At 47.0% G+C, this 42,995-nt stretch carries 33 protein-coding genes and 1 tRNA gene; 17 read left to right on the top strand and 17 right to left on the bottom strand.

Annotation, left to right across the window (positions count from 1 at the left end; all coding sequences use genetic code 11):
* The first annotated feature begins 544 nt into the window (after positions 1–544).
* Together QUB16_RS22040 and QUB16_RS22035 are read left to right on the top strand one after the other, a co-directional pair.
* The gene (locus tag QUB16_RS22040; protein WP_333319387.1) at positions 545–2,758 is read left to right on the top strand and encodes an ATP-binding protein; all 2,214 of its coding nucleotides are present in this window, start codon (positions 545–547) and stop codon (positions 2,756–2,758) included.
* A 226-nt stretch (positions 2,759–2,984) separates the two neighbouring features.
* Positions 2,985–4,451 carry a response regulator gene (locus QUB16_RS22035; RefSeq protein WP_333319386.1) on the top strand — a complete coding sequence of 489 codons (1,467 nt, stop codon included), beginning with the start codon at positions 2,985–2,987 and terminating at the stop codon, positions 4,449–4,451.
* A gap of 548 nt (positions 4,452–4,999) precedes the next feature.
* Here the strand turns inward: QUB16_RS22035 and hisG are convergent.
* Positions 5,000–5,644: an ATP phosphoribosyltransferase gene (hisG, locus tag QUB16_RS22030; RefSeq protein ID WP_015174599.1), complete on the bottom strand. Its 645-nt coding sequence runs from the start codon at positions 5,642–5,644 to the stop codon at positions 5,000–5,002.
* 198 nt (positions 5,645–5,842) lie between these two features.
* Here hisG and QUB16_RS22025 point away from each other — a divergent pair, with 198 nt between their 5' ends.
* The 3 genes from QUB16_RS22025 to rppA all read left to right on the top strand — a co-directional run bounded on the left by QUB16_RS22025 (position 5,843) and on the right by rppA (position 7,651).
* Positions 5,843–6,100, top strand: a complete 258-nt coding sequence (locus QUB16_RS22025) for a hypothetical protein (protein WP_333319384.1) — start codon at positions 5,843–5,845, stop codon at positions 6,098–6,100.
* Positions 6,101–6,254: 154 nt separating this feature from the next.
* Positions 6,255–6,905 carry a glutathione S-transferase family protein gene (locus QUB16_RS22020; protein WP_333319382.1) on the top strand — a complete coding sequence of 217 codons (651 nt, stop codon included), beginning with the start codon at positions 6,255–6,257 and terminating at the stop codon, positions 6,903–6,905.
* Between the two features lie 59 nt (positions 6,906–6,964).
* Positions 6,965–7,651 (top strand): two-component system response regulator RppA, encoded by a 687-nt coding sequence (gene rppA / locus QUB16_RS22015; protein ID WP_333183449.1) that lies wholly within the window; start codon positions 6,965–6,967, stop codon positions 7,649–7,651.
* A 270-nt stretch (positions 7,652–7,921) separates the two neighbouring features.
* On the opposite strand, the gene QUB16_RS22010 is transcribed toward rppA, so the two are convergent.
* The 6 genes from QUB16_RS22010 to QUB16_RS21985 all read right to left on the bottom strand — a co-directional run bounded on the left by QUB16_RS22010 (position 7,922) and on the right by QUB16_RS21985 (position 15,414).
* Positions 7,922–8,758: a metallophosphoesterase gene (locus QUB16_RS22010; protein ID WP_333319380.1), complete on the bottom strand. Its 837-nt coding sequence runs from the start codon at positions 8,756–8,758 to the stop codon at positions 7,922–7,924.
* Positions 8,759–9,118: 360 nt separating this feature from the next.
* Positions 9,119–9,454 carry a XisI protein gene (locus QUB16_RS22005; RefSeq protein WP_333319378.1) on the bottom strand — a complete coding sequence of 112 codons (336 nt, stop codon included), beginning with the start codon at positions 9,452–9,454 and terminating at the stop codon, positions 9,119–9,121.
* Positions 9,442–9,858, bottom strand: coding sequence for a XisH family protein (locus tag QUB16_RS22000; RefSeq protein ID WP_333319376.1), 417 nt, complete (start codon positions 9,856–9,858; stop codon positions 9,442–9,444). The genes QUB16_RS22005 and QUB16_RS22000 overlap by 13 nt, the downstream gene beginning before the upstream one ends.
* Positions 9,859–9,994: 136 nt before the next feature.
* Positions 9,995–10,876, bottom strand: a complete 882-nt coding sequence (locus QUB16_RS21995) for a hypothetical protein (RefSeq protein ID WP_333319374.1) — start codon at positions 10,874–10,876, stop codon at positions 9,995–9,997.
* Positions 10,854–15,158: an AAA domain-containing protein gene (locus tag QUB16_RS21990; protein ID WP_333319372.1), complete on the bottom strand. Its 4,305-nt coding sequence runs from the start codon at positions 15,156–15,158 to the stop codon at positions 10,854–10,856. The genes QUB16_RS21995 and QUB16_RS21990 overlap by 23 nt, the downstream gene beginning before the upstream one ends.
* A gap of 183 nt (positions 15,159–15,341) precedes the next feature.
* A tRNA-His gene (locus QUB16_RS21985) sits at positions 15,342–15,414 on the bottom strand.
* 780 nt (positions 15,415–16,194) lie between these two features.
* Here QUB16_RS21985 and QUB16_RS21980 point away from each other — a divergent pair.
* From QUB16_RS21980 to cobA, 4 genes are all read left to right on the top strand, one after another.
* On the top strand, positions 16,195–17,721 hold the full coding sequence (locus QUB16_RS21980; RefSeq protein ID WP_333319370.1) for a serine/threonine-protein kinase: 1,527 nt from the start codon (positions 16,195–16,197) through the stop codon (positions 17,719–17,721).
* Positions 17,722–17,917: 196 nt separating this feature from the next.
* On the top strand, positions 17,918–18,601 hold the full coding sequence (locus QUB16_RS21975) for a manganese catalase family protein (protein ID WP_333319368.1): 684 nt from the start codon (positions 17,918–17,920) through the stop codon (positions 18,599–18,601).
* A 312-nt stretch (positions 18,602–18,913) separates the two neighbouring features.
* Complete coding sequence (locus QUB16_RS21970) at positions 18,914–19,657, top strand: sirohydrochlorin chelatase (protein ID WP_333319366.1); 744 nt, start codon at positions 18,914–18,916, stop codon at positions 19,655–19,657.
* Complete coding sequence (cobA, locus tag QUB16_RS21965; RefSeq protein WP_333319363.1) at positions 19,654–20,463, top strand: uroporphyrinogen-III C-methyltransferase; 810 nt, start codon at positions 19,654–19,656, stop codon at positions 20,461–20,463. Before QUB16_RS21970 ends, cobA begins: the two co-directional genes overlap by 4 nt.
* Before the next feature lie 1,495 nt (positions 20,464–21,958).
* On the opposite strand, the gene QUB16_RS21960 is transcribed toward cobA, so the two are convergent.
* The 8 genes from QUB16_RS21960 to QUB16_RS21925 all read right to left on the bottom strand — a co-directional run bounded on the left by QUB16_RS21960 (position 21,959) and on the right by QUB16_RS21925 (position 34,006).
* Entirely contained in the window at positions 21,959–28,810 is a 6,852-nt protein-coding gene (locus tag QUB16_RS21960; protein ID WP_333319360.1) for an Ig-like domain-containing protein, read from the bottom strand.
* A 478-nt stretch (positions 28,811–29,288) separates the two neighbouring features.
* Complete coding sequence (locus tag QUB16_RS21955) at positions 29,289–31,541, bottom strand: transglycosylase domain-containing protein (protein WP_333319389.1); 2,253 nt, start codon at positions 31,539–31,541, stop codon at positions 29,289–29,291.
* Between the two features lie 339 nt (positions 31,542–31,880).
* Positions 31,881–32,003: a photosystem II reaction center protein J gene (locus tag QUB16_RS21950; protein ID WP_006635506.1), complete on the bottom strand. Its 123-nt coding sequence runs from the start codon at positions 32,001–32,003 to the stop codon at positions 31,881–31,883.
* 69 nt (positions 32,004–32,072) lie between these two features.
* Positions 32,073–32,195 (bottom strand): photosystem II reaction center protein L, encoded by a 123-nt coding sequence (locus tag QUB16_RS21945; protein ID WP_015176850.1) that lies wholly within the window; start codon positions 32,193–32,195, stop codon positions 32,073–32,075.
* Between the two features lie 9 nt (positions 32,196–32,204).
* Positions 32,205–32,342 (bottom strand): cytochrome b559 subunit beta, encoded by a 138-nt coding sequence (gene psbF / locus QUB16_RS21940; RefSeq protein ID WP_006635504.1) that lies wholly within the window; start codon positions 32,340–32,342, stop codon positions 32,205–32,207.
* A 20-nt stretch (positions 32,343–32,362) separates the two neighbouring features.
* Positions 32,363–32,614, bottom strand: coding sequence for a cytochrome b559 subunit alpha (gene psbE, locus QUB16_RS21935; protein ID WP_333139432.1), 252 nt, complete (start codon positions 32,612–32,614; stop codon positions 32,363–32,365).
* 56 nt (positions 32,615–32,670) lie between these two features.
* Positions 32,671–33,684 carry a photosynthesis system II assembly factor Ycf48 gene (locus tag QUB16_RS21930; protein ID WP_333319357.1) on the bottom strand — a complete coding sequence of 338 codons (1,014 nt, stop codon included), beginning with the start codon at positions 33,682–33,684 and terminating at the stop codon, positions 32,671–32,673.
* Positions 33,671–34,006 (bottom strand): rubredoxin, encoded by a 336-nt coding sequence (locus QUB16_RS21925; protein ID WP_333206831.1) that lies wholly within the window; start codon positions 34,004–34,006, stop codon positions 33,671–33,673. Before QUB16_RS21925 ends, QUB16_RS21930 begins: the two co-directional genes overlap by 14 nt.
* Positions 34,007–34,372: 366 nt before the next feature.
* Between QUB16_RS21925 and ndhC the strand changes: the two genes are divergently transcribed.
* The 8 genes from ndhC (at position 34,373) to QUB16_RS21885 (ending at position 39,055) form a co-directional block, all read left to right on the top strand.
* Positions 34,373–34,735, top strand: coding sequence for a photosynthetic/respiratory NAD(P)H-quinone oxidoreductase subunit C (ndhC, locus tag QUB16_RS21920; RefSeq protein ID WP_006635500.1), 363 nt, complete (start codon positions 34,373–34,375; stop codon positions 34,733–34,735).
* Positions 34,726–35,451, top strand: a complete 726-nt coding sequence (gene ndhK / locus QUB16_RS21915) for a photosynthetic/respiratory NAD(P)H-quinone oxidoreductase subunit K (RefSeq protein WP_333319355.1) — start codon at positions 34,726–34,728, stop codon at positions 35,449–35,451. The genes ndhC and ndhK overlap by 10 nt, the downstream gene beginning before the upstream one ends.
* Positions 35,444–35,947, top strand: coding sequence for an NAD(P)H-quinone oxidoreductase subunit J (locus QUB16_RS21910; RefSeq protein ID WP_333319353.1), 504 nt, complete (start codon positions 35,444–35,446; stop codon positions 35,945–35,947). Before ndhK ends, QUB16_RS21910 begins: the two co-directional genes overlap by 8 nt.
* Positions 35,948–36,107: 160 nt before the next feature.
* The gene (locus QUB16_RS21905; RefSeq protein WP_333319351.1) at positions 36,108–37,493 is read left to right on the top strand and encodes a hypothetical protein; all 1,386 of its coding nucleotides are present in this window, start codon (positions 36,108–36,110) and stop codon (positions 37,491–37,493) included.
* A 23-nt stretch (positions 37,494–37,516) separates the two neighbouring features.
* Positions 37,517–37,846 carry a DUF4926 domain-containing protein gene (locus QUB16_RS21900; RefSeq protein WP_333319349.1) on the top strand — a complete coding sequence of 110 codons (330 nt, stop codon included), beginning with the start codon at positions 37,517–37,519 and terminating at the stop codon, positions 37,844–37,846.
* A gap of 69 nt (positions 37,847–37,915) precedes the next feature.
* Positions 37,916–38,200 (top strand): hypothetical protein, encoded by a 285-nt coding sequence (locus QUB16_RS21895; RefSeq protein ID WP_333319347.1) that lies wholly within the window; start codon positions 37,916–37,918, stop codon positions 38,198–38,200.
* On the top strand, positions 38,197–38,649 hold the full coding sequence (locus tag QUB16_RS21890; RefSeq protein ID WP_333319345.1) for a nuclease: 453 nt from the start codon (positions 38,197–38,199) through the stop codon (positions 38,647–38,649). The genes QUB16_RS21895 and QUB16_RS21890 overlap by 4 nt, the downstream gene beginning before the upstream one ends.
* Positions 38,650–38,806: 157 nt before the next feature.
* Entirely contained in the window at positions 38,807–39,055 is a 249-nt protein-coding gene (locus tag QUB16_RS21885; protein ID WP_333250885.1) for a DUF4926 domain-containing protein, read from the top strand.
* A gap of 146 nt (positions 39,056–39,201) precedes the next feature.
* Here QUB16_RS21885 and QUB16_RS21880 read toward each other — a convergent pair whose 3' ends face one another.
* A complete protein-coding gene (locus tag QUB16_RS21880; RefSeq protein ID WP_333319342.1) occupies positions 39,202–40,911 on the bottom strand; it encodes a DUF4231 domain-containing protein in 1,710 nt (569 codons plus the stop codon).
* A gap of 460 nt (positions 40,912–41,371) precedes the next feature.
* Positions 41,372–42,844 (bottom strand): DUF4231 domain-containing protein, encoded by a 1,473-nt coding sequence (locus tag QUB16_RS21875; protein ID WP_333319340.1) that lies wholly within the window; start codon positions 42,842–42,844, stop codon positions 41,372–41,374.
* Positions 42,845–42,995 lie beyond the last annotated feature (151 nt).

Here is a 42,995-nt window from a genome sequence, read left to right as displayed (position 1 = left end):
GTATTGTACAATACGCGAGCGGGGACGCTCGCACTACAATAAAAAAAATGCTTTTTACAAAACTGAGATGCTCCCAAATGATATCACTTCGTTCGCGTGCTTAAAGCGCACCTTACCCGTCTTTTATTGAACGCAACATTTGCTTGACCAGTTAATCGAAATAACCAAGTTATTGCTAATACAATTTAAGGGTAAGGTCGTTATTGCATTTTGAGATATGATATTTTATTATCACCCAAATTAGTTTTTTTTATGGGTAAATTTAGCACAGGGTTGGACACAAGAGTTTCAAGTCAGATGCCATCAAGTTCGACAGCATTATTATTAAAAGATTCTCTTTCTGTTATAATTATTACCCTCCTTATTACCTGATGATTAAGCAGTGTAGCCGATGCAGTTTAAAGGTAGCTCCGATCGCCCTCGGAAACCAGCAAGTGTCTCAGATCACAAGGCAGATCGATCGCCCTCACTGCCCAAAAACGTAAAATTATGTAACATTAAGTAAAGAGTTATCAAAGAACTCTTGCCATATCCGTAGAAAGTTATGACAACAAAACTAAGAACTACACACACAGAGAAAATGGAGAGAGACTTGCACCAGTTGAGGGCAGACCAAGAACTGATTCTCAATCAAGTAGACAATGCGATCGCTCTGTTCGACTCGTCTGAGTGCTTAGTTTTGTTTAACAAAAAATTGGCCGGAATCTGGCAACTGTCCCCAGAATGGCTGGAAACAAAACCGAAGTGCCACTTGCTGTTTGCGGAAATTGTCGATCGGGGTTACTTGTCCCTTCAGCAGTGGCAAGAGTTTCAGCAAGCACTCGAAAAATCTCAGAATGAAAGTTTATCATTTTATTTCGAGCAATCCAATGCGGTTTGTTTGGAGGTGTGCGCCACGATTACCAACAGCGGCGGACGGCTGTTTACCTTTAGAGACGTTACGGTATACCGAAACTCCCAAGCTAGCTTGAACGCAGAAGTCAGGCGTCTGAGCTTTCTTTTAGGTTTAACCGAACGCCTGCAAAAATCTGACAGTTTGCAAGAAATAGGTCAGTTTGCCCTCACCTATTTAGTAGAGGCAATGAATGCAGCTTTCGGAGATGTCAAGGTAATTAACGGCAAGGGAAACGATCGCCAAGCGTCGGGGATTTGCAACCAAGTTTCTAGTCAATTTTTGGCTACTTACGGGGAACCAGTAGTCGCAGGAATGCAAGAATTGCTCGACCAAGGCATTCCCTACGGCATCGGTTTGCTGTGGGAAGTGGTGAAAACTGGTAAACCTTTGCTTGTCGAGGATTATGGCCAACATCCCAATGCCGTGCCGGAATTTCGGCATCCGGGAATCGGACAACTGGGTATTTTTCCGATCGCAGCTACCAACGGCACGATCATCGGAGTGCTGACGCTGGAGTCCCGCAACATCAAAAAACTGCAAGCCGCCGTCCACCAAGAAGTGCTGGAGGCTGCTTGCCGGACTCTGGGGGCGGCGATCGAGCGGGCTCAAACACAAGAGAACCTGCGCCAAGTTAACGAAGAATTAGAGTATTCTTCTCAGTTGAAATCTGAGTTTTTAGCCTCAATGTCCCACGAATTGCGGACGCCTCTCAACAGCATTCTCGGCTTTTCTGACTTGCTGCTGCGACAAACTGCCGGACAGTTGAGCGATCGACAAATCAACTATGTAGAACTGATCGAAAAAAGCGGCCAGCACTTGTTGCAGCTAATCAACGATATTCTCGATCTTTCTAAAATTGAAGCGGGGAAAGTAGAACTAAACTTACAGCCGGTTCGCGTTCAAGAACTCGCCACAGACTGTATGAAAATGATGCAGCCACGGGCAGACAAAAAGCGAATCGGTTTGTCTTTAGAACTCGACTACCGTATTACTAAAGTTTTCCTCGACGAAAGGCGAGTGCGACAAATTGTGATTAATTTACTTTCCAATGCCATCAAATTTACCCCCGAACAGGGACAAGTTAAACTCAGCGGGCGTCTGGCCTACGGCAGTGAAATAGACGGCGACTACCGACCGGATTGTTCTCCTGTAAATGCCAGCACTCCTTATTTTTGTTTTGAGGTGAAAGACTCCGGCATCGGCATTCCTCAAGACCGCTGGCACTTGCTATTTCGACCTTTTCAACAGGTGGATTCTTCCCTGACTCGGCGGCACGAAGGTACAGGTTTGGGTTTGGCTTTGACTAAGCGTCTGGCAGAATTGCACGGGGGAACAGTTTCTTTTCAATCTGTTTGCGATCGGGGAAGTCTTTTCCGCGTTTGGCTGCCTTTGACGGAGATGCGTCAACAGTTGGGAAACTTTGCTTCTTGTGCTTTGGATACCAAGTTAGTGCCTGCTTCTGCGATTGCTTTACCAATTGGCAGGAAGCGGATTTTGGTTGTCGAAGACCAGCCTTTTAACCAAATGTTAATTTCTGAGGTGATGGAATTGGAGGGGTACGGGGTAGAGATACTCGCGGATGGGAAGGCGATGGCCGATCGTATTCTCGCCGCCTCAGCAGCCCCGGAGTTGCTGCCGCATTTGATTTTGATGGACATTCAGTTGCCGGATGTTGACGGCTTTGAGTTGATGCGCCGAGTTAAAGCAGATCCTGTCTGGGATTCGGTACCGATGATTGCGGTGACGGCGATGGCGATGCCCGGTGACAGCGATCGATGTTTGGAAGCTGGCGCTTCTGCTTATTTGAGCAAGCCACTGGATTTGAATTTGACGATCGCTACTGTCCGTTCTTTTCTGGGCTAACAATAATTATTTGCAGTTCCAGCACTGCAATTTATGATAATTGATAACAACAAAGGTTAAACTCAATAGTAGATAAATATCTAGATGACTTGCCCGCACTTGCCTCCCAAAGCCTGTTCCTACGAAAAATATCGAGTTTAGTAAGGAGAAATATACCAATCAACCAGTTTTCGAGCTTCCTCACGCGCAACTTCCGAGCTAAATTCGATATATTATATCATATTCCATGTCAAACAAGTCGCCCTGCATCATGTTGGTTGATGACGAGCCAGCTAATCTGACTTTACTGGAAGAGTTATTGCACCTCAAAGGATACGCTACAGTATCAGCGCTATCTGGCCATGAAGCGCTCTCGCTTGCCCGCGCCTCTCGACCCGATTTAATTTTACTAGATATTATGATGCCGGAGATGGACGGTTTTGATGTGTGCGAGATCCTGCGGAAGGATACGGCCTTGCAAACTGTACCGGTGATTTTTTTGACGGCCCTCGCTGACGATATGTCTCGCATCAAAGGGTTAGAAATGATGGCCGATGATTATTTGACAAAGCCTTTTAACAGTCGTTTATTGCTGGCAAAAGTTGAAAATATTTTGCAGTTGAGTCAAATGCGAGCGCAAGCTGTATCTTCCCAATTCAACCAGCAGGTAAAAGAGCAAAGCAAACGCCAAATCGCCGCAGCTTGGGAAGCCAACGAATATCTTTCAGAAAAATTTCAGCTATTTGTGCCAGAGCAACTTCTGGGACGAATTGCACCGCAAGGAATAGAATCTATTCAGTTGGGCAATGTCACAGAAGAAGAGCTGACTGTTTTATTTTGCGACATTCGCGGGTTTACTGCGATCGCGGAATCTCAACAAGCTCGCGAGACTTTTGAATGGTTGAACGCTTTTTTTACTAAAATGAACGAGTGCATCACGTCTCACGGCGGGTTTATTGACAAATACCTAGGCGATGCAATCATGGCAGTATTTGACCAGCAAAATTCTCACGCGATGAATGCGATCGAAGCCGCAGTAGCAATGCAAGAAACCTTGCAAGAATTTAATGCCAGTCGCCACCAATACAATTTAGAATCTCCCGTCAATATTGGTACGGGAATTAACACAGGTATCGGCATGATCGGCACTTTAGGTTCCGATCGCCGCATGGACTCTACAGTCATCGGCGATGTGGTAAATACAGCTTCTCGGTTAGAAAATTTAACTAAAATATACGGCTGCCAAATTATTGTTAGCGAAAATGCCATTGTTCATGCGAGAGAATTTCTAAATGGCATAAGTCTCAACTCAAACTCTAAAGAAAGTCTATTATTAAAGTGCGACTTAGAAGTGGAAACACAGGAGAGTATGATTTCTGCTTCTGGGGCGACTGCTGCTGACAGCCATTTGCCCCGCAACAATTATTACTATCGCTGGATCGATCGAGTAACCCCGCGCGGCAAGCAGGAAGCTATTGAAATCTACGAAATCTGGAGCGCCTCCTGTCCCGACTCTGAGGCAAAGCAGCTTACCCAGGGTTTATTTGACAAAGGAATTCAAGGATGGCAATCCGAAAGATTTGTCGCCGCCTTGGGATATTTTCAGCAACTAATCGAACAAAACCCGGCTGATACAGTCGTCAGTTTTTATATCAACCGCTGCCAGGAAAAACTAGGTTTTATACCTGTAAGTAACTGCTCAGAAATCAACTAAATAGAACCAGTTCGTACTGAGGATTTCACTCCTATTTTTTACCGCCAATAATGACTAAAGTCCTGGCTACCAACCTATACCAATTCTGAAAAGTAGGCTAGCATCTGTAGGGGCACGGCAATGCAGTGTCCGGCGCAGGGAGTAGGACACGACATTGCCGTTTAGGAATGAGAATTAAATAACTTACAATGCGTGATGGTTCTTGTGGGATGGGCGTCCCGCCCGTCCAGAAAGGGCGGGCGGGACGCCCATCCCCTACCCCCCACAAACTTGTGTAAATTATTTAATTCGCGATCCTTAGTGTCAACTTAACGTACAACTAATAGTCCGGCAGGGGTTGAAACAAGAACCTCAAAGCTAAAGTCCTCTTGCATAGGACTAATGAGTTCTTCAGTCCTCTTTGAGAGGACTTTAGCTATAAGCCCCGTGGAATTCATTCCCTGGCGGACAGAAGGACTGCGCCGACTGACAGCTTAAGTTGATGCCAATGGGCAATGCCGTTTCTCTACTTATCTACTAACCAATCAAAGCACTCTAATTGTAGACTATCAAACAGCCGTCAAAACTTGCTCTCTCAACTTCCCGATCAACTCATTCACCCCCCCCGCATTCAAACGGTAACTCAGAGGATGACCGATCAAATAAGCTGAACTTTCAAACAAAACATCAATTTCCACCAAACCATTTTCCCGCAAAGTTTTGCCAGTCGAAACCAAATCCACAATGGCCTCCGACATACCCGTAATCGGCCCCAATTCCACAGAACCGTAAAGCGGCACAATTTCCACCGGCAAATTTAAATTGTGAAAATATTCCCTTGCACAGTGTACGAACTTAGAAGCAACTCTACCGTGAGGAGGCAAATCCACAGTTCGTCGATAAGAACTAGATTCCTTCACCGCCACCGACAGCCGACACTTGCCAAATTTTAAATCAATTAAATTGGCAACTTTCGGCTTTTTTTCCCGCAAAACATCATAGCCAGCAATCCCCAAATCCGCTTGACCGTATTCCACATAAACCGGTACGTCGTGCGTCCTTACTAGCAAAGCTTTGGCAGTGCCGGTCGGGTCATAAATTTGAAGTTGTCGGTTAGAGGAATCGAGAAAAGCACTGAAGTCTAATCCAACCGATTTAAACAGCCGAATGCTATCTCCTAACAGTCCGCCTTTGGGAAGTGCAACAGTAATCATGTCAATTTTTAGAGTGTAAATTTCTAAATTTTAGAAGGGGGCGATCGCGGCGTAAGCAGAAACAGCTTTTACCAAACTCAGAATAACACATAGAGTTCCTAGCGAAAAATAAATTTCTGGTCTTGCTAGATCATTTGTTTGGGTATATATTATATTTAGTAAGTTTTTATTTCGTCACGTTTTTCAAGGGCGGTCGGTATGGAAAACAATCAAGAATTTGACGGAAATTTTCACAGTGTAGACCCGGATTCCCTGAAAAAGATTACAGTAGATGAAATCCTCTCAGGCGGTGGTGTAGAGAGGGAGGAAATGGACTATACAGTAGCTGTACCTAGCGCTAACCAGCCCAGGGTTCCCAGGGACAGAGGCTTCTCACTCCATGTGGAATCAAGCGTGTTCGATCGCGCCGCCCGATCGAAGTTTGCAGAAAAACGCGGAACGCTGGGAGGCTGTTAATGTAAAATGCTTGCAGAGGCTGGTGCAGACAACGCGGCGATCCTCTTCTGCAAGCTTCGCTAACGCGCGATAGCCATTGTGTGTCACGCTTTTGTGTATTCAACTCTAAAACTTAAAATTTAACGGGCGATCGCAAATAGCTGACAGCTAAACTATGACCGAATTGACACTTGTTATTGGCAACAAAAATTATTCCTCTTGGTCGCTGCGTCCTTGGCTGGCGATGAAACAAGCTAAACTTGAATTTGCCGAGGTGAGAATCCCCTTAGACTGGCCGACAACCCATCAGGAAATTCGGCGCTATTCTCCATCGGGAAAAGTACCAGTTTTAATCGACGGCGACCTGAAAGTGTGGGAATCTTTAGCAATTTGCGAATACGTTGCAGAACGCTTTGCTAATGATTTGTGGCCGGCCGATGTAGCGGAACGGGCGATCGCCCGTTCCATCTGTGCCGAAATGCACGCAGGCTTCCTAAATTTGCGCGCAAATATGCCGATGGACTGTCGCAACCGCTATCCGGGAGAAGGGAGGACTCCCGGTGTAGAAGCAGAGATCGATCGCATCTTTGCCATTTGGCGCGAATGCCGCCAAAAATTCGGAACAGGTGGCAATATGCTGTTCGGGAAATTCACAGTAGTTGACGCTATGTTTGCCCCAGTTGTGATGCGTTTTATCACCTACGGAGTCAAATTAGATTCAGTAGCAAAAGCTTATGCGGATGCGATGTTGGCCTTGCCTGCCATCCAGGAATGGGTAGCAGCAGCTTGCAGCGAATCGGAAAGTATTGCCCACTTGAAAAATTAGCAAAAATCAGTTTACTTAACTTAAAATCTCAAATTTTAAGTCTCAAATATGAAATCAGGATGCGGATTCTTTTAGTTGATGATGAAGTTGAGTTGACTGACCCTTTGAGTCGAGTCTTAACCCGCGAAGGTTATACAGTTGATGTGGCATTTGACGGAGCAAGTGGCAGCAATTTAGCAATGCAGGGCAATTACGATTTGCTAATTTTGGATTGGATGCTGCCGAGACAAACCGGACTCGCAATTTGCCAGAAGTTGCGATCGCAAGGACGGAATACGCCCGTGTTATTTCTCACCGCCAAAGATACCGTAGACGATCGCGTACAAGGACTCGACGCCGGTGCAGACGACTATTTAGTCAAACCTTTTGAACTGCGAGAACTGCTAGCCAGAGTCCGCGCCTTGCTGCGGCGGCCTCCTACTTTTGATGCCGAGGTTGCTGTCGGGCGGCTGCAAGTTGCAGATTTACAGCTAGACTACGACAATCAATTAGCTTATCGGGGCGATCGTACAATTGACTTATCAGAAAAAGAATGTCAATTATTAGAATACTTAATGCGCCATACCGGTCAATTGCTAACACACGAACAAATGCACCAGTATTTGTGGAGTGAAGCAGAAAAACCCAGCAGCAATGTATTAGCCGCTCAAATTCGCCTGCTGCGCCGCAAAATAGAAGCCCCAGGCGAATCGGTGCTAATTCACACAGTCTACGGCAGAGGCTATCGCTTTGGAGAAGCAAATTAGAAATAATAGACATTGTACAAAAATCCTTTTCACTTCTTCCCTCTTCCTTCTTCCCTCTTCCTTCTTCCCTCTTCCTTCTTCCGACGGACATCCGTTACATCCGTTACATCCGTTACATCCCGTACATTGCTCGTTGCCGAACTTCCCTCTTCCTTCTATCCTTTACATCCGTTACATCCGTTACATCCCGTACATTGCTCGTTGCCGAACTTCCTTTTTCCTTCTGCTATATTATCTATTATCGGGAAAGTGTGCACCCTAAACCCGCCCTTACAGATGTTGACAAACCAAAGTAATTACTGTCACCTCCGGCGGACAAAATAGCCTCCCTGGCGCATAAGTTCCCAAACCGCGATTCACGTACAGCAAATTACTCCCAACCTGATGCAAACCGCTAGCCCATTCCCAGTGAGTAACTACTCGATCCCAAGCCGACATAAAAGGAATGAACTTTCCGATTCGTTGAGGAATCAAAGAGCCAATTTTTCTGACCCAAGCGTACAAAGGGCCGATACCGGGAATAACGATTTGACCGCCGTGAGTGTGTCCAGACAACTGCAAATCAATCCGCCAATTTTGCAGCTTTTCAGCAGTATCAGGATTGTGAGACAAGACAATCCGAGGAATTGCGGGATTTATGGATGCCATTACAGGCTTAGGCGCAAAATCGCCCGACCAAAAATCTGCCAGCCCAACTAAAGCCAATTCTGACCCCAAAGGATAGATTGCTTCGTTGTACAAAACCCGAATTCCGACGCTATTTAAAGCATTAGCAACCTCTGTTTTTGCCCCCGGCAAATAGTGGTCGTGATTGCCCAAAACCGCGTAAATTCCCACTCGACTTTGCAAGTTTTTCAATCGCTGCACTAAGCCGTAAATAGGTGCGGGATCGTAGCTAATAAAGTCACCAGTTAAAAAAATCATGTCTGGTTCAGCTTCGTTGGTCGCAGCAATCGCCTCTGCTAGCAACCATTCCGACAGCCGCACCCCGTCATAGTGAAAGTCCGTAAGCTGTACAATTTTAGTACCGGATAGATTTGCTGGAAGATTAGCGATTGGTATAGTTAAATACTCTATTCGCAGTTTCCCAGTTAATAACCTGTGCATAAATCTAAAGTTTATTGATGACAAAGCGCCACCTCTAGCTTAGCAAATAAACGGGAGCATCTCAGTTTTGCATTTACAGTGCGAGCGGGGACGCTCGCGTATTGTACAATACGCGAGCGGGGACGCTCGCACTACAATAAAAAAAATGCTTTTTACACAACTGAGATGCTCCCGTTCTGTTACTGCCGCTATTAACAAAATGGGCAATCAATTTGCTCCGAATGATTATGCAAAGCGCAATTACGCGGCGGCTACTTTACGGATGCTGAAATGCGTTAACGCTTAGTAGGGCGAATTAGATACCCGACAACTTTGGCGAAGTCGGGTATCTGACTATTCTATTTTTTTTAGCTTGACATTTTACGCTACACCGTAATCAGTATAGGGCCGTTTGTATGGGGGTTGCAATCCCAAAACAATATCCTCTCTCGGTACTCCCATTTCAACTAATTCCTCCGCAGGATTTTGATCTGTCAAATTTTGCTGGAGCCAGATTTTGCCATCTTTGATGTCAATGTGAATGATGGTTCGATAAATCCGGCTTAACTCTTGCCAGCCGACATTCATCCACTGATAATGATCTCGTTCTGTGTCTAAAATAAGTTGCACTTCGACTTCATCATCGGAAACATCATCTTCGGCATAGTGGCTTATTAATGTCTGAACATATTGACGATATTGAGCTAGTTTGTCCATTGCACAATCACCTCATTTCTGGGATGGTATACGATTAGCAACACCTGATACTGTTGTACCGCAGTTTGAGTAAACTCATACTGAAAAAATGTTCTATACACTTCAAATGGAACTGCCAAGTACAATTTGCGATCGGGTTCAACCGATGCCAAGGCAAGCCGATAACTGAGAAATTGCCCCAATGCAGCATAAAAGTCTGTAATCGCAGAGGAATTGAGAAAGCTTTTGATTTCGACTGCAATTTTCTCCCCACCTCGCTCCGCTGCGACAAGCCTTTCTGCTCCCAAATCGACCTGAAAGTTAACATTACCAAACTTGAACTTTAGTGGATCGGCAGTAATCACCCACTGTTCTTTTTGAAGGGCCCGTTTTACGGATTCGTGGAAAGTATCTTTGGCAGACACAAACAAATTCTCAGCGCGATTGCAAATAACTATTAATTATATCGAAATTACGGTATATTGTCAATCGGTACAATCCTAATTTTCTAAAGAGTTTTAATTTTTAAGTTAATCAGGACTTGAGTCCTCATCATATCGTTTACTTGGGTTTCTTCTTAGATGGCTTTTTAGGACTTTTCGGGACGGGGATTGTCTCTGATTCTTGCTGTGCGATGTCTGGGGTTACTTTACATAAGTCGTTCAAGGAAAGTTTTTGCTGGGATTCCAGTTCGTTTAGCAAGTTTGATGCAGTTTCTAATATTTGCTTTCCCTGTCGGACTTGAATAGTAGTTTTATTTTCGATCGCATCTAACAACACAAAAATCGAGACTGTTTGCCAAATCTCTAAATCGTCGCCGATGACATCGCAAGCAGAGACAATTTTGCCGTTTTGTGGGGCGTGAATTCCTAAGCCGGAAGCTTGAATTAACGGCTGGATTTCTGCTATACTTAAATCCGCTAGGTCAGTAATTTTATGTTCGAGCGATACTAAATCTGCTAAATCTGGCAAGTTGACCGATTCGGCCGCTAAAGCATCGAATTTAAAGGTAAGAGTTTGATTCAGCGGATCGGAAATGGCATAAAGTGATTGAATTTGCGATCGACTAACCGCACCTTTATCGAAAAAATCTCTACCTTGGGGGGCGATCGCAATTTGCCCATTTTCAGCCACCTCCAAGCTTTCCAAACTAACCAGAGTCGCCGCCGTAGTCTTGACAAAAATCTCGTCTAACCCCAGCAAATCCGCCAATTCCTTCAAAGTTGGCGCAGGTTCAAACTCAACGCCCGCCCGCAAAATGAACTCTTCCAACACGTTAAACTCACGCGGTTCGCTAACCGCCACCTCCAGCGGAGTTTGGCGGATTGCAAAGCGGAATTGACGCGCCGCCAACACTGACAAACCCGGATTTTGTTGCTCAATTTGTTCGGCTAGCGAACTTAAATTCGAGTCTATGGGTTTAGTTGAGGACGCTAGAGACATCTACAAAACCTCCGCAGTGACGCACCGTTTTTGAAACTTCCTGATACATTTTTCCCACTGTACCTGTTTGTTGAGTAAATAAATCGTGACAGCCGACAACTACCAGCAATTCTTGAGCGCGGGAAAATGCCACATTCACCCGTTCCGGTTCCTTAGCAAATCCAATATCGCCCCTAACATTATTGCACACTGTGCTGACAATAATTACAGGTCTTTCCATGCCTTGAAATATGTCAACCGTACCAGTGCGGATGCTCAAAGCAGGGAATCTGTCGCCTTCGATTCTGTCTTTAATTGCATTTAATTGAGCCGCATAAAAAGTGATAATTCCGATTTCTTTCGGTGGTTCACCGTCGGCAACTTTGGGCTGCCAAGCTATCTCCATTTGTTCGCACAAACGCTCGATCGCATCAATCTCCTTGACATTCAACCGCGAAGTACCCTGTTTTTCCTCTTCAAATCCTTGTCCGATCGGCGTTTTCACCCAAAGGATATGATTATTTTCTTGAATGATTCTACCTGCGAGGTTGTGGGCGCGCTTGGTGTCTGCTTCCTGAATGCCACAGTTGAGCTTTTGCTGGTAAAACTGATTGATTGCGCCCATGATTTGCGGGTGCATTCGGTATTGAGTTGTCAGCATTTTTTTGATGCTGTCGCTGGCAGTTTCAAACAATACTTTGAACAAAGATTCTTTTATGAAGCTAAGTTCGTCTCCGGTACAGCCGATGTCTTCGGCAATATCGTCGATCGTACTTTGATTAAACATCGGCGGCAATTGCCTGTGATCGCCCACTAATACTAACTTTCTGCCTTTCAAAGCGGGGATTAACAACTCTGGGGGAGTGCATTTGCTAACTTCGTCAATGATGACTGCATCAAAGCTGGGAAAGTTTTTAGTAAAATCGAAACTGGCAGCTTGCACGCAAGTAATGCCGATCACGTTAGCATTGTCAATATAAATTTGCTTTAAATCGTTGCGGTCTTTTTCTGATGGATTGCGGAGTTTTTGAATCCAATCTGTCACAAACGTTTGAGAGCGATTTAGTGCGGTTTCTTCTTGTTCTAATTTCCGCTGCCAAGTTTTGAATAAACGCTTAATTTTGTTCAAAAAAGCTACGGTGAATAATCCTGTATTCGGAACTTCGGGCTGATATTGAGTGGGGATAGTTTGCCATGCTGACTCCCACCAATTTCTCTCAACAAGTAATGCTGCTGTTGGTTGCTGCTGTTGCAGTTGAGCGTTAATTTCGCTCAACTCTGCTTGCAGTTGAACGAGTTGCTGCTGCGAAGTTGCAGCCGCAATTTGTAGCGGGGATAAATGCTCGTCAAGGGTGTTTTTAATGGTTTCCAAAACCCCAAAAGGATCTAACTCAGCAATGGATTTTTCAAGCTTAAGCGCGCTTGCTTTCCAAGCCTCAACTTGCTTGACAAACTGTTGCGGTTGCTCCCAGATATTCGATTTTTGGGCGAGATATTGTTCGGATAAAATTCGCAATTTTTCAGGTACGTTTGGCTGTTGGACAATTGCTTGCAACAAATTAGTAACTTCGCTAATTTTTAAGTTTGCCTCTTGCTGCGCTGTTTCTACCTGAAGTTTAGCGGCGGCTATTTCCTGCTGGTTTAAGGTTTGACCGATTTTATCTAATAATTGTTGCTGTTTTATAAGCTGCTGTTCGGTTTCGGTTTTCAGGGGAACCACGCACTGACGGGCATTGGCGAGGATACTGTGCAGCAATTCTTTGACTAGGCGATCGAAGGTAGCCTGGATATGATTTGGCTGCAACGATTGACTGTAAAATTGTTGAATGCTAGCTAAGAAAGTCGCTGCTTTTTCGATGATAAATTTGCGCTGACTTTGGCTGACTTGGGAGTAACTGGCGAAGTCTTTTGCTAGTTGCTGCCACTGTGTACGATCGCCCGCAGAGAGCACGATCGGCGTTTGACTCAAATTTAGGTGCAAAAACTCGCTAAACCGGAACTGTTGCCCTTGTATGTCCTTAAAACCTGCGCTTTCTTCGTGGGATATCGCCTTTTGCAACCGATCCAAATCGGGCAAATTGATTTTGCATTTGGGCGGCACGATCGGCAATTTGAGCGATCGGGCAATTTTCAGCAATCCTGCGGGCAATTCTACCATATCATCCGTCAGCATTGCGCCCGTTTCCCAGCAAGTTTTCACGACTTCATATAGTCCCGTATCCGCCGTCTCAATCCACTGTGCAACGGCGACGACAACGGCTGCAATTTCCGCTTTTCGCAGTTCCAAATTCTTGATTTTCTGTTCGAGATTGTGGCGGTGTGTCTGATTTTGCCGATCGCCCAATTCGAGTTGATTCACAGCATCCGACATCTGCCGCGACACCCGCAACGACTCTGCAACCGCCGACATAGCGTGACAAACATCATCAGCGCGATCGAATGCCGTCTTAAATTCCGATAGTTGCGCTGCTACAGTTTCCTGCAGCCAAACCGCAATCCCAAACGCGCCGCAAGCAGGGCGATCGAAGCCTATTTGAATAGCATTGCTAGCAGCAATCCGAACATTTGCCATAAAGTTTTCTACTAAAACATTCCCGTCGGAATATGGTTTTAGTCGGGGCATAAACTCGGCAACTTCGGGAGATTCCCAGTTAACATTAGGCGCATCCAGCAGATTTTCTAACCCACTAACTAGAGGTTCAATCTCGCTTTTTTCGGTTAAAATTAGTTCATAATTGGTTGCTTGCTGGCTGTACTTTTCCTCAATACTTGCTTTACTGTCGTGCAGGTGTTTTAGTTCATTAAAAAAATCTCTCTCTGCGGCACAGTAGGCGGTAAATCGCTCTGAATCTGCCACCAACTGCCGCAAAGATTTGACATTAGTCAGGCGCTGCGAGAGCTTTTCTTCGCAGTCAGTCGCCGTATTTTGCAGCCAAGTGCCGATCGCATTTTCCTCCAAAAAGGGCTGCCCTTCTTCCTGCACCTTATGAGCTTTTCCCTTCCGCAAAGCCCGAATCGCCGGATTGTGAACTAGCCGACTCAAAGCATTATCTACAGCCAAATTTGCTTGCGAAGCAATGAGCGTTTTGCCACCCTGACGGGCAATTTGATAGCAAATCTCCGCAATCACAGTCGTTTTGCCCGTTCCCGGCGGGCCTTGAATCAAAATTAAATCCCGCGCCGAAAGCACCGTTTCTACGGCAGCAAGTTGATCCTCATTAGCATTGCGATTTAATAAGTTTTCCCGATCCAATTTAATCAGTTTTTCGGGTATTCTCGCCTGAGAAGAGTCGAATAAAAACTCGCTCAAATAGGGATTTTGAGCGCGGCCATCTGTCAGCATTTTTAAAGCTTTTTTCTTGCGTTCAATCTGACTGATATCGCCCGCCGCCTCAAAATACAAGAATCCTTGTTTGGGCATTTGATATCTGCCACCCGCCATGCGAGCTCCTAAATCAACATCTAACTTAATGCGTAATTTACCATGTTCAAAGTCAATTTCAGCGATGCTGCCTAATGTCTCTCCCTCGCGGCTGCTTCTGCTTCCGGGCGGCGAATCAAACAGGATAATTTCTTCATTTCTGGCTTTTTTCAGCCTTTCGCGAAAGTCGCCCAATTCTAAGGGATTTTCCTCATAGCCGTCAATAGTTGCGGAATTACGCTCAATTTCAAAAGTGACGATTTTGAAGCCGGAACCGTAATTATGAGCGCGAAAAGGTACACAAAATTGACGCGCTTCCGCAATGCGTTTTTCTACATTTAAAAAAGTATGCCAAACTTTTAGTTGTTCCGTAGTCGGTATGTGCCTGTCGTCCCAAAATGGCATTTGTTGGACGCGGGCGATCGACTTTACAGGAATTGGCGATCTACTGTTAGCCAAAAGTCGCAACTGAACCGGCAAAGAATACCCATCTTTCCTTCCTCTGGGAACCGCCACCAAACCAGCATCCAGCAGTTTTAAACCGCCAATTCCGTCTTCACAGCGTACAGTTGCTAACAGCCGCAAAGTGCGATCGGCTTTTTGCAACAATTGAGGTAATTCAAAATCATCTCCATCCGTAGCAAGCAGCAATTCCCAGATTTCTTCTTCCGAAAATCTCTCATTTACCTTTTGGCGGCGCACGTAGAAAAGATTGTGGGATTTGCCAGCTATCTCCGACATCAGAATTTCCGCACGCTCTTTGCATTCCCAATCGCAATATTTCCCTAAAGCCGCTTCTCCTTCTATATCCCGAATAAACTTATTAATTGTGCGATCGCCACTAAATTTATATCCCCAATCTTCTGTTACTAAAGACGGCATATTTTGATTTTAGATTTTAGATTTTAGATTTTAGATTGGATTTAAGATTAGCACATCGGAACTTGTGCCGACAGAACCGCGACCTCCAAAAAAAAATTAAGGTGTGCATTGCACACCCTACGACCATCGCAAATTACCGTACAGGCAACGGGCGATCGAATTAAACAAGTTGAGAATCAAAAGGGCGAACGATGGGACTTGAACCCACGAATGGTGGTACCACAAACCACTGCCTTAACCACTTGGCTACGCTCGCCGTATCTGTTTTAACTATAGCATCATATCTCAGCACAAGTCTAGGGGTAAGGCAAAAATATTTTGAAATATTTCTGAGCGTCCCTGAACCGGACAGATCGATGGTGCCTCAAGTTCCAAGCACAGTAAGACTATAGCACAATTTTCGCTCTGTGCGATCGGCCTGTGCGAGCCTCTTCGAGGGCTTCGCCAACGGCAATTATCTCGCCCCCAGCACTCAATCGATTTTAGATTTTAGATTTTAGATTTTAGATTTTAGAATTGAAGCATTGACTTGCGCGAGATAAATTCGGGGGCTCCTTTATCGGATACAGGTTTTTTATGTCTCCACGGATGAACCACGTGGCGGGTATCCTGGATGCTTTCGGTCATGCGGCGTGGGTTCGGCAGCTCTGGCAGCGTCCCGATTCGATCTAGCGCATTAAAATAGCCTTATCACCCCAGGCGCATCTACAGTCCAGTTTGGTAAAACTCACCTCTTGCACCATTTTTAAGAACAGGCAAGATGCCTGTTCCACAAAGAATGAATTTCTTTTAGGGTGGGCTCTTCTAGCCCGCCCCTAAAAGCCTTATTGAGAATGGTGCAACATCTCAGATGCAATGCTTGTGGGGGGTCCCGCCCCCCGAAAAATACAACGCCAGAAGCGGGACAGTTATCAACCATCCCTCTTCTCTCTCTTCTCTCTTCCCTCTTCCTTCGCGCCCTTGGCGTCTTCGCGGTTCGTTTAAAAAAAACTCTTCTGTGCAATCTAAAATCTAAAATCTAAAATCTAAAATCGATATGAGCTACTGTATCAAACCAGAATGTCAAAATCCTCAAAACTCCCACACCGCCAAATTTTGCTTAAACTGCGGCTTTAACCTGTTGCTGAGACAGCGATATCGCCCGATTGAACTTTTAGGTAGAGGCGGATTTGGTAAAACTTTCCTAGCAATTGATGAAGACATCCCATCTGTACCCCGCTGTGCAGTCAAGCAATTTTATTTTTACGACCGCGACCCCGAAATTTTCAACAAAGCCGTTGAATTATTTCGCCAAGAAGCCGTCCGTTTAGACGAACTCGGAAAACACCCGCAAATCCCCACATTATTAGCCTGCTTTGAACAAGAAGGCCATATTTATTTAGTTCAAGAGTTTATAGAGGGAGCGACTCTTAAACAAGAATTAGACAATAGTGTATACGATGAAAATCAAATTTGGCAAGTGCTGCAAGACTTATTGCCCGTGCTGCAATTTATCCACGACAAGCGCGTCATTCACCGCGACATCAAACCCGAAAATATTATCCGCCGCCAGTCAGACAACAAACTCGTATTGATCGATTTCGGCATTGCCAAACTGCTGACTGATACAGCGATACTCCGTTCAGCAACGCTCATCGGCAGTCAAGATTATGTAGCTCCCGAACAAATGCGCGGCAAAGTATTTCCTGCTAGCGACCTTTACAGTTTAGGGGTTACTTGCATTCGCCTAATGACGCAAGTTCCTCCCTTGGATATGTACGACTGCAACAACGAGCGCTGGTGGTGGCGCGAGTTTCTCCCCAAAGCCACGAGTATTAGCGACGAGTTAGGTGAAATTTTAGATAAATTGCTGCAAACTCGTCTCACTCAGCGGTACAGTTTTGCTGCGGAAGTTTTGGACGATATCAAAGCAGCTTTAGATATTCGCCATCAAAATTTGCTTTCGCCCAAAAAGCCGATCGCTCCTGCTCTTAATAATAGCGACAACTCGGCCGATATCAGCGCGCTACCAACTCCTGATTCTCCGATTTTACCCACAAATGCCGTCGCCAAGTCCGCAGAAACTTTTTCCTTATCTGTTACTTCAAATCTCGATCAGACCATGATTTCGGCACGGGGAATAGATTATACCAAACTGCGAGATTTTTTGTCAAACAAAAAGTGGAAAGAAGCCGATCGCGAAACTTGGGGCTTGATGTGTCAGTCTCTTTCTCAGCAACCGGGAACTCAGCTAGAAATTAGCCAAATTTACCAGCTACCCTGCGAAGATTTGCAAACAGTCGATCGCCTTTGGCTGCACTACAGTCAAGGTCGGTTTGGCTTCAGCGTCCAAAAACAAATTTACGAAAGCGTTAAGGGAGACTATATCAGATTTTGCGATCGGGTCAACTGGCAAACCTACAATTCTGCTAATGCTTTAGGGCAGATTAAATTTAGTCAGCAAGCACCAATCGGACACCTCCCCTCTCGCAGTTGGGTTGGCGGCATTCAGTGGCTGCGACACCTCGATGCCCTGTCAGCAAAATTAACCGAGTGCGACAATAATCCTGCTCCTAAATTGTAATTGGGTCTACCGACTCACTAAGTATAATTTCATATTTAAACTCTACCTGAAAGCAGAGAAATTTGTCGCGAGAGATGTATCCATCGACCGAGGCTCGGTGCGATCGATTGTCGCACAATGGATGCTGAAGGTGAACACAGCTACAAGTCTGCGATCCTGAGACTGTAACAACAGAATTAAAGAGAGGTATCAATCCATGTTTTTTCACAAAAAACAATTAATGGCTGCGGTGACTGTAGACGAAGCCAACCCCCGTTTTGCCCAATTGCTGCTAGAACAGTTTGGCGGAGCAACCGGAGAACTGACAGCAGCTCTGCAATACTGGGTGCAGTCCTTTCACTGTGAAGATGCAGGGATTAAGGATATGCTCCAAGATATTGCAATAGAAGAATTCAGCCACTTAGAAATGGTGGGCAAACTCATTGAAATGCACACCAAAAACGTTGACCAAACAGAAGCTTATAAAAGCACTTTGTTTGCGGTGCGCGGTGTAGGCCCGCACTTGCTCGATAGCCAAGGTCAAGCTTGGACGGGTGCTTATGTCAACGAAGGCGGCGATGTAGTGCGCGATTTGCGCGCTAATATCGGCGCGGAAGCAGGAGCCCGCCAAACCTACGAAGAGTTGATTAAACTAGCACCGGATATGGGAACGAAAAAGACGTTGCAGTTTCTGCTGACTCGCGAAATTTCTCACACTCAAATGTTCATGAAAGCTCTGGAATCGCTGGGTAAACTCACCGATCCGATGTTCGGCAATATTCCGCCAGATTCCACTGTGGATCTCTACTTTAACTTGTCCACAAATGGCAAGGATGAACGCGGCCCTTGGAACTCGGAACCTACTTTCAAATACATTGCCGATCCCGCTCCAAAAGCTTAATTTGAGAGTTGTTTAGCGTGTGGGGCTTAAAAGATTTAAGCCCTGTATTAAGTAATTTTTCAGCCGCCCGCCTTCTTTTGTAAGGTGGGCGGCTTAGAAAATTTAAGCCCTGTGTTGAGTGCGTAGTGCGTAGGTTGGGTTGAGGAACGAAACCCAACATTTTCTCTACAATTTTCCTTAACTGAACCTTATTGATTTTTAAGCCGCGCACCGTAGGATATCGAACTTTTGTGTTGAGTATTTTTCAAGTCACGGGCCCAACGGTGTTATAATTATTTGAAATTCGGCTCGAACATTAACATCAAATCCCTATTGAAATTGCGCTCATCCACCTATTTATTAGTCTCTCACGGCAGCCGTGACCCCAGACCCCAACTAGCTTTGGAAAACCTAGGTCAACTGCTGTCTCACAATTTGGCTGACTCATTCCCCGCAGTAGCAACCGCCACCTTAGAACTCGGACCGGCACCGCTACACGAACAAATTTGCAGTTTTGGCGAACGTACCCTGTCGCTGGGACTGAGAGAATTGCAAATCCTGCCTGTATTTTTATTGCCGGGAGTTCACGTCGCCGAAGACATACCGGCAGAGGTGGAAATTGCCCAAAAAACTTTTGGTGACCAGCTAAAAATTGAATTGCGCCCGCATTTAGGTTCCCAGGAAGCAGGCTTAACAAAATTGGTAAAAAGTCAGATGGAAGAGGTGGCTTTTCTCCCCAATCTGCTATTGCCAAAATGGATTTTATTATCTCACGGCAGCCGTCGCCCCGGAGGTAACTCGATTGTTGAGGAAATCGCTAGCAAACTCGGTGCGCTGACAGCTTATTGGTCGGTAAAGCCGAGTTTGTCAGAGCAAATTGAGAGTTTGGTTCGTGGTGGACAGCAGCAAATAGGAATTGTGCCATACTTCTTATTTAATGGAGGAATTACAGATGCGATCGCCAAAAATGTCGCACAGCTAAAGCAGCAATTTCCAGCGGCGGAACTTCATCTCGCAAATCCTCTAGGCGCAAGTGTAGAATTAGCAGACTTAATTGGGAATTTAATTCAAGAATGAACCGCAGAGGCACAGAAGAGGTAAAGGAAGAAAGAAAAATGTCTTTAGGAAAAGTGTATTTAGTAGGTGCGGGGCCCGGAGATCCGGGTTTGATGACCTTGAAGGGAAAAGCTTTGTTAGAGTGTGCGGATGTCGTGATTTACGACGCTTTAGTCAGCCCTCAAATTTTGGCAGCAATCAACCCCCAAGCTGAACGAATTGATGCCGGAAAACGCAAAGGCCGCCACTCGTTAATGCAGGATGAAACAACTCAGTTAATGATAGAAAAAGCTGGAGATAATGCGATCGTAGTTCGTCTCAAAGGCGGCGATCCGTTTATCTTCGGCCGCGGTGGCGAAGAAATGGAAGAGTTGGTAAAAGCTGGAGTTTCAGTAGAAGTCGTCCCCGGTGTAACTTCTGGGATTGCGGCCCCTGCTTATGCGGGAATTCCTTTAACACATCGATCGTACAGTTCCTCTGTCACCTTTGTCACCGGCCACGAATCAGCGGGAAAATATCGGCCGGAAGTAAATTGGCAGGCGATCGCCCGTGGCTCCGAAACCATTGTAGTATACATGGGAATCCACAATTTGCCTTACATTATCGGCCAGTTAACAGATGCAGGATTGAGTGCAGAAACGCCCATAGCCTTAGTGCGCTGGGGAACGCGGCCGGAACAAGAAGAATTGATCGGAACTTTGGGTACAATTGTAGAGCAAGTTGAGGCGATCGGATTTGCAGCACCTGCGATCGCAGTTATCGGAAATGTTGTCAATTTGCACTCGATATTATCGGGCTGTCGGCCTGTGTCTCAGACTGTAGAATAAGCGGGATAATAGGAGCGATCGCAAATTAGGGGCCGTCAAGTTTATCTAGAATTATCATAGACCTCTCCCATAATTCTTTTGGAACAGGCAGGATGCCTGTTCAAAACCTGCTTTGTAGGAGATGTCTAATCTTGTTCGCATAGGTTTGAGCGCGTCATATCAATTCCAGTTGCATCGGAATGATTAAACCGCAGAGTACACAGAGAACACAGAGTCAGAGAAGAGAGATGTAAATAATTCCGATGCTAACGGATTTAATATCATTCTCTCTGATTGTATACGATCGCCCGGACATGATATTAGACCTCTTGCAAAAATAATTAGGACGGGCTCTGGGGCCCCTCCCACAAGAAAAAATAACTCTTGTGGGATGGGCCCCAGAGCCCGTCCACCAATTGAGGAAAAGGATTTTTGCAAGAGGTCTATTATATCAAATCAGTTCGCATCGGAATAGTAAATTCGAGTGGACGGTTGACTGTTGACGGTTGACTGTTCACGGCGTCAACAGTCAACCGTCAACCATTGGTAACAAGTTAAGCTAAGAAAGCATTTGTCAATCAGCAATTATGCTCAACATTTACTCGAATTTTGGGCATAAAACTGAGATTTGGGCGATCGAGGAATCATGCCTCCCCTGATATTTATACCTACTCCCTCTCAAATCGTGAATTTTCCACTCCTAAAAAAGCAGTCTTTTTAAGTAATATTACTGATTAACAACTGCAATTAAGTCTTAACTTGTCACCAATGTGATTAGGTTGATGAGAGTATTTCAAAATAGTACCACTGTTGTTCCAGACGGTAGTCGAAGCCAAAAACATGCGACAATAGAAACGAGTTCAACAGAAAAAAAAGTGAATAGTGCGACTTAAGTCGTGTAACAAACCCCAAATGGCTAGCTAGATAACCAATGATTAATTGAGGATATTAAGGAAATGAGAAAAAGAACAGAGAAGCAGGAGTTACAGGCACAGCAACGCACCCCAGGAATGCCATGCCCTGAGTGCGGTTTTTTTATAGAGATGTCGATATATAGTTTACTCTCTCAGGCGGAGTTCAAGTGTCCTGGTTGCTTGTTGACCTTAAGTATGGATCGGGAAGAGTTGAGACCAGCTATGGAAATCCTGCAAAAAGTCAACACGCAGGTGGAGAGCCGAGAGAAGAGTAAGAGGTTTGATATATAGATGTGAGGTCATCTTGCCAAATTTCCTTAACCTCACCCCATTGGTAACAAGTTAAGCTAAGAAAGCATTTGTCAATCAGCAATTATGCTCAACATTTACTCGAATTTTGGGCATAAAACTGAGATTTGGGGGATCGAGGAATCATGCCTCCCCTGATATTTATACCTACTCCCTCTCAAATCGTGAATTTTCCACTCCTAAAAAAGCAGTCTTTTTGAGTAATATTACTGATTGACAAATGCAATTAAGTCTTAATTTGTCACCAATGACCGTCAACAGTCAACATCATTCCGGTGTAACCGGACATGATATTAAGCAACAATCTGGCAGTCGCTGACTGTCAGGGACGGCGTACCGTCAAGCGTGGCAAATAGCGCACCCGTTCCTAAACCAACTTGTGCCGCATTCTCGTTGAAGAATAAGTTGCCCGTGGCGCGACTGTAAACAATTAATTCCTTGCTGGTTTCTACTTCTAAATCGCTATTTACAAAGCCAATATGAGCAGAAGTAATTGCTCCGAATGCAGTTTGACCTAAGATAATTTTGTCTGTACCGATGGTAAAATCAGTAATGCGATCGCTCCCCAAATCAGCAGCATTAAAAGCACTGTTTGATTTAAACAGAAACTGATCTTGACCAGCACCACCAGTTATAAAGTCATTGCCTGCATTCCCTGCAATTTGGTCGTTGCCATCGCCACCAATCAGCGTATCATTGCCATCCCCACCGGAAACACTGTCATCACCTAAGCCACCATTAAATGTGTCGTCGCCACCGGACATATCAACAACTGAATTGGCGTAGGTTCCCAACAAGTTAATTACATCATTACCATCAGAATTTGAACTCGCAGCTTCATCGCCCTTGAGGCCGATCGAGAAGCGAAAGTCGTTCATGGTGATAGTAATGCTGTCGTTACCGATGCCGCCGATAATTTGGTGGTCGGAACTCGGTGCATCGTCGGGATTGGTGTTGTTGTCCCAGGTTTCAGCAAAGGTGATGTTGATGGTGTCATTGCCAACACCGCCTTGAACATCATTTACGCCGTCGGGGTCGGTAATGGTATCGTCGCCAGTACCGCCGAAAATGCGATCGAGATTGCCTAAACCGCCGTTGATGAGGTCATTGCCGCCCTGGCCATCAATGAAATCATCCGCACCGTCGTCCTTGATGGTGTCGTTGCCGTCCGCGCCCATCAGTGTATCTGGATCGGGAGTACCGCTGAGAATCAAAGGGGTAATCGGGGGGTTTGTATTAGCCGGATTGACGGTGAGGTTGACCTTAGCTGTTGCCGTACCTCCTTGACTGTCGCTGACTTGATAAGTTAAATAGTCCGCGCCGTGGAAGTTGGGATTGGGGGTATAAAGGATGAAATCACCGATCGCCGCGCCCGGTATGCCATTTTTCACCAAAGCCTTACCATGAGACGGATTGGTGGCAATGCTGAGAGTCAGCGCATCGCCGTCTGCATCGCTGTCGTTGGACAAAACATCGATCGCAATCGCCGAGTCTTGATTGGTGATGGCACTATCTGCGATCGCGATCGGCGCCTGGTTGACCTGATTAACGGTGAGGTTAACAGTGGCTGTCGCTGTCCCCCCGTGACTGTCGTCAAGCTGATATGTAAAGCTGTCCTGACCCGTGAAGTCACCCTGGGGCTGGTAAGTAATGAAATCATCAGCCTTGTCAAACGTACCGTTATGGTTAATCTCAGCTTTCCCGCCGACTCCATTGGTCAAAACTGTAAAAGTTAGGGGATCGCCGTCTGGATCGCTGTCATTTGCTAAAACTGGGATATTGACAGCAGTGACTCGATCTGTGGTGGCGCTGTCATCGATCGCGATCGGCAATTTGTTGGCAAACTCGATCGTTACAGTAGCTTTCGCTATACCCCCGTGAGTGTCATCGATCTGATAAGTGAAGCTATCCGCCTCCCAGAAGTCACCGTGGTGCCGATAAGTGATGAAGTCATCAGCCTTGTCCAGCGTGCCGTTATAGTTGATTTCAGCTTTGCCGCCGACTCCGTTGGTCAAAACTGTCAAAATCAGAGGATCGCCGTCTGGATCGCTGTCATTTGCTAACACTGGAATATGGACAGCAGTGTCTCCGTGGCTGGTGGCGCGATCGTCGATCGCGATCGGCAATTTGTTGACTGCTTTAACTGTCACCTCAACCTTGGTAACGTCCGAACCTCCCTTACCGTCGTCGATTTGATAGAGAAAGATATCAGAGTTGCTGAAGTTGTCAGCATTGGCACTGTAGCTGATGACATCATCGTTGGGATTATCCGGCGTACCGTTGTTGTTGACTTCTGCTTTACCGTTTTGTGGGGCCCTGAAAATGCTGAGGTTCAGGGGGTCGCCATCCGGTTCCCTGTCATTGGCGAGGACGTTAATCTCGATCGCACTGCCAGCATTTACAGTCGCAGCGTCCCCAGATGCGATCGGATTTCGGTTGGGATCGACAGTCACTTCAACTTTGGTAACAGCAGTACCTCCCTTACCGTCTGCGATTTGATAGACAAACACATCCTGCCCGCTGAAGTTGGCATTGGCGGTGTAGGTGATGAAATCGTCTTTCGGGTTGTCCGGTGTACCGTTGTGGCTGACTTCTGCTTTGCCGTTGTCTGAAGTCTTGAAAATGCTGAGGTTCAGCGGGTCGCCGTCGGGGTCGCTGTCGTTAGCCAAAACCTCGATATCGATCGCACTGCCAGCATTTACAGTCGCAGTGTCGCCAAGTGCGATCGGTAAGTGGTTGGGATCGACAGTTACTTCAACTTTGGTAACAGCAGTACCTCCCTTACCGTCGTCGATTTGATAGAGAAAGATATCAGAGTTGCTGAAGTTGTTGGCATTGGGGGTGTAGGTGATGGAATCGTCTTTCGGATTATCCGGCGTACCGTTGTTGTTGACTTCTGCTTTACCGTAGTGTGCGGCCCTGAAAATGCTGAGGTTCAGGGGGTCGCCATCCGGTTCCCTGTCATTGGCGAGGACGTTAATCTCGATCGCGCTGCCAGCATTTACAGTCGCAGCATCGCCCTGCGCGATCGGAGATCGGTTGGGATCGACAGTCACTTCAACTTGGGTAACAGCAGTACCTCCCTTACCGTCTGCGATTTGATAGACAAACACATCCTGCCCGCTGAAGTTGGCATTGGCGGTGTAGGTGATGAAATCGTCTTTCGGGTTGTCCGGTGTACCGTTGTGGCTGACTTCTGCTTTGCCGTTGTCTGAAGTCTGGACAATGCTGAGGTTCAGCGGATCGCCGTCGGGGTCGCTGTCGTTAGCCAAAACCTCGATATCGATCGCACTGCCAGCATTTACAGTCGCAGTGTCGCCAAGTGCGATCGGTGGCTGGTTTGCGATCGAGAGAGGGGGGAGTGAGGGAGAGGGCGGAAGTGAGGGAGTCGGCTGTGTGGGAAAGGGACTGTGCGGCAGTGAGGGAGTCGGCTGTGTGGGAAAGGGAAAGGGACTGTGCGGCAGTGAGGGAGTCGGCTGTGTGGGAAAGGGACTGTGCGGTAGTGAGGGAGTGGGCTGTGTGGGAAAGGGAAAGGGAGAGGGCGACAGTGAGGGAGTCGGCTGTGTGGGAAAGGGAAAGGGAGAGGGCGACAGTGAGGGAGTGGGAGAGGGTGTCGCAGAGGGTGTCGCAGAGGGTGTCGCATTGAAAGTCAAATTGACATTAGCTGTTGCCGTACCCCCTTGTCCGTCACTGACTTGATAAGTGAAGCTATCTGTGCCATTGAATACGAGCTTGGGATTATAGATAATAAAATCGTCCTGGGGATTGTCCGGCGTGTTGTTTTGATTAACTACTACCGTTCCATTAACTGGATTGGTAACAATACTGAGAGTCAAAGGGTCGCCATCTGGATCGCTATCGTTAGACAGGACTTTAATATCGATCGCGCTGCCAGCATCCGCGAGTAAATTGTCATCTACTGCTATTGGCGATCGGTTAGAGATCGCCAATCCCTTGGAAAATTCAGAAGTATTATTAGCAGGATCGATCGCCGTTGCTGTAATAAATTGACCGATGGGTAGGGAACTGCCATAGGTATAGGTGAAACTATTTTTACCGCTACTGTCCGTAGTAACAATCGTAGAACCGAGGAAGGTTTTGCCTTCGCCAAAGCCTGTCGGATCGAGACTGGAGTTAGCAAAGAATTCCAGCCGAAACGTGCGATCGGGAGTGCTGTTGAGAGTGCCTTCGATCTCAGTGTTCTTGCCATTGGAGTGGGCAAACGTGATGGCGGGAAAGTTTTGCAGGTTGTTAACACCCGTGTCAGTATCGTTGAGATCGTTAGGGGTGACTCCATCATTTTTTAAGTCAATGCCCAAACCGTTGTTGTCGAAAATACTATTGCCTAAAATCCCATTATTCGTACCAGAAATAACAGCCACTCCAGCTAAATTGTTGTAAGCTATCGTATTGCCCGTTCCCGGCTCGCTACCACCGATCGAATTGTTAGCAGCACCATCTTCGATCGAGATACCGCTGCCTAGATTGCCCGCAGCCGTGACTCCATCTGCTTGAATGCCGATGTAATTGCCTTGAATTTGGTTGTTAACAGCATTGCTGCCAGCGATATTGATGCCATTAAGAATATTGCCAGAGATAATGTTGCGCTGACTGGGATTCGGGCCTCCTATTATGTTCGATACCGCATTCAGATAAATGCCACTCAATCTATTACCTAGGGCTGCAATACCCGTCGCATTAGTACCGATAAAGTTGCCGGCTACGGTCGTGAATTTATTATCGCTCGCGTTTAAGTTGCTGTTAATCGCGATTCCGTTCCCTAGATTGGCAGAAATTACATTGCGTTCGGCAGCATCATTAAATCCGTCGCCGTTGGTGCCGATGCGATTTTCGCTTCCGGCGGTGCGATCTATCGAGATACCATCTCCACTGTTACCGCGAGCGAAATTGCCACTTAAATCGGTGCCGATATAGTTGCCATAAATCCAGTTTTTGGCTGCACTCTTCGATAGCTTAATGCCAGGAACTCCGTTTAATGATTGAGATGAAAATCTGTTAATTGCCAGCCCTCGAATAACAGAATTGCTTGCCTGAATGTCAAGTCCTACAGGTGAATTCGATGCCGCACCATTGAGTTCAATTCGCGGTGCGCCCTGGAAACCAAGACCGCCTTGACTCCACCCGTCGATCGTGACGGCATCTGTAATTGTCGGTAAAGCAGACGCCAGATTTATAGTTTGAGGAAGGTTAAATGCGATCGGGATCTGGATCGGTTTTTGGAATGGTAAGCGCGGAATCTGGATGAAAGTGGTAATTTGGAATGCGATCGTATCTGCACCCGGACGATTGTTGGCATTCAGCATTGCCTGTCGCAACGAACCAGGCCCGCTGTCATTAGTATTTGTCACCAGATAAGTCACCCCAATATCTGGCAGGATGCTGACAGTAGCAATATTGCTGTTTGCGGTGCCGTCGCTGAGGCGATAGGTGAAGCTGTCGCCGCTGAAGTTCGCACCGGCAGTGTAGGTAATGAAATCATCGTTGGGATTGTTCGGCGTGCCGTTGTTGTTTGCAACTGCCGTCCCCTTGGTGGGATTCGCGACTAGACTGATGGTCAAAGGGTTGCCATCCGGATCGATGTCGTTGGAGAGAACATCAATCTTGACTGGAATGTTAGCAGAAGTTATCGCGCTGTCATTTTCCGCTACAGGAGGCTGGTTGGCGATCGGAGTTTTCACGTTGATGTTACCAAAAACATCGTTTCCATCCGTAGCAGTTCCCCCAGCATTCGCAGCGCTGTTGCCACTGAAAGTTGGTAGCGCCCCAATAGCTGTCACCGTGGGAGTCGCAGCCACCCCTGCCACACTGGCAAGGTTGGGAGTAACGGCAAATATTGCGCCGCCCTTCCCCTGACCATTTGCGCCTGACATGGCGTTAGAAGATGGAATACCGCCCAACCCACCTGTTGCCGTATTGTTGAGAAACTTGCTGTTGACTGAGGTAAGAGAACCGCTGCGAATAAAAATCGCACCCCCCAGTCCGGCGCCGCCCCCTCCTCCACCAAAATTATTATTTAAGTCGCCATTGCCGCCGCCACCGCCGTTACCGCCGAAAGTTCCCCCGCTACCGGGAAAGCCGCCAGAACCAGATAGACTGAAACCGCCCCCGCCACCACCGCCACCAAAGCCGCCACTGCCGCCTCTGCCACCATAGCTAAATAGGCTTACAGAACCGAAACCGCTGCCACCTGCGCCACCCCCACCGCCAAAGCCACCGCTGCCACCTGCGCCGCCACCAACACCCGAACCCCCACCGCCACCGCCGCCAAAGTCCCCACCACTGCCACCAATACCACCAAAATTGCGGGAGGTGAAACCACCGCCACCGCCACCTCCTCCAATGCCACCAATGCCACCATTACCTGTGATCGCGTCGCTACCACCACCGCCGCCACCGCCGCCAATGCCACCGCCAATGCCGCCATCTAGGTTATCGGTACCGCCCGCCAAGCTATGGCTGCCGTTACCTGCTGGGTTGCCACCAAATATGGTGCCTGCGCCCCCACCGCCATGAATCGACTCGCTATTGCCACTAAAGCCGCCACCACCACTGCTGTGGCGGCCAGTAGTCCCGCCGTTGCCACCAAACCCGCCACCACCACCACCATAATCACCTTTACCATCTAAGCCACCAAAGCCAGTGCCACCAAAGCCACCACCGCCACGATTACCAACGCTGCCATTGCCACCAACTGCCTGGTTATTTGAGAAGGTGACGTTATTGACGCTGACGGTACCGCCATTGATGAACAGCGCACCGCCCATACCAGCGCCACCGCCACTACCGTCGCCACCCTTTCCCCGACCATTTGCCAGGGTGAGGTTCTGGAAGTTAACAGTCCCTTGATTGACGAAGAAGAGGCGGACATCACCATTGTCGTTGCTGCCATTTTTGTTAGCATCGCCACTAATCGTCAGGTTGTTGACCCCAGGGCCTTTGATGGTGAGACTATCGTTGATGAGTAGTTGTGCCCAAAGGTCGATCGTCCTGGGTATGGCAAAGAATAGGGGGTCGAAGATAATTGTGTCTGCGCCGACTTGGGCATTAGCCTGTTTGATGGCATATCGCAGAGAACCGGAATCGTTTTCGTTGTCGTTGGCGTTGGTGACGGTGAAAGTAGCCATAATTTTTGCCCTATACTTTTTCCTCGGTTTAAACAATACGGAACTCAACTTCTTTAAGAAATCTGGAGTTTCTTTTCAAGAAGCCTGCTTTTTGAGTTCTTCGTAACCTATTGATCTTTATTCACAATCTGAGCCAAGCGGTCAAATATCCATACGCTTAGCCCCGATAGGCTCTTCACCCTGACTGAATAATCCGCGATCGCCCTGAAATAATTTTTGCCTAGGCTTCAAAACTAGCTCATTTTTTCTGGATCGCACCCTACCGATACGTAAATTTACATAGTCGGAAAAGCTATACTAAATCTCTCAGCCTACCATCCCAAACTCATGTTACTTTTCAACTCCTCCAAGCCATCGTTACCCATAATTTCAATTACCCAAATCCCGGACAACTTCGGCGAAGTCGGGGATATAAAATAAGAGCGTTTTATGAGGTTTATCTACTTAAAATCCAGTAACAGGAATGTTTTCCACAATTTCAACGCGCCACCTGCCGCATATATTCCCCCCACAACTGAGCGGCATTTGCACTACCTCCCGCAGTCGGAGAATTATCATCATTTCCCAACCAAACTCCTGTCACCAGTTGCTGACTCGGAATATAACCGACAAACCACAAATCTCTATTATCATTAGTAGTGCCTGTTTTTCCAGCTTCTCCCAACCCCAAAGCAGCACTGCTACCCGTACCTCCCCGCACCACACCTTGCAGCATATCAGTCATCGTATCCGCTACGGCTTCCGAAACTAACTGCCGATTGGCAATGCCATCTTTTTGATACTCATAAATCACCCGGCAACTGTTAAAATCATTTCGATCTTTGCAATCGCTGCTGTCAATAATTCGCTTGATTACGTGGGGGCGATTGCCCAAACCCCGATTTGCCAACACCCCGAAAGCACCCGTTAATTGCAACACATTAACTTCACTTTCACCTAATACTAAACCCGGGTTAGAACGCAGTTCAGAAGTAATTCCCAAACGTCTGGCCATTCCCACTACATTGTCTAAACCGACATCCTGGGCTACCCTCAATGCAATTGCATTTTCCGACAACGCCAAGCCGCGATACATATCAGCACTGCCGCTGGTTCTTTCGCAGGCGCTGTAACTTTGTCCGCCCCAAGAAAGGGGGGCGCAAGAATAAGTTTTATCGGGTGATATTCCCCGTTCCAGCGCGGCTGCATAGCTGAAAATCTTAAATGTAGAACCGGGCTGTCTCAAAGCTTGGGTAGCCCGATTAAACTGACTTTTCAAGTAATCTACGCCCCCAACTAAAGCTAAGACTTCCCCGGTTGTACTATTGAGAGTTACCACGGCTCCTTGAGAAAAGCCAGCACTTGCTCCGGCATTTTCAACAGCATTTCTGAGGGAAGCTTCAGCCACTTTTTGCAAGCCGGGATTCAAACCTGTTTCTACAATAAAATTGCCTTCTCTGGCTAACTGCTCCCCCAGCAAAAACTCCAATTCGTCAAATACATAACTGTAGAAATAAGGAGCGATCGTACTTTGGAGATATTGGCGAGCTTTGGGATTGATCTCAATTCGCGATCGCCTCGCGCGATCGGCTTCTTCCTGAGAAATCGTCCCCAGTGCCCGCATCCGTTCGATCACTCGATCGCGGTACTGTACCGCCAACTGATAATTTTGAATCGGATTAAAACTGTTTGGCGCCGGCAAAATTCCCGCCAAAGTCGCAGCCTCTGACAAAGTTAAATCCTTCGCAGACTTGGCAAAATAAAACCGAGCCGCATCCTCAAAACCGTAAAGGTCAATTCCCAAAAACACGCGATTCAAATAAGTCAGCAACAGCTCATCTTTGCTGTAATAATTCTCCAGTTTCAACGCAACTACAGCTTCCCGTAACTTGCGCCCTGCCGAATCTTGAGTTCCCACATAATCTCGAAACAAACTCCTCGCTAACTGCTGCGTCACAGTGCTGCCGCCTTCGCGAATTCCTCCCCCGCGAACATTAGTCAAAAGCGCGCGCAAAACTCCGATCGGATCTACCCCCAAATGCCAATTGTAGCGGCTGTCTTCCGAAGCAAGTACCGCCTTGGATAAATAAGGCGAAAAATCCTGCAATCGCTTTAATTCTAAGTGAGCGTTATTCTGAGGAGGACGCAGCGGAGTTTGCCCGTCGCGGGCGTAAACAATCACGGGGCCATTGATACTTCTCGGCAGAGGCCGCACTTTAAACTTTGTGGATTCCATACCTACCAACACCGCAATCAAAGCGGTGATTCCGCTGACGCCGTAAAAGCTGTAACGCACCAGTTCCAAATACCAAGGCGGCGGATATACGAATTGAATTCTAACAGCGGCGGCTAGTTCCGGCGGCCCTAAAGTGAACACGTCTCCGTGACGCAGGGACATACTTTTAACTCGCCTTTTGCCATTGTAAATGCCGTTGGTGGAGTCTTCATCTTTGATCACAAAAGGAGTCCGCCGCCGACTATCCCGCGACAGAGATAAGTGCACGTGACTGACAACGGGATTGCGAACTACTATATCTGAAGATTTGGACGATCGACCTAACAAATATCGATCGCCCAACAGCGGATAAACCTCAGCTTTAGCTGCACCCGCATCCTGCACCCACAGTTCGGGTACTCTGGCATTAGGTTTCAGCGCTAGCTGGTTAAAATTAACCTTAGCAATAGTCTGGACTGCTTGGGTAATCGCACCCAAGACGGTTTGAGGTTTGCGGGGCGGCGGCTGTGGGGTCATATTTCGCTGTGCACTACGATCGAGCGATCGGCTCTTGCACCATTCTACTCGCAACTTTTGGCTAATTTCACGATCTGCCCACACTCGATCGGCGATCGTCGGCTAGTGGCGATCGATTTTGGGGCTATTGGTGAGCCCGCCCCGGAACAGTTTATCGAGCAAATCTCCACCCAACCACCAAAAATCCCCCTCTCACCCGATGATTAAATTCTCATAAACTTGCCTAAAAATTAATACTTTCGATAACATTTATCCCTGATTTAGCAACCAACTTCGCCTAATAATTAAAACCCCCCTTTTTCAAGGGGGGTTAAAAGCCAAAAATCAGCTTGATTCTCCTTACATCGAAGAACCCAAACCGGCATAAGCACCGTAGAAGAAAAGACTCACAATGCTGAGAACACCGAGGCCTGCAACAGTAGCTACCAGCCACAAAGGAATTCTGCCACTTTCACTAAACATAGCCATCACCTCACTAATTTACAGCTCAACAAATTCCATCGAACTATCGAAAGCAAACTCAGACACCAGTTAATTAAAGAAATAACTGGAGAACAAAATACCCAAAACAAAAATCAGCAACAAACCCAAATACAAAGAAGTCCGGTTTAACTCAACAGGCTGCTCGTTGGGATTAGGAACGCGCTCAGGCATTGTAAACTCCTATCGTTGAATAAATTGCATTGCTGCGATCGCGCCCAAAAAGAAAATTGTTGGGACACCTAAAGTATGAACTGCCAACCAGCGCACCGTAAAAATCGGATACGAAATTGGCTCATTATTTGGGGTTCTGCTCGTCATTTTTCCAAATCCTTGTTAAATTACTTGGCGTTAATGAACTGATCTACTTGTTTCTTAGCTTCAAAGCGATCCGAGATAATCGGCACTTCTTCCCGCTGCTGTGTGAAATACTGGTTAGGGCGAGGAGTTCCGAAAGCATCGTAAGCCAAACCCGTTTGCACAAACAGCCATCCAGCAATAAACAAAGCCGGAATGGTGATGCTGTGAATTACCCAATAACGGATACTTGTAATAATGTCCCCAAACGGACGTTCTCCAGTTGTACCAGCCATTTAGAATCCTCCTTTCAACAACAAATTGACAGACAATCTCTATTACTATTCTACTATCAAGCAGCTTGCGCTGAACCTTGATATTTAAGTAGAGTACCGCTCGCACCGATCACAAATCCGCGATCGGGGCCCATAAAGACAATCCTGTAAAAATTAGCGGGAACATCTTCTACTTCGCGGTCTTTTAGCCAAGTTTTCCCGCCGTCCAAACTGCACAGCAAATTGCCGCCGCCGCCGGCTACCCAAACTTCATTATCAGTCCGGTAAGCCATGTCCAGCAAACCCCAACTCGCCTTGCGATCGGGAAAAAACGGTTTTCCCCAACCTTCAGGATTGGACGGGTCACTAAACTGAATCTGACCACCACGGGCGAGCATCCACAAACGCCCGTCCTTGGTAAAGCCCATATTTTGCAGGCGGCGAGAACTATTGCGGTTGTGAGGTTCCCAAGCTTCTTGTCCTGGTTTCCACACCGAGTAGAAATTGCCCTTCGAGGAAACCGCAACATACTGCCCGTTTTCAGAACGGTTGATATTGCGAACTACCCCAAAAGAATCCTGCACGACAGCTTTCCAATTTTTGCCGCCGTCCGAAGTCCGGTAAATCGCCCCGACATCGGTCGTCATCTCGGCGGAATTCGGGCCCAAAGCTGCGATCGTACTCGGAGAACCGGGCAACTGAGAGCTCAAAGCAATCCGCGTCCAAGACTTGCCCTCATCGTTCGTGTGGAGCAAAACTGAAGGCTGGCCGACAATCCAGCCTTCGGAACCCGAAAAACTCACCGACGCAAAACGCGACCTAGGATCGTCGATATCCAGTGCTATAGACTTCCAGCTAGTGCCGCCGTCCATCGTTTCGAGCAGAGTCGCCTCAGAACCAACAACCCAGCCGTGTTGAGGATTGCCCGTAAAGGCAATATCCTGCAAATTAGCTTCCGTCGGCAAGGAAATCACTTGCCAGGGGTTGTAACTCACAGCACCGATGGTGCTGCAACTCGTACAGATGAGGGCCGCGGCCAATAACATTACAATTCGTTGCCAAAATCTCACAATCGTTTTACTGCAAACCATACATACTAAGTAAAAACAAGAAACCAACGACCAAGCCGCCAAAAATCAGCAAACTTTTCTGACCTTCGGTCATGCCGTTGACACCGACACCGTAGCGCTGATTTGCCTTAAATCCAGACACCCCTTCCATCTGACCGAGATTTTGAAACATCGACTTGCGCGCCCCGCAAACGGGACACACCCAAGTCGGGGTCACATCTGTAAAAGCAGTGCCAGGGGCAATTGCATTTTTAGGATCGCCCTTTTTAGGATTGTAGACGTAGCCGCAGGCTCGGCACTCGTGCCGATCGAGGGTATTAGTCTCCGTGGCTCGATCGCTCATAAATCCAAAAGAGTAGGTCAGCTAATCGTGAAGTACCTCAACTAAACTTCGTTCGAGTTGGGGCTTCCAACTAAAACTCATCTGAGGACGGTCTTATTCGTCTTCGAGGTTTCCCGTCTCAACCGCCGATGCCACGTTAGGGACACCACAAGGGTGTTCGACACAAAGCGTCGATGATGGTCTTACTTAGCGTCCACAGGCAGCCGCCCGTCTTCCACAGGCAGTTACAATATTAAAATATACATTAAAAATTATTGCAGAAGATGGAGGATTAATCTCAACCAACTCGTAATTTCAGTTACCCAAAATCTATATAATGTAAAGATCGAGTTACAAACCCTTTCACCTAGGCAGTAATTATTCACCGTGTTTGCACTCAGCGGCTACGAGTATTTCTTAGGCTTCCTGTTAATTTCCAGCCTAGTCCCTATCCTCGCCCTCACGGCGTCTAAGGTACTGCGGCCCAAAAGTCGTCCCTACGACCGACGCACTACCTACGAATCTGGCGTCGAGCCGATCGGCGGAGCCTGGATTCAGTTCAACATCCGATATTATATGTTCGCCTTAGTCTTCGTCATCTTCGACGTAGAGACGGTCTTCCTCTATCCTTGGGCGGTTGCTTTCAACCAGCTAGGACTGTTGGCTTTCATCGAAGCCTTGTTTTTTATCACGATCCTCGTTATTGCTCTTGTCTATGCATGGCGCAAAGGAGCCTTGGAATGGTCTTAAGTTCTGACAAATCACAAAAACCTCTAATTGTCAACCCCGCTATTCGCCCTGAAGTCACATCCGAATTGTCAGAGAACGTCATCCTAACTACGGTTGATGACCTCTACAATTGGGCGAGACTTTCGAGCTTGTGGCCGCTGCTTTACGGTACCGCTTGCTGCTTCATCGAATTTGCAGCTTTGATCGGTTCGCGCTTTGACTTCGACAGATTCGGCTTAGTACCGCGATCGAGCCCCCGACAAGCCGACTTGCTCATCACCGCCGGCACAATTACCATGAAGTACGCCCCCATCTTGGTGCGGCTGTACGAACAAATGCCCGAACCAAAATACGTGATCGCGATGGGTGCTTGCACCATCACCGGGGGAATGTTCAGCGTAGACTCCACCACAGCAGTCAGAGGCGTTGACAAACTGATTCCCGTAGATGTGTACATCCCCGGCTGTCCTCCCCGTCCAGAAGCGATTATTGACGCAATTATCAAACTGCGGAAAAAAATCGCCAACGATTCTATGCAAGAACGGGCCAATTTGCTGCCAACCCACCGCTACTACACCAGACCCCACAAAATGAAAGTAGTAGACGACATTTTGGACGGCAAATACTTGTCAGTTCCAGGCCGGATCGCGCCGCCGAAGGAATTGACGGAAGCAATGGGAATGCCAGTACCGCCGGCTTTGCTTGCAGGACAAAAACAGGAGGTAAACCGTGGCTGAGACAGAATCTGCAATTGTTGAAGCCGGGAAGGTTTCCCAGTGGTTGACTCAAAATGGCTTTGAACACGAAGCTTTAGCGGCCGATAATTTGGGCGTGGAGATATTAAAGGTCGATCGAGAATTCCTAATTCCGATGTCAACAGCACTGTATGCCTACGGGTTTAATTATATGCAGTGCCAGTGCGCCTACGACCAAGGGCCAGGAGAAGATTTAGTCAGCGTCTACCACTTGGCTAAACTGACAGATAATGCTTCCAAGCCTGAAGAAGTCCGCGTCAAAGTATTCATCCCCCGCGACGATCCCAGAGTGCCCTCAGTCTACTGGATTTGGAAAGCAGCCGACTTTCAAGAGCGGGAATCCTACGATATGTACGGCATAGTCTATGAAGGACATCCGAATCTGAAACGGATTTTGATGAACGAAGATTGGGTAGGCTGGCCGCTGCGGAAAGATTACATTTCCCCGGATTTTTACGAATTGCAAGACGCTTATTAAGGGAGTTTTGTGAGGGCGGGTTTAGAGCATAAATTGAACTTTTGGGGTTAAGTTTTAGGCAAAACCCGCCCTCTCTTTTTTGGCTAATTTTGATTAACTGGTTCCTAGGCTCGGTCGGGGAACTGATGCCCAAAAACGCTATTTTCAAAAAAGTATTAGTATGGTTTACGAAACTGCGGGTTTAATAGCTTTACTAAGTATCGTAATAGTTTACCTGCAACTTCGCAGGGGTAAGAACAAACCAGAGGATAACAGGCCCGAAGCACAGAAAGTTGAGCTTAGGCAAATAAATCAGCACTTACAACAAGCAAATAACCTATTTACCGCCTTTATAGTTCAAATCCTGGCAAGATTTAAGCAAAAAGAGGCAGAACTCAAGGCAGCTACTACTGAGAACAATTCTTTGAAGCAGACGGTTCAAAGCCTACAACAACAGTTAGCAAGCGTTGAGAGCGAAAGAGATGAAGTAAGGAAAATTTCAACAAATCTTCGTATTGAAAATATTTACTTTGAACAAAAAATTGAAGAACTAGAAGCTCATAAAAAAGTTCTTATTCAAGAATTGGGTGGTTCTCTCAGCAGTCAAGATATAGAGTTTATAACGTGGGAATTTTTAATCGAGAAAGTTAAAGAGGTTACTAGGCAGCTTAATGAAGTCATAGCCCAAAATCAATCACTCATTCAAACAAATAGGGATTTACAGCAAGAAAGAGACGTTCTGAGGAGAGAGTTAAATCAAGTTAAAGATAATAATACTAGATTGACACAAGATAATCTACAACTCCGAGCTAGCAAAAACTCTTTAGAGTCAGAAATAAGCCGAGCACAAGACCGAATTCAACCTTTAGAGATAGATAATAACCAGCTAGAGCAAGAAAAAACACAATTAGAAAGAGAGCTTTATGAGTTAAATTCATTAAACTCCAATTCATTAAACTCCAATTCACGTCAATTAGAAACAAAAGTTAAGCAACTAGAAGAGAATGCCAGAGAGCTAGAAAAAGCCAAAATAAGTTTAGAGCTACAGCTTAAGGAGGAGAAAAATAGAGTTCCACTTCTTCAGCAAGAAATTGAGAGTTTGAAAAATAAAAATCCGGCTCAGGAAATTAATCGGCTGCTTGCAAAAAGAGCTCAACAAGAGGAGATCATAAAAGAGCTAAGAGAAGAAATTGAGAGTTTGATAATTATAAATCCGGATAATGAGGGAATAAGATTCTTAGAAGATTATAATGATTTAAGTTTATTAGAAAATTATAATGATTTAGTTTATTTCGTTCAAACATCTTTAGGAACTTCAGGTATAGAGGAATTAGATGATTGGGGGAAAACAGAAGAGTTTTACATAGAAATTATCAGTAGACTTTGTTTTATCGATACGATCCTCATAACTAAAATAAAATCCTTGGAATATAAATTCCATCCCGTTTATAAGGAATATATTGCTGCGAGTTTAGATATTAGCTTTAGCTATCCCGGTGATTTTTTGTTTTGGAGTAATGGCGAAATGTGGTGGGAACTAAGTTATTTCTTCAATAATAAGTTGTAATTAATAGTTTATAAATCTAACCCATGAGTTCCAACGAGCGCAAAAAAAAACTAGAATACGGGAATTTTCCGACACTGTATTATAAGTGCGTGGAGGTAATAAAAGTGGCAAAAAATACAATTAAATTACTAGATGTCGTTGCCTTGACAGTTGATGTTCCTGAATACAATCTGTGGCGCGGACAAGTAGGGACTGTGGTGGAAATGTTGGCTGATGGCGCAGCGTTCGAGGTTGAATTTAGCGATCGCAACGGACGCACTTATGAATCTGTCGGGCTGCATCCAGAGCAAATCATGGTGTTGTACTTTGAGCCAGCATCACCCGATCGCAAACTCGAAATGGTTACAGCTTAGCTTTTTCGATCGATCGCCAGCTTAGCCTAGTAGGTTGTAAAATATAAGTGTAAAGCTATAAAAACACCTATGACACTCACTCTCACTCTGACACCAGAAATAGAGCAATACTTAACACAAAAAGCTCAACAGCAAGGGCTTTCGACAGAAGCATACACTCTGCAACTGCTGATAGAACATATTATGCTAAAACAAAAGCAGGCAAAATCGGTTAATCTGCTTCAGTCTTGGATGGATGAAGAAGATGCCGAAGAGCAACAAGAAACAGGTGAGTATCTGATTCAGGCTCTTGATGAAGATCGTTTATCCGATCGCCAGCTATTTCCTATCGAATTAAAAGGTGTAACTTGGTGAGCAGAGTCGTTTTGTTAGATGCAGGCCCAATTGGTTTAGTTACGAATCCAAAACTATCTCCTGAAAGCACCCTTTGTACTCGCTGGTTGCAAACACTTATTACATCCAGTATTCGAGTGATTATTCCCGAAATAGCCGATTATGAAGTCCGTCGAGAATTGCTGCGGGCCAACAAAATAAAGGGTATTGCTCGATTAGATGAATTAGCCAACTCGGTTGAGTATTTACCCATTACAACTGCTGCTATGCGACAGGCTGCAATGTTTTGGGCGCAAGCTCGTCAGCAAGGACAACCGACAGCAGGTGATAAGACGATTGACAGCGATATGATTTTGGCAGCACAGGCGACGACTCTTGATGTTGTGGATGTTGTAATCGCGACAACAAATGTTGGCCATCTTTCTAGGTTTGCGACCGCCGATTTATGGCAAAATATCAATCGAGATTGAGATTCTGGTGCTGATTGGAGAGATAGCTAAGGCAATAAAGGCGCGATCGCAGTTTATAAATATAACCGATGAGTTCTAGCGATCGCAAAACAAGACTAGAATACGGGAATTTTCCGACACCGTATTATAAGATTATAAGTGCCTGGAGGTAATAAGAGTGGCAAAGAATACAATTAAATTACTAGATGTCGTTGCCTTAACCGTTGACATTCCTGAATACAATCTGTGGCGCGGACAAGTAGGGACTGTGGTTGAACTGTTGGCTGATGGTGCAGCGTTTGAGGTGGAATTTAGCGATCGCAACGGACGCACTTATGAATCTGTCGGGCTGCATCCAGAGCAAATCATGGTGTTGTATTTTGAGCCAGCATCACCTGATATCAAACCCGAAATGGTTACAGCATAAGCGGCACAACTACTTGCGGACTTTATAACAAATTGGAGTTAGAGAAAAAAACTAATATCAACCAGGAAGCAATCGGCTAGTTTTCTGGCTTCATCTATTTCGATCGCACTTTCAGCGACAATAATTTTATCAACCTCTGTTTCCGTTTAAGCAGGTGCAGTTTGAGCGGGTGCGTTTTGGGCGGATGTACCCGGTGGGTTATTGCCGTAAAACAGCCGTCCCCAGCCGGTTTTCGGACCATCTGCCGTCCAGCGACAGGTCAATTCCTGGCGAGAATAGGTCAATCCGCCGCCATCTTCAGAAACGTAGCCGTCCAACAAGTTGCCGAACGGATCGTTGATAATGTAATCGCCGTCTGCGTTGCGACCGATCGCCACAATCATATGCCCGCCTGTAGGCGCCGACGGCGGCCCGTGATGCAGAATAGCAAGGACAGCAGGCAGTCCACTGGCTAGCGATTTATCCAGATCGTCAAAATCGAGATTAGTATTCCAGGTCGATTGAATTCTCAGTTCTGCCAGCGCCTGAGTTTGGGCGGTATGGTCGATCGTCTCGCCATACTTAATCACGTACTGGAAGTAGTCGTCATCCCCGGAAATGTTTGCACCCAGGAACTTAGCCACCATCGCACAACTGGAGGTATTGCAAGTTCCGTAGGGTTGCTCCATATTGTCTCGTTGGGAGAAAAAGGGAACGGGGAGTTGAATTGCGCCGTTGCTTGCCGCCGGGGCAGAGGGAGGCGGGGCGGGGGGAGCCAGGGGAGCAGTGGGCGCGGGAGGAGGAGCGCTCATCATGGGACTTGGGGGCCCGGCCGTTGCACCCATCATCGGTGCTGGAGCAGCAAAGGTCGCCATCATCGGGCTGGGAGCGGCTGCCGTTGCTGCCATCATCGGTGCTGGCGCAGCAGGGGTCGCCATGAGATTGGCGGCACTAGACCCGATATTGCCGACGATCGCGACATCGGGTGCGCTGACAAACCAGACGTGGCGGTTTTCAGGGCCGAGTCCGCGATCGATCGCCACTTGCAGGTGATTGTTGTCAGCTTGAGCATAGGACATCAAGCCAAAGCTATTGCCACCACCGACCCAAATCTTATAGTTATCGGGCAACAATGATGAATGTTGGGGACTGGGACTGAGCTTGAATTCGGTATTCTGGCGAACTTGCAGAATGCCCGCAGCCCCTGGGACAGGAAAGGCGGGGGCCGGAGTCCCCCAAAGCTGTTGCTGTTGGGGGGGGCCGACGGGTTCGGGTCGATCGAACAGGGTTTTATCGGTGGCGACAGTGTTGGCTGTATTAATAATTTGCTGGATTTGCTCGTTTTCTTTGGCTTGCGGCTGCAACGTCGCGATGTAGTTTTGTACGTCGTTCTTGATGATACTTTCGACCCGGCCCGCAAAGTTCGCATAGCCGTCGATATGGTCGCCCAGGTTGTCGTAGGGACCACTCAATTGCACGTACTGCCAGCCTTCAGCCTTGAGGTCTTCGGCCATTTTGCGATAATCTCGCCAGCGATCGCCATAGCGATGAAACTCATCTAGCGCCGCAGTGACGGCAATCACCTGACTTAAGAAAAAGGGGACGTAACGAAACCAATCGCGAAAGTATTTATTCTCGTTAGACAGTTGCATATTAATCCCCACCAGAGCAGGCAGCAGCACCCCGCTAATAATCGTCGTCAGACGCAATCGGTAGTGCATCCGGCGGCACTGATCCGCTTTTTTATCCGCCCACACTACCTGATCGATCCAGCGCTGTTTGAGCGACTGTTTGTAGAGGTTGGGGAGTTTCAACTGTTCGACTAAGCTTCCCAACTCTTCGCGCAGGTATTGTTCGTAGGTATTTTTCTTAGCCATCGGGATGTCCTGTTAGAGGGTTGATTAACAGTAAGACTTTTTCTGACATTTGCTAACAATCACTTACATTTGCCTTCTTGTCTTCATGTCATATAGAATGAATTTAGCCACTCAGATGTAGGTGAAAAACCTTGGTAGTACGCAACCGCTATATAAATAAGTTGCCTCTACATTATCAAAGCAAATAATCAGATTGGCTAAGAGCTGTAAGCGATAACCAAGCTGAAGGCAAGAATATAAGTGCTTGTAGAAATTTCTACGGGCATCGGTTGATACGCCTTGGTTGAGATATGATCTCAACTTATGTATTTGTTAGCAAATGTTAGCAAAAAAGTATCGGTACATCTGAGGTTGATTAACAGCATTCAGTCCCGGATTTCGGATACTCAATCGAGTCAGCATGATTAACTCTCAACCTAGGGGCGCACGGCCGTGCGCCCCTAGTTTCAACTTTCAACTTTTAAGTTTTCAGGCGGTAAATGGTACTCTGTCCACCGTAGGAGCCGTCAAAATCCGTATCGCTTTCCCACCCAAAGCAAGCTTTAGAGGATGAGTTGGAGAGGACTCGACTGCAACCATCGGTCAGTCCAATCCCAATGTGTGCTTCTCCATCCGCAACCACCAAATCGCCCGCTTTCGCCGATTCTCTCGACACCAGTTGTGCTCGCCCTTGTTTGAGCGCGTCCAGGACTGCGGGAACGTCATTGGGATTGTCGCCAAGTGGGCTGAGGCCTGCATCCTGCATGACTTTGTTGACCGTCCAGGCGGAGGCGTTGTTGTCGCCATCCGGGCCGTCGGCCGTAGACATTCCCTGCAGTTTGAGGGTGGAGGCGAGGATGCGAGCATTCAGGTCGGCGATCGCGGTTTGCTGCACCGCAGCGCTGGCAGAGGGGGCTGCTGCAAACGCGGCAGCCGGCTGGGCAAAAGCCATTTGCGTCGGTGCCGGTGGAGGCGCAAACGCGACCTCCGGCTGGGCCACAGTCGGCTGAGGCATTGGCGCACTCGGTGCGGGTGGGGGTGCAAAGGCGGCGGGATGTTGGGCGAACGCGGTTTGCGGCATCGCGGTATTCTGAGGGGGGACTGGTGCGATCGAGGGTTGCCCTGGAGCGTTGAACGTCGCAGGTTGCGCTGGGATTCCCATTGCTTCAAAGCCATTGTGAGGCGGGTTGGCAGCCCCGTAAGGCGGCTGTTGAGGCCCAGGAGTGGGCTTTGCAAACAAGGTTTTATCGGTGGAAACATTCTCGACGGTTTTCAGGATTTGCTTGATTTGCTCTTGCTCCTTAGCCTGTTTTTGCTGCAACGCCGTGATATAGTTTTGTACGTCATTCTTAATCAAGCTTTCGACCCGACCTGCAAACAGGGTATAGACATCTTGGTGGGTTGTAGATTCGTTGTTCTGGGTCCGGGGTTTGAGGGCTTTCGAGTCTTCGACGCTGACTTCGGACATCCCACTGCCCGACAGGGGAGGCGGACTATCGTCTTCTTCGTGGGTTTTGTAGCGATAGGGGCCGCTCAATTGCAGGTATTGCCAGCCTTCTGATTTGAGGTCTTCGGCTAGTTGTCGGTAGTCGCGCCAGCGATCGCCAAAGCGCAAAAATTCTTCCGTTGCCGCACTGACTGCGATAATTTGGCTCAAGACAAACGGGACGTAAGAAAACCAAATGCGAAAGTATTCCTTATCTTTGTCCCGTGGATTGCCCAGTTGAAAGTTAATTGCAACTAGGGCCGGCAACAGTACACCACCGACGATCGTCGTCAGGCGCAAGCGATAGTGCCAGCGACGGCATTGTTCGGCTTTCTTATCCGCCCAAACCAATTGATCGAGCCAGCGACTTTTGAGCGACTGTTTGCAAAGATCGGTTAGCTCCAGTTGCTCGACCATATCGGTCATTTCTTGGCGCAGGTAGTCGTAATACGAGGTCTTTTTCGCCATGTGGGCTTCTGTTTGGATGCGCTATATTGTTTAGATCCGCATCGTGGCTGCGAAATCGGAGTTGTTCACCCCCTTTAGGATCGCGAATTAAATAACTTACAATTTTAATTGTTATTGTGGGATGGGCGTCCCGCCCGTCCAAAAAGGACGG

Source organism: Microcoleus sp. D3_18a_C4, from assembly GCF_036702415.1.
In the GTDB taxonomy this organism is placed as follows: domain Bacteria; phylum Cyanobacteriota; class Cyanobacteriia; order Cyanobacteriales; family Microcoleaceae; genus Microcoleus.
The sequence above is the reverse complement of the archived record's forward strand: the minus strand, read 5'-3'. Positions and strand labels throughout refer to the sequence as shown.

Bases quoted from the DNA above. Each gene is read 5' to 3' on its own strand.
- QUB16_RS21960 (WP_333319360.1), bottom strand. From the start codon at position 28,810: ATGGCTACTTTCACCGTCACCAACGCCAACGACAACGAAAACGATTCC.
- cobA (WP_333319363.1), top strand. From the start codon at position 19,654: ATGAACCGCAGAGGCACAGAAGAGGTAAAGGAAGAAAGAAAAATGTCT.
- hisG (WP_015174599.1), bottom strand. From the start codon at position 5,644: ATGATTACTGTTGCACTTCCCAAAGGCGGACTGTTAGGAGATAGCATT.
- QUB16_RS21975 (WP_333319368.1), top strand. From the start codon at position 17,918: ATGTTTTTTCACAAAAAACAATTAATGGCTGCGGTGACTGTAGACGAA.
- QUB16_RS22020 (WP_333319382.1), top strand. From the start codon at position 6,255: ATGACCGAATTGACACTTGTTATTGGCAACAAAAATTATTCCTCTTGG.
- QUB16_RS22010 (WP_333319380.1), bottom strand. From the start codon at position 8,758: ATGCACAGGTTATTAACTGGGAAACTGCGAATAGAGTATTTAACTATA.
- QUB16_RS22035 (WP_333319386.1), top strand. From the start codon at position 2,985: ATGTCAAACAAGTCGCCCTGCATCATGTTGGTTGATGACGAGCCAGCT.
- QUB16_RS21900 (WP_333319349.1), top strand. From the start codon at position 37,517: ATGAGTTCCAACGAGCGCAAAAAAAAACTAGAATACGGGAATTTTCCG.
- QUB16_RS21945 (WP_015176850.1), bottom strand. From the start codon at position 32,195: ATGCCTGAGCGCGTTCCTAATCCCAACGAGCAGCCTGTTGAGTTAAAC.
- QUB16_RS21905 (WP_333319351.1), top strand. From the start codon at position 36,108: ATGGTTTACGAAACTGCGGGTTTAATAGCTTTACTAAGTATCGTAATA.
- psbE (WP_333139432.1), bottom strand. From the start codon at position 32,614: ATGGCTGGTACAACTGGAGAACGTCCGTTTGGGGACATTATTACAAGT.
- ndhK (WP_333319355.1), top strand. From the start codon at position 34,726: ATGGTCTTAAGTTCTGACAAATCACAAAAACCTCTAATTGTCAACCCC.
- QUB16_RS21895 (WP_333319347.1), top strand. From the start codon at position 37,916: ATGACACTCACTCTCACTCTGACACCAGAAATAGAGCAATACTTAACA.
- QUB16_RS21990 (WP_333319372.1), bottom strand. From the start codon at position 15,158: ATGCCGTCTTTAGTAACAGAAGATTGGGGATATAAATTTAGTGGCGAT.
- QUB16_RS21950 (WP_006635506.1), bottom strand. From the start codon at position 32,003: ATGTTTAGTGAAAGTGGCAGAATTCCTTTGTGGCTGGTAGCTACTGTT.
- QUB16_RS21955 (WP_333319389.1), bottom strand. From the start codon at position 31,541: ATGACCCCACAGCCGCCGCCCCGCAAACCTCAAACCGTCTTGGGTGCG.
- QUB16_RS21980 (WP_333319370.1), top strand. From the start codon at position 16,195: ATGAGCTACTGTATCAAACCAGAATGTCAAAATCCTCAAAACTCCCAC.
- QUB16_RS21875 (WP_333319340.1), bottom strand. From the start codon at position 42,844: ATGGCGAAAAAGACCTCGTATTACGACTACCTGCGCCAAGAAATGACC.
- QUB16_RS22025 (WP_333319384.1), top strand. From the start codon at position 5,843: ATGGAAAACAATCAAGAATTTGACGGAAATTTTCACAGTGTAGACCCG.
- psbF (WP_006635504.1), bottom strand. From the start codon at position 32,342: ATGACGAGCAGAACCCCAAATAATGAGCCAATTTCGTATCCGATTTTT.
- QUB16_RS21930 (WP_333319357.1), bottom strand. From the start codon at position 33,684: ATGGTTTGCAGTAAAACGATTGTGAGATTTTGGCAACGAATTGTAATG.
- QUB16_RS21880 (WP_333319342.1), bottom strand. From the start codon at position 40,911: ATGGCTAAGAAAAATACCTACGAACAATACCTGCGCGAAGAGTTGGGA.
- QUB16_RS21995 (WP_333319374.1), bottom strand. From the start codon at position 10,876: ATGTCTCTAGCGTCCTCAACTAAACCCATAGACTCGAATTTAAGTTCG.
- QUB16_RS22040 (WP_333319387.1), top strand. From the start codon at position 545: ATGACAACAAAACTAAGAACTACACACACAGAGAAAATGGAGAGAGAC.
- QUB16_RS22005 (WP_333319378.1), bottom strand. From the start codon at position 9,454: ATGGACAAACTAGCTCAATATCGTCAATATGTTCAGACATTAATAAGC.
- QUB16_RS21925 (WP_333206831.1), bottom strand. From the start codon at position 34,006: ATGAGCGATCGAGCCACGGAGACTAATACCCTCGATCGGCACGAGTGC.
- rppA (WP_333183449.1), top strand. From the start codon at position 6,965: ATGCGGATTCTTTTAGTTGATGATGAAGTTGAGTTGACTGACCCTTTG.